Annotated in this window: 61 protein-coding genes (1 of these 61 running past the window's edge); 31 read left to right on the forward strand and 30 right to left on the reverse strand. The window is 68.4% G+C overall.

Features of this window, described 5'->3' with window-relative positions:
* A partial coding sequence (locus AB0L53_RS56285; protein ID WP_364014376.1) for a cupin domain-containing protein occupies window positions 1-348 on the forward strand: 348 nt, incomplete at its 5' end.
* A 199-nt stretch (window positions 349-547) separates the two neighbouring features.
* On the opposite strand, the gene hemE is transcribed toward AB0L53_RS56285, so the two are convergent.
* From hemE to AB0L53_RS56300, 3 genes are all read right to left on the reverse strand, one after another.
* Window positions 548-1627, reverse strand: a complete 1080-nt coding sequence (gene hemE, locus AB0L53_RS56290) for a uroporphyrinogen decarboxylase (protein WP_364014379.1) — start codon at window positions 1625-1627, stop codon at window positions 548-550.
* A gap of 141 nt (window positions 1628-1768) precedes the next feature.
* Window positions 1769-2872 (reverse strand): winged helix DNA-binding domain-containing protein, encoded by a 1104-nt coding sequence (locus tag AB0L53_RS56295; RefSeq protein WP_364014382.1) that lies wholly within the window; start codon window positions 2870-2872, stop codon window positions 1769-1771.
* Complete coding sequence (locus tag AB0L53_RS56300) at window positions 2869-3852, reverse strand: NADP-dependent oxidoreductase (RefSeq protein ID WP_364014385.1); 984 nt, start codon at window positions 3850-3852, stop codon at window positions 2869-2871. The genes AB0L53_RS56295 and AB0L53_RS56300 overlap by 4 nt, the downstream gene beginning before the upstream one ends.
* A gap of 92 nt (window positions 3853-3944) precedes the next feature.
* Between AB0L53_RS56300 and AB0L53_RS56305 the strand changes: the two genes are divergently transcribed.
* Complete coding sequence (locus AB0L53_RS56305; protein WP_364014388.1) at window positions 3945-4916, forward strand: YafY family protein; 972 nt, start codon at window positions 3945-3947, stop codon at window positions 4914-4916.
* 166 nt (window positions 4917-5082) lie between these two features.
* Here the strand turns inward: AB0L53_RS56305 and AB0L53_RS56310 are convergent, their stop codons facing one another.
* Window positions 5083-6000, reverse strand: coding sequence for a UTP--glucose-1-phosphate uridylyltransferase (locus tag AB0L53_RS56310; RefSeq protein WP_364014390.1), 918 nt, complete (start codon window positions 5998-6000; stop codon window positions 5083-5085).
* Window positions 6001-6568: 568 nt separating this feature from the next.
* On the opposite strand from AB0L53_RS56310, the gene AB0L53_RS56315 reads away from it, so the two are divergent.
* Window positions 6569-6892 carry a hypothetical protein gene (locus tag AB0L53_RS56315; RefSeq protein ID WP_364014393.1) on the forward strand — a complete coding sequence of 108 codons (324 nt, stop codon included), beginning with the start codon at window positions 6569-6571 and terminating at the stop codon, window positions 6890-6892.
* Between the two features lie 248 nt (window positions 6893-7140).
* On the opposite strand, the gene AB0L53_RS56320 is transcribed toward AB0L53_RS56315, so the two are convergent.
* Window positions 7141-7362, reverse strand: coding sequence for a hypothetical protein (locus AB0L53_RS56320; RefSeq protein ID WP_364014396.1), 222 nt, complete (start codon window positions 7360-7362; stop codon window positions 7141-7143).
* A gap of 643 nt (window positions 7363-8005) precedes the next feature.
* Window positions 8006-8365 carry a MerR family transcriptional regulator gene (locus AB0L53_RS56325; protein WP_364014399.1) on the reverse strand — a complete coding sequence of 120 codons (360 nt, stop codon included), beginning with the start codon at window positions 8363-8365 and terminating at the stop codon, window positions 8006-8008.
* A gap of 64 nt (window positions 8366-8429) precedes the next feature.
* Here AB0L53_RS56325 and AB0L53_RS56330 point away from each other — a divergent pair, with 64 nt between their 5' ends.
* On the forward strand, window positions 8430-8759 hold the full coding sequence (locus AB0L53_RS56330) for a putative quinol monooxygenase (protein WP_364014401.1): 330 nt from the start codon (window positions 8430-8432) through the stop codon (window positions 8757-8759).
* Between the two features lie 195 nt (window positions 8760-8954).
* Here the strand turns inward: AB0L53_RS56330 and AB0L53_RS56335 are convergent, their stop codons facing one another.
* The 3 genes from AB0L53_RS56335 to AB0L53_RS56345 all read right to left on the reverse strand — a co-directional run bounded on the left by AB0L53_RS56335 (window position 8955) and on the right by AB0L53_RS56345 (window position 11003).
* On the reverse strand, window positions 8955-9332 hold the full coding sequence (locus AB0L53_RS56335; protein ID WP_364014404.1) for a MerR family transcriptional regulator: 378 nt from the start codon (window positions 9330-9332) through the stop codon (window positions 8955-8957).
* 174 nt (window positions 9333-9506) lie between these two features.
* A complete protein-coding gene (locus tag AB0L53_RS56340) occupies window positions 9507-10223 on the reverse strand; it encodes an NADPH-dependent F420 reductase (protein ID WP_364014407.1) in 717 nt (238 codons plus the stop codon).
* A 336-nt stretch (window positions 10224-10559) separates the two neighbouring features.
* Window positions 10560-11003, reverse strand: coding sequence for a TetR/AcrR family transcriptional regulator C-terminal ligand-binding domain-containing protein (locus tag AB0L53_RS56345; protein WP_364014409.1), 444 nt, complete (start codon window positions 11001-11003; stop codon window positions 10560-10562).
* Between the two features lie 60 nt (window positions 11004-11063).
* On the opposite strand from AB0L53_RS56345, the gene AB0L53_RS56350 reads away from it, so the two are divergent.
* Window positions 11064-11243 carry a hypothetical protein gene (locus AB0L53_RS56350; RefSeq protein WP_364014412.1) on the forward strand — a complete coding sequence of 60 codons (180 nt, stop codon included), beginning with the start codon at window positions 11064-11066 and terminating at the stop codon, window positions 11241-11243.
* A 225-nt stretch (window positions 11244-11468) separates the two neighbouring features.
* Here the strand turns inward: AB0L53_RS56350 and AB0L53_RS56355 are convergent, their stop codons facing one another.
* Window positions 11469-11747, reverse strand: coding sequence for a hypothetical protein (locus tag AB0L53_RS56355; RefSeq protein WP_364014415.1), 279 nt, complete (start codon window positions 11745-11747; stop codon window positions 11469-11471).
* A 362-nt stretch (window positions 11748-12109) separates the two neighbouring features.
* Between AB0L53_RS56355 and AB0L53_RS56360 the strand changes: the two genes are divergently transcribed.
* The 3 genes from AB0L53_RS56360 to AB0L53_RS56370 all read left to right on the forward strand — a co-directional run bounded on the left by AB0L53_RS56360 (window position 12110) and on the right by AB0L53_RS56370 (window position 15254).
* A complete protein-coding gene (locus AB0L53_RS56360; protein ID WP_364014418.1) occupies window positions 12110-12763 on the forward strand; it encodes a hypothetical protein in 654 nt (217 codons plus the stop codon).
* 381 nt (window positions 12764-13144) lie between these two features.
* Entirely contained in the window at window positions 13145-14380 is a 1236-nt protein-coding gene (locus tag AB0L53_RS56365) for a serine hydrolase domain-containing protein (protein ID WP_364014420.1), read from the forward strand.
* A 607-nt stretch (window positions 14381-14987) separates the two neighbouring features.
* Window positions 14988-15254: a hypothetical protein gene (locus AB0L53_RS56370; RefSeq protein ID WP_219534557.1), complete on the forward strand. Its 267-nt coding sequence runs from the start codon at window positions 14988-14990 to the stop codon at window positions 15252-15254.
* A 146-nt stretch (window positions 15255-15400) separates the two neighbouring features.
* Here AB0L53_RS56370 and AB0L53_RS56375 read toward each other — a convergent pair whose 3' ends face one another.
* The 4 genes from AB0L53_RS56375 to AB0L53_RS56390 form a co-directional block, all read right to left on the reverse strand.
* Window positions 15401-15634, reverse strand: coding sequence for an SDR family oxidoreductase (locus tag AB0L53_RS56375; RefSeq protein ID WP_364014423.1), 234 nt, complete (start codon window positions 15632-15634; stop codon window positions 15401-15403).
* 33 nt (window positions 15635-15667) lie between these two features.
* On the reverse strand, window positions 15668-16558 hold the full coding sequence (locus tag AB0L53_RS56380) for a hypothetical protein (RefSeq protein WP_364014426.1): 891 nt from the start codon (window positions 16556-16558) through the stop codon (window positions 15668-15670).
* Window positions 16559-16623: 65 nt separating this feature from the next.
* Window positions 16624-16947: a helix-turn-helix domain-containing protein gene (locus AB0L53_RS56385; protein WP_364014429.1), complete on the reverse strand. Its 324-nt coding sequence runs from the start codon at window positions 16945-16947 to the stop codon at window positions 16624-16626.
* A gap of 221 nt (window positions 16948-17168) precedes the next feature.
* The gene (locus tag AB0L53_RS56390) at window positions 17169-18350 is read right to left on the reverse strand and encodes a PHB depolymerase family esterase (RefSeq protein ID WP_364014432.1); all 1182 of its coding nucleotides are present in this window, start codon (window positions 18348-18350) and stop codon (window positions 17169-17171) included.
* Between the two features lie 174 nt (window positions 18351-18524).
* On the opposite strand from AB0L53_RS56390, the gene AB0L53_RS56395 reads away from it, so the two are divergent.
* The 4 genes from AB0L53_RS56395 to AB0L53_RS56410 all read left to right on the forward strand — a co-directional run bounded on the left by AB0L53_RS56395 (window position 18525) and on the right by AB0L53_RS56410 (window position 22151).
* Window positions 18525-19766 (forward strand): MFS transporter, encoded by a 1242-nt coding sequence (locus AB0L53_RS56395; RefSeq protein ID WP_364014435.1) that lies wholly within the window; start codon window positions 18525-18527, stop codon window positions 19764-19766.
* Window positions 19767-19936: 170 nt separating this feature from the next.
* The gene (locus tag AB0L53_RS56400) at window positions 19937-20395 is read left to right on the forward strand and encodes a MarR family transcriptional regulator (protein WP_364014438.1); all 459 of its coding nucleotides are present in this window, start codon (window positions 19937-19939) and stop codon (window positions 20393-20395) included.
* 40 nt (window positions 20396-20435) lie between these two features.
* Complete coding sequence (locus tag AB0L53_RS56405) at window positions 20436-21824, forward strand: MFS transporter (RefSeq protein WP_364014441.1); 1389 nt, start codon at window positions 20436-20438, stop codon at window positions 21822-21824.
* A 33-nt stretch (window positions 21825-21857) separates the two neighbouring features.
* Window positions 21858-22151, forward strand: a complete 294-nt coding sequence (locus AB0L53_RS56410) for a DUF1330 domain-containing protein (protein WP_364014444.1) — start codon at window positions 21858-21860, stop codon at window positions 22149-22151.
* A gap of 115 nt (window positions 22152-22266) precedes the next feature.
* On the opposite strand, the gene AB0L53_RS56415 is transcribed toward AB0L53_RS56410, so the two are convergent.
* The 3 genes from AB0L53_RS56415 to AB0L53_RS56425 form a co-directional block, all read right to left on the reverse strand.
* A complete protein-coding gene (locus AB0L53_RS56415) occupies window positions 22267-22974 on the reverse strand; it encodes a nucleotidyltransferase domain-containing protein (RefSeq protein ID WP_364014447.1) in 708 nt (235 codons plus the stop codon).
* 97 nt (window positions 22975-23071) lie between these two features.
* The gene (locus AB0L53_RS56420; protein ID WP_364014450.1) at window positions 23072-23683 is read right to left on the reverse strand and encodes an AAA family ATPase; all 612 of its coding nucleotides are present in this window, start codon (window positions 23681-23683) and stop codon (window positions 23072-23074) included.
* 147 nt (window positions 23684-23830) lie between these two features.
* Entirely contained in the window at window positions 23831-24451 is a 621-nt protein-coding gene (locus tag AB0L53_RS56425) for a hypothetical protein (protein WP_364014453.1), read from the reverse strand.
* Between the two features lie 181 nt (window positions 24452-24632).
* Here AB0L53_RS56425 and AB0L53_RS56430 point away from each other — a divergent pair, with 181 nt between their 5' ends.
* Both AB0L53_RS56430 and AB0L53_RS56435 read left to right on the forward strand, forming a co-directional pair.
* Window positions 24633-24977, forward strand: coding sequence for an alpha/beta hydrolase (locus tag AB0L53_RS56430; protein WP_364014456.1), 345 nt, complete (start codon window positions 24633-24635; stop codon window positions 24975-24977).
* A gap of 210 nt (window positions 24978-25187) precedes the next feature.
* On the forward strand, window positions 25188-25499 hold the full coding sequence (locus AB0L53_RS56435; RefSeq protein ID WP_358552835.1) for a hypothetical protein: 312 nt from the start codon (window positions 25188-25190) through the stop codon (window positions 25497-25499).
* A 141-nt stretch (window positions 25500-25640) separates the two neighbouring features.
* Here AB0L53_RS56435 and AB0L53_RS56440 read toward each other — a convergent pair whose 3' ends face one another.
* A complete protein-coding gene (locus tag AB0L53_RS56440; protein ID WP_364014460.1) occupies window positions 25641-25970 on the reverse strand; it encodes a hypothetical protein in 330 nt (109 codons plus the stop codon).
* A gap of 1058 nt (window positions 25971-27028) precedes the next feature.
* On the opposite strand from AB0L53_RS56440, the gene AB0L53_RS56445 reads away from it, so the two are divergent.
* A complete protein-coding gene (locus AB0L53_RS56445) occupies window positions 27029-27523 on the forward strand; it encodes an ATP-binding protein (RefSeq protein ID WP_364014463.1) in 495 nt (164 codons plus the stop codon).
* A 195-nt stretch (window positions 27524-27718) separates the two neighbouring features.
* Complete coding sequence (locus tag AB0L53_RS56450) at window positions 27719-28477, forward strand: maleylpyruvate isomerase family mycothiol-dependent enzyme (RefSeq protein ID WP_364014466.1); 759 nt, start codon at window positions 27719-27721, stop codon at window positions 28475-28477.
* Between the two features lie 33 nt (window positions 28478-28510).
* On the opposite strand, the gene AB0L53_RS56455 is transcribed toward AB0L53_RS56450, so the two are convergent.
* Window positions 28511-30352 carry an LCP family protein gene (locus tag AB0L53_RS56455; RefSeq protein WP_364014469.1) on the reverse strand — a complete coding sequence of 614 codons (1842 nt, stop codon included), beginning with the start codon at window positions 30350-30352 and terminating at the stop codon, window positions 28511-28513.
* A gap of 135 nt (window positions 30353-30487) precedes the next feature.
* Complete coding sequence (locus AB0L53_RS56460) at window positions 30488-31468, reverse strand: neutral zinc metallopeptidase (RefSeq protein WP_364014472.1); 981 nt, start codon at window positions 31466-31468, stop codon at window positions 30488-30490.
* 624 nt (window positions 31469-32092) lie between these two features.
* On the opposite strand from AB0L53_RS56460, the gene AB0L53_RS56465 reads away from it, so the two are divergent.
* Window positions 32093-32962, forward strand: coding sequence for a LysR family transcriptional regulator (locus AB0L53_RS56465; RefSeq protein WP_364014475.1), 870 nt, complete (start codon window positions 32093-32095; stop codon window positions 32960-32962).
* A gap of 124 nt (window positions 32963-33086) precedes the next feature.
* Here the strand turns inward: AB0L53_RS56465 and AB0L53_RS56470 are convergent, their stop codons facing one another.
* The 3 genes from AB0L53_RS56470 to AB0L53_RS56480 all read right to left on the reverse strand — a co-directional run bounded on the left by AB0L53_RS56470 (window position 33087) and on the right by AB0L53_RS56480 (window position 35726).
* Window positions 33087-34433, reverse strand: coding sequence for an ATP-binding protein (locus AB0L53_RS56470; RefSeq protein ID WP_364014478.1), 1347 nt, complete (start codon window positions 34431-34433; stop codon window positions 33087-33089).
* Window positions 34426-35100, reverse strand: coding sequence for a response regulator transcription factor (locus AB0L53_RS56475; RefSeq protein WP_358552820.1), 675 nt, complete (start codon window positions 35098-35100; stop codon window positions 34426-34428). The genes AB0L53_RS56470 and AB0L53_RS56475 overlap by 8 nt, the downstream gene beginning before the upstream one ends.
* Window positions 35101-35297: 197 nt before the next feature.
* Window positions 35298-35726, reverse strand: a complete 429-nt coding sequence (locus AB0L53_RS56480) for a GntR family transcriptional regulator (protein ID WP_358433625.1) — start codon at window positions 35724-35726, stop codon at window positions 35298-35300.
* Window positions 35727-35833: 107 nt separating this feature from the next.
* Between AB0L53_RS56480 and AB0L53_RS56485 the strand changes: the two genes are divergently transcribed.
* From AB0L53_RS56485 to AB0L53_RS56495, 3 genes are all read left to right on the forward strand, one after another.
* On the forward strand, window positions 35834-36025 hold the full coding sequence (locus AB0L53_RS56485) for a hypothetical protein (RefSeq protein WP_364014482.1): 192 nt from the start codon (window positions 35834-35836) through the stop codon (window positions 36023-36025).
* An 89-nt stretch (window positions 36026-36114) separates the two neighbouring features.
* On the forward strand, window positions 36115-36702 hold the full coding sequence (locus AB0L53_RS56490; protein ID WP_364014484.1) for a hypothetical protein: 588 nt from the start codon (window positions 36115-36117) through the stop codon (window positions 36700-36702).
* Window positions 36695-36838, forward strand: coding sequence for a hypothetical protein (locus tag AB0L53_RS56495; protein WP_358433616.1), 144 nt, complete (start codon window positions 36695-36697; stop codon window positions 36836-36838). The genes AB0L53_RS56490 and AB0L53_RS56495 overlap by 8 nt, the downstream gene beginning before the upstream one ends.
* Here the strand turns inward: AB0L53_RS56495 and AB0L53_RS56500 are convergent.
* Window positions 36822-37214, reverse strand: a complete 393-nt coding sequence (locus tag AB0L53_RS56500; protein WP_364014487.1) for a hypothetical protein — start codon at window positions 37212-37214, stop codon at window positions 36822-36824. The genes AB0L53_RS56495 and AB0L53_RS56500 overlap by 17 nt on opposite strands.
* Before the next feature lie 214 nt (window positions 37215-37428).
* Between AB0L53_RS56500 and AB0L53_RS56505 the strand changes: the two genes are divergently transcribed.
* The gene (locus tag AB0L53_RS56505; protein WP_364014490.1) at window positions 37429-37635 is read left to right on the forward strand and encodes a hypothetical protein; all 207 of its coding nucleotides are present in this window, start codon (window positions 37429-37431) and stop codon (window positions 37633-37635) included.
* A 114-nt stretch (window positions 37636-37749) separates the two neighbouring features.
* Here AB0L53_RS56505 and AB0L53_RS56510 read toward each other — a convergent pair whose 3' ends face one another.
* Entirely contained in the window at window positions 37750-38433 is a 684-nt protein-coding gene (locus AB0L53_RS56510; protein ID WP_364014493.1) for a hypothetical protein, read from the reverse strand.
* A 323-nt stretch (window positions 38434-38756) separates the two neighbouring features.
* On the opposite strand from AB0L53_RS56510, the gene AB0L53_RS56515 reads away from it, so the two are divergent.
* The 6 genes from AB0L53_RS56515 (at window position 38757) to AB0L53_RS56540 (ending at window position 46308) form a co-directional block, all read left to right on the forward strand.
* Window positions 38757-41570: a polymorphic toxin-type HINT domain-containing protein gene (locus AB0L53_RS56515; protein WP_364014496.1), complete on the forward strand. Its 2814-nt coding sequence runs from the start codon at window positions 38757-38759 to the stop codon at window positions 41568-41570.
* A gap of 133 nt (window positions 41571-41703) precedes the next feature.
* A complete protein-coding gene (locus AB0L53_RS56520; RefSeq protein ID WP_364014499.1) occupies window positions 41704-42039 on the forward strand; it encodes a hypothetical protein in 336 nt (111 codons plus the stop codon).
* A gap of 395 nt (window positions 42040-42434) precedes the next feature.
* Window positions 42435-42791 (forward strand): hypothetical protein, encoded by a 357-nt coding sequence (locus AB0L53_RS56525; RefSeq protein WP_364014502.1) that lies wholly within the window; start codon window positions 42435-42437, stop codon window positions 42789-42791.
* Window positions 42792-43227: 436 nt separating this feature from the next.
* Complete coding sequence (locus AB0L53_RS56530; RefSeq protein WP_364014505.1) at window positions 43228-44388, forward strand: outer membrane lipoprotein carrier protein LolA; 1161 nt, start codon at window positions 43228-43230, stop codon at window positions 44386-44388.
* Window positions 44385-45368, forward strand: a complete 984-nt coding sequence (locus AB0L53_RS56535) for an ABC transporter ATP-binding protein (protein ID WP_364014508.1) — start codon at window positions 44385-44387, stop codon at window positions 45366-45368. Before AB0L53_RS56530 ends, AB0L53_RS56535 begins: the two co-directional genes overlap by 4 nt.
* Window positions 45355-46308 carry an ABC transporter permease gene (locus AB0L53_RS56540; RefSeq protein ID WP_364014511.1) on the forward strand — a complete coding sequence of 318 codons (954 nt, stop codon included), beginning with the start codon at window positions 45355-45357 and terminating at the stop codon, window positions 46306-46308. Before AB0L53_RS56535 ends, AB0L53_RS56540 begins: the two co-directional genes overlap by 14 nt.
* Before the next feature lie 125 nt (window positions 46309-46433).
* Here AB0L53_RS56540 and AB0L53_RS56545 read toward each other — a convergent pair whose 3' ends face one another.
* Both AB0L53_RS56545 and AB0L53_RS56550 read right to left on the reverse strand, forming a co-directional pair.
* Window positions 46434-47198, reverse strand: a complete 765-nt coding sequence (locus AB0L53_RS56545; protein WP_364014514.1) for a YcnI family protein — start codon at window positions 47196-47198, stop codon at window positions 46434-46436.
* A 47-nt stretch (window positions 47199-47245) separates the two neighbouring features.
* Window positions 47246-47779, reverse strand: coding sequence for an MFS transporter (locus tag AB0L53_RS56550; RefSeq protein WP_364014516.1), 534 nt, complete (start codon window positions 47777-47779; stop codon window positions 47246-47248).
* A 120-nt stretch (window positions 47780-47899) separates the two neighbouring features.
* Here AB0L53_RS56550 and AB0L53_RS56555 point away from each other — a divergent pair, with 120 nt between their 5' ends.
* Window positions 47900-48382: a hypothetical protein gene (locus tag AB0L53_RS56555; RefSeq protein WP_364014519.1), complete on the forward strand. Its 483-nt coding sequence runs from the start codon at window positions 47900-47902 to the stop codon at window positions 48380-48382.
* A gap of 84 nt (window positions 48383-48466) precedes the next feature.
* Here the strand turns inward: AB0L53_RS56555 and AB0L53_RS56560 are convergent, their stop codons facing one another.
* Genes AB0L53_RS56560 through AB0L53_RS56570 form a run of 3 tightly spaced genes read right to left on the reverse strand, consistent with a single transcriptional unit; the run spans window position 48467 to window position 50908 of the window.
* Window positions 48467-49228, reverse strand: a complete 762-nt coding sequence (locus tag AB0L53_RS56560; protein WP_364014522.1) for an ATP-binding cassette domain-containing protein — start codon at window positions 49226-49228, stop codon at window positions 48467-48469.
* Between the two features lie 2 nt (window positions 49229-49230).
* Window positions 49231-50019, reverse strand: a complete 789-nt coding sequence (locus AB0L53_RS56565; RefSeq protein WP_364014525.1) for an ABC-2 family transporter protein — start codon at window positions 50017-50019, stop codon at window positions 49231-49233.
* Window positions 50012-50908, reverse strand: coding sequence for an ABC-2 family transporter protein (locus AB0L53_RS56570; protein WP_364014528.1), 897 nt, complete (start codon window positions 50906-50908; stop codon window positions 50012-50014). Before AB0L53_RS56570 ends, AB0L53_RS56565 begins: the two co-directional genes overlap by 8 nt.
* A gap of 121 nt (window positions 50909-51029) precedes the next feature.
* Between AB0L53_RS56570 and AB0L53_RS56575 the strand changes: the two genes are divergently transcribed.
* From AB0L53_RS56575 to AB0L53_RS56585, 3 genes are all read left to right on the forward strand, one after another.
* Window positions 51030-52004, forward strand: a complete 975-nt coding sequence (locus tag AB0L53_RS56575) for an alpha/beta hydrolase (protein WP_364014530.1) — start codon at window positions 51030-51032, stop codon at window positions 52002-52004.
* A 166-nt stretch (window positions 52005-52170) separates the two neighbouring features.
* Window positions 52171-53004, forward strand: coding sequence for a siderophore-interacting protein (locus AB0L53_RS56580; RefSeq protein WP_364014533.1), 834 nt, complete (start codon window positions 52171-52173; stop codon window positions 53002-53004).
* A gap of 161 nt (window positions 53005-53165) precedes the next feature.
* Window positions 53166-54491, forward strand: partial view of a serine/threonine-protein kinase gene (locus AB0L53_RS56585; protein WP_364014536.1) — the 5' portion only. The gene runs 243 nt beyond the window's last position; only the first 1326 of its 1569 coding nucleotides appear in the window; it begins with the start codon at window positions 53166-53168; the stop codon falls past the right edge of the window.

Raw genomic sequence — 54491 nt, forward strand, 5'->3', positions numbered from 1 at the left:
TCTGGTGTGGCCATTGTCATGCGCAAGAACGATCGCCCCGTTTTCCGTGACCCGGAAACCGGCTTCGAGCGACACATGGTGTCAGCGGCCCCGGGCGCGGGAGGAGCCGAGATGGTCGTCCACTACCTCCCCGCGCAGGTCTCCACCGGGCTGCTGCCCGCGTATCCGCCGGGTACGGAGAAACAACTCGTGGTGCTCGAAGGCACCCTCACCGTCGCGATCGGCGGGATCAGCGAGACCCTGAACACAGGCGACTCCCTGTTCTTCCAAGCCGACGCGGACCACGGCTTCGCCAACCGAACGAACGCTCCCTGCGAATACATCATGGTCATCTCACGCAGAACCTGATCGGCCGCAGCTTACGAGCCTGGACAAAGCCGGCTAGGGCATCGCCGTACTCACGGCATTCTCCGGAAAAGCCGACTTGCGAGCAGCTCCGCGACGTGTCGGTACCCATGCGGCTGACCGTCGGCGGCCAGGCACCGACTGACCCGGCGCTGCTCGCCAACTGGCTGCCTTCTAGCCGACGCCGACCTGTTCAGGCTCTCTACTGCGTCAAAGCCGCGGACCAGGACCGTACCTGCTGGGCGAGAGCGGCCACATGCTCGGGAGGTGTGGTCTTGACGATTCCGTGTCCGAGATTGAACACGAACGGGCCACCACTGAGCGCGTTCAGGATGCGGTCTGTTTCCGCGTGGAGTGCGGGCCCGCCCGCGACCAGGAGCTGAGGGTCGAGGTTGCCCTGTACGCACCGGCCGAGTGCCTGCTGCACCTTCTGCGCGGCCCACTCCACAGGCACTGTCGAGTCGAGCCCGACGCAGTCCACGCCGGTCGCCTCGGCGAAGCCGTTGTAGGCGAGCCCCGCGCCACGCGGAAAGGCGATGATGGGAACACTCGGATGCTTCGCCTTCAGCGCCGCGACGATGGCGGCAACCGGCGTGACGCACCAACGCTGGAACAGCGGGTAGGGGAGTATTCCGGCCCAGCTCTCGAAGAGTTGGATCGCTTCGGCACCTGCCTGAATCTGACGGTCCAAGAACTCGATGGTGGCCGCCGTGAGCAGGTCGATCAGGGGTTGGAACCCCTCCGGATCGCTCAGCGCCCACTGCTTGACGACGGAGTGCTCTGAGCTGGCGCCGCCGCGCCCTTCGACCATGTAAGTCGCGACCGTCCACGGCGCACCGGCGTAGCCGATCAACGTGACCTCGTCGGGCAACGCGCGAGTGAGCCGTCTGACGGTCTCATAGATCGGGGCCAGTTCTTCGTGCAAGCGGGACGCGCTTAAGAACTCGGTAATGTCCGAAGCCGAACGGATCGGGGGCGTGAGGACGGGTCCGTCGCCGACCCGGTACTCCAAGGTCTGCCCCAACGCCGCGGCGATCTGGGGAAGATCCGCGAACAGGATCGCGGCGTCGAGCGTGAAGCGGCGGAGCGGTTGCAAGGTGACCTCGACCGCATGCTCGGGTGAATTGCACAGCCCCACCATCCCGCCCGCAGCCTCTCGGACGTCGTGGTACTCCGGCAGATAGCGTCCGGCCTGCCGCATGAGCCAGATCGGTGGTCGCTCGGTGCGCTCGCCCGCGAGCGCACGCAACAGCAGCTTCTTCGGCCTCGCCTCGCCCGCCACGTGATCGACGTCCGACTCTTCCCGCATATCGACGCCCACGCGCCTCCGTCCTGCCCAGATACGCGAGCCCCAACCGGCCCGATCAGCACACACACCCCTACACGTGAAGGTGTGCGCCACCACCCTATCTACGCCCACTACCTAGATCGACAGACCGGTGACGGCCGGGCTGCTGTAGGAGACGTTCTTGCCTCCCACGAACGGCAGCAGGCGCTTCGTCTCCTGCTCCAAGGCCGCCTGATCGGGCGCGGACAGCGGGCGGAACGGCGTGAGGAGCAGGGTGTCGCCTTGGAGGGACCAGCTTCCGTGCACGTGGCCGTCCACGAGGAAAGTGGGCCGTACTCGTGCCTGACCCGGCATCACGCGCTTTCGGTCCTCGTGGCTGATGATGCGGGTCCGGTCGGCGTGGCCGAGCAGGGCGTTGTCGAAGGCGGGCAGCAGTCGTACGGGGGCGGGCGTGTCGGGGTCGGGCAGTTCCGCGTCGGCGACGTCGATCAGTTCCCTGCCGTCGGGGTCGCGGTAGTGGCGCAGTTCGGCGCGCATGTCGGAGACGATCTCGCCGAGGCGGGTCAGCCCGGACCAGGCCTGTACGTCCATGATCCCGGCTGGGCCGAATGCTGCCAGATAGCGGCGGATGAGGTCCTTGGCGGTAGCCGGGGCCATGGGCCGGCCGAGCCAGGTCTCGGCCGGCGTGACGGAGACGGCCGATCGGGTGCCCCAGGATCCCCATGTGCCGACGGCGGGGTTGTGAATGAGAGGGGTCCTGAGCTCGACTTCCCCGGCGAGGACGCGCCCGTCGCGGCCTGGGTGGCGTTCGGCCAGCCGCCGGGCCAGTTCCTTTCGTGGTGTCGTCTCGCCCGCCAGCAGCTCAAGTCCGGTGGCGACCAGCGAGGCGGTGTCCAGGCCCGCGTTGTCGCGGGCGAAGTACGCCGAGCGGGCGGTGCGGTCGAGGACGGGCTGCAGCAGTGGCCGCAGCCGGCGGAAGTCGTCGGCCGCGGCGAGGTGCTGGGTGCTGCGGAGCAGGCCGGAGCGGACCACCTTGCGGTCCTGCAGCAGTGTGGTGAGCTGGGCGTGGGTGAAGCCGCAGATCCTGCTCCACAGTCCGACGTAGGGCCAGTTGGGCTCTTGCGCCTGCAGCGCGACCAGGCGTTCGATCACCTCCAGCGGGGTGTGGTCGGTGCGGGCCAGCAGGAACTGGCGGCCCAGCAGGGCCCGGTTCAGAGCCCTGCTCGAAAGAGTCCTCATGACAGCCGCACCGAGACATTGCCCCGGTAGGAGCCCTGGAGCAGGGACAAGAACGCCTGCGGCACGTCTTCGACCCCGCCCTTGATGACCGTCTGCGGATAGACGAAGCGGCCCTCGCCCAACCAGGTGCTGAAGTGCTCCCACCAGGCGGCGATCTGGTCGGGGGTGTGGTAGCAGGAGAACGGCAGCAGCTGGATGCCGCTGGCCTGGGCCGCGGCATGGTCGGGCGCGGGGAAGCGTTCGGCCGCGTCGCCGAGCTGGCTGGACAGGGAGCCGCACAGCGCGAAGCGGGCGCCGGGCCTGGCCGCCTGCAGCGCGGCCTGGTATTGCTCGCCGCCCACGACGTCGAAGAACACCGAAATGCCCTCAGGCGCGAGCTCCCGTAGCCGCTCGACCGACGAGCCGTCGTGATAGTCGAACGCGGCGTCGTAGCCGAGCTCGTTCACCAGATAGTCGACCTTGGCCGGGCTGCCGGCGCTGCCGATCACCCGCGCCGCGCCGAGGCACTTGGCGATCTGCCCGGCCAGTGAGCCGATCCCGCCCGCCGCGCCGGAGACGAACACCACGTCGCCCTCGCCGGCGCCCGCCACGTCGGCCATCCCGTAGTAGGCCGTCGGCCCCTGACCGAGGTAGTAGCCGGGGTCCGCGACGGGATCAAGCTTCATGTACTGGGCGGCCGGGCCCGCCGAGTACTCGCTCCAGCCGGTCATTGACTGGACCAGGTCGCCAACCGCGAGCTCGGAACTGTCGGAGCGGACCACGGTGCCGATGGTGGCCACGCCCACCCGCTGCCCCGGCTGCCAGGCCGGGACCGGGATGGTGCAGTCGGCCCGCATCAGCTCCAGGTAGGTCGCGGCGAGCCCGATCTGGTCGGTGCGCACCAGGACCTCGCCGTCCACCTCCGTCTTGGCGACGGTGAAATGGTCGAGCGTGGGGGCGCCGGTGATCTGGGCGGTCAGCTGGATCTCACGGGTGATCATTCTTCTGTCCTTACCTCGGGCGTTGCCGTTGAGCTCGACACTAGGAAGACTTCCGGCCACTTTTTGACCGGAAGTCAGGCGAGGATGGGGGTATGGCGAACACCAGCTCACGGACCCTCCGACTGCTCTCGCTGCTGCAGACCCACCGGCACTGGCCCGGTCTGGAACTGGCCGACCGGCTCGGGGTCTCCGAGCGGACCCTGCGCCGCGACGTGGACCGGCTGCGCGAGCTCGGCTATCCGGTCGGCGCGGCCCGTGGCACCGACGGCGGCTACCAGCTGGCGCCCGGCGCCGTGCTGCCGCCGCTGCTGCTCGACGATGAGGAGGCGGTGGCGCTGGCGGTGGGTATCGGCGACGCGGCGCAGAGCGGAATCGCCGGGATGCAGGAGGCGTCGCTGCGCGCACTCACCAAGGTGGTACGGGTCCTGCCGCCCCGGCTGCGGGCCAGGGTGGACGCCCTGCGGGCGATGACCCTGGCCGTCGCCGCCTCCGGGCCGATCGTCGCGGCGGAGGTGCTCACCGCGGTCGCCCAGGCCTGCCGGGACGAGGAGCGGCTGCGTTTCGGCTACACGGCCAGGGGCTCGGCAACCACTGAGCGCGAGGTCGAGCCGCACCGCGTGGTCGCACTCGGCGGACGCTGGTACCTGGTGGCCTACGACCTGGGCCGGCATGACTGGCGCAGTTTCCGCCTCGACCGGCTGACCGAGCCGACCGCGACCGGCACCCGCTTCAGTCCACGCACACTCCCGGCCGAGGACGCCGCGGCCTTCGTCCAGGCGGCCGGTGGAGCCCCGGCGCCGTACACGGTCCAGGCGCTCGTCCACGCCCCCGAGGCCCGGGTACGGCAGGCGGTCGGCCAATGGGGCACCATCGAACCACTCGATCAGGACCGCTGCCGGATCACCATGACCTCGACCTCCCTCGACTGGCCGACCCAGGCCCTGGGCAACGTGGGCGCCGAGTTCGAGGTGCTGGGACCGCCGGAATTCGCCGCACACGTCCAGGAATGGGGCGCCCGCTTCATTCGGGCCACCCGCGCACCCGAGCGACGGTTCCCACCGTAGCCATATCGCCTCCGGCGAGCGTGGCTCAAAAGGGCCCTACGCTCGGACGCCCCACCCAGGCAGGCTTCGCCTGCACGGCGCTTGTTGACCATGGCCGCCCGGCATGGATGGCAGGTGCGACCTCACGATCGTGGGGCGTCGCCTTTCCCAGACAGGGAGCGGCGGATCAGGTGCCGGTGTCGGGGCGGTGGTTGCCGCTGAGGTCGCGGGTGAGGCGGCGCAGGAGCGGCCCGTATTCGGGGTGTGCCAGGGCGGAGGCGAACTGGGCGGTGAGGTAGTCCGCTGGGTTGCCGGTGTCGTACCAGCGGCCGGAGATGACCTGCCCGTATACGACGTGGTTGCGGGCGTAGGCGTTGATGGCGTCGGCCAGGTAGACCTCGCCGGTGCGGTGTTCGTACCAGCGCTTGGTCTGCTCTCGCAGTTCGTCGATGATGGCGGGGGTGATGATGTAGCCGCCGATGGCGGCGTAGGCGGAGGGGGCGTCGGCGGGTTTGGGTTTTTCGACCAGGCCGGTGATTCGCAGCAGGCCGCGCTCGAGGTTCTCTTGGACGACGGGCACGCCGTAGCGTGCGGAGTCCTGCCGGTCGATCGGCATCAGGGCCAGCACCGGGCACCTGGTCGCCTCATAGGCGCGGATCAGCTGCTGGGCGCGGGGCACCTCGGCCACGAATACATCGTCGGGCCACAGGACGAGCATCGGCTCGTCGCCGATGCCGTGCGCGGCGTTCAGGACCGGGGTGCCGTTGCCGTACGGGCCGTGCTGGTCGAGGTAGGTGATGTGGCCTTGCCGGGAAAGCTCGGCGACCTCTTCGACAGCGTCGGCGTAGGCGCCTTTGCCGTCGGCGCGCAGCTGCTGCACCAGGGCGGGGTTGGGCCGGAAGTGGTCCTGGATCAGAGATTTCCCGCCGGAGACGACGATGGTGATGTCCGTGATGCCGGACGCGATCAGCTCCCGGACGGTGTGCTCGATTACCGGTTTGTCGCCGACCGGCAGCATCTCCTTGGGGATGGCCTTGGTCAGCGGCAGGAGACGGGAGCCGAGTCCGGCGGCGGGGATCACCGCCCTGCGGATCGTCGGGCGCATCAGGTCTCTTTCCGTTGAGCGGGTACACCGCGCTGGCCGGCACGACAGGTCCGACACTAGCAACGCTCTCCAGCTTGTAGTCGTCCACGTCGTCCAGCGTCGTCCGTTCGAGTCCGAACATGTCCCGGGCGGCGATCTGGACGGCCAGGGATTGTTCACGTGCGCGGTGCGGCGGTTCAGGCCCTCCGCGATCTGCTGCTCGGCCAGGGCCCGGTTCCGCATGAACAGGTCATGGTCCTTTGGCCCCAGTTCGGTCCTCTGGCGTCGCCCCGCCGGGTCGAGGTCGCCCCCCAGCCGCTCATCCAGGACGGCCAGGTCCGCCGAACCCCCGCACGCCGCGAACACTGCCGGGCCGCCGGGGTTAGTGTCTCGCTCCGATCTTTTTCTGTGGCCTCCTACGGCAATGGCTCAGGACGGCGATGCCCGGCGAATGTCCGGCGGATGTCCTGGCTGTGTTCACCCTGGCGAGGCAGCATCGAACGCATAGGCACCAAGAACCTGCCGCAGGTGTACCCAGTGCGAAACCACAGGATGAAGCAGTGACCCACGCAGGATCGAGGGGAGAGAAATGAGCCGCAAGGCGCTTATCACGATGTTCCTCATGGCGTTACTGGCCCTTTTTGCTGGCACGTTCCCCGCCAGTGCCGGTGTCGGCGAGTCGGCCTTCGCCAGTTCTTATCAGATAACGACGAGCGCTCCGCAGAACGCTCTGCTCGCCAGTTGTTCTTCGACGCCGCCGCCATGGTGGTACAACTACAGCACGGCATTCACCGGCACCAACAACTGCAACAAGTGCATCGAGATGGGAAAGGTCTGGAACGCCAGCGGCTACCAGGCATATTGCTGGGAAGTCTCGGATTACCGGGTCGAGCTCTGGCTCTACCATCCATAGAAACCCACCTGACCCGGATAACGTGCGGCAACTCCTGGAGAGCCGCAACCACCATCTCCGGATCATTGACGTCCAGCACCTGTCCGGACTGCGGCAGCGCCCGGCCGTTGTGAAACTCCAGCAGTCGGCACGCTTGCGCGGAGCGCGATGCCGTGCCGATCGTCGCCGTGGCGTTCCGGCGGGACCTGGCCCACGGTCACGGCACAGTAGACGCCTTCGATGTACCCCTCGACGATGCGGTCCACGGCTCATGCTTCCTTCTGGCCGGCGGCCGTGTCGTCGTTGGGGAGTGCGTCAACGTAGGTGGCGATCGTGCTGTGCGCACCACCGACAGCGATCTTGACCGCCACCTGCCGGACCGTCCTCCCCGACCGTTCACGCGGCAGCGCCAGCTCTCGCGCGAAGTCCTGCCGGGTACGGACCCGCCTGGAGTCAGGCAGGTCCGGCTCACCCTCGATCACACCCGTCATCTCGCCTCCCGATCCACGCGAAGCAGCCACAACTACGAGCGGTAAGGCTTCCGGTCGCAGGGTTGATCGTGAGTGAGTTGGCCTCGAACGCGCTCCAGCACACCGCCTCTGGGCGTGGGGGCGGTCTTGTCGCGGTGGAAGTGATCGGCCTCAATACGGGGCTGGCTCGGATCGAGGTGACCGACAACGGAGCGGACACTGTTCCGCGTCCGCGCTTGTCGGATGACCTGGCCTCTCACGGGCGCGGTCTGCGACTGGTGGAGCAGAACGCGGCCGCATGGGGTGTGCGCCGGTTGGGCGGTCGGCAGCTCATGGTCTGGGCGGAGGTGCGCACGAGTCAGGTCGTTCCTGTCTGTGGCGAAAGTTAATCGTGCTCGGCGGACTGCGGTTCATTCGCAGGACCGATCGTCGGGACGGGCAGATGGTCACACATGAGAGCGACCGTTGGCCCATCCATGCAGCGGACAGCATGTGGAGCGCCCTACTTCTCGGTCATGTCCGATGAAGTGGAAGCTATATGCGGCAAAGCGCTCAAAGAACGCCTAACAGAATGATCTCGGGGTGGTATTGATCGTCTGTTCTGTAGGTTGATCACCGGTGTTCGGCGCAGGCTCGGCGACGGCTTCCGACGCGTGACGGCCGGTCAGACGTGGGTGAGCGCTCGGGTGGAGACCTCGAGGATGTCGCCCAGAGCGGTGCGGGCCTGGGTGAGGTCGGCTATGCGGGCGTTCAGCTCGGCGTACTGGGTTCTGAGGTGGTCGAGAACGCAGGCCTGGAGTTCGGTGCCGTCGCCGACGAAGCAGGGCATGAGCTCGCGGATGACCTTGGTAGGCAGCCCGGCGGCGAGCAGGGTGCGGATGCGGGCGACGGTGGCGGGAGCCTCGGGATCGTAATGGCGGTGGCCGCCTTCGCTGCGGTGGGAGGTGAGCAGCCCCTGGGCCTCGTAGTAGCGGAGGAGACGTATGGCCACGCCTGTTTCGCGGGACAGCTCCCCGATCTTCATGTGACCCACCTCATAGCGCAGCGGCTTGAATCTGACACCGATGTCACATCCTAGCGTTGCTCACATGACAACGACTTCGACCGCACCGGCGCCCGTTTCGCTCTATGGATTCCTGACCCCCAAGCCCGGACACGCCGACGAGCTGAGGAAGCTCCTGATGGACCTCGTCGAGCCGTCTCGAGGGCACGAAGGCAGCCTTCAATACCACCTCCACGAGCAGGAGGACGGCCGCTTCTTCCTCTATGAGGTCTGGCGTTCGCAGGAGGACCTCGACCGGCACAACGCCACCCCCCTGCTGCGCGCCTTCATGGACGAACTGCCTGAGCACATCGAAGGAGCGCCCGAGGCCTACTTCGGCGCAATGATCAGTCCCTATCCGGCCATCGCGGCCTGACCAGGCTCGCAGAGTTTCTCACGGAGTCAGACCCGGGGCTGTGGGCGCTGACCGTGGTGGGCGCGTTGACCTCGGCGTGTTGGGCGGCCGGTGTGAGCGTGCTTGAACCGGCCGCTAAGAGCGACTGTCGGTGGCCGGGGTGAAACATGGAGGCCGGTCAGCCCTCGCAAGGCGGCGGGCCTGATCGAATGCCGGTCAGGTGGTGTTCATGGGTGGGGCGCCACGCATGGCCTCCTGCGTGGTCTTGATCAGAGCGTCCAGGGTCTGCCGGGTGCGGGCGAGCTCGTCCGACTGGGCGTCGATGCGGTCGCGCTCCGCGGTGAGCTGGCGTAGCACCGCCGGAGGACAGCGCTCCCCGGAGTCCTTGACGTGCGGCAGCAGCGCGGCGATGACCTTGCCGGTCATTCCGACGGCGAAGAACTGTTTGATCAAGAGCACGCGGCACACAGCGTCCTCGCCGTAGTGGCGCTGCCCGCTCGCACTGCGCCGGCTGGCGAGCATGCCCTGCTCCTCGTAGTAGCGCAGGGAGCGCACGCTGGCCCCGGTCCGCTGTGCGAGATCACCGATCCGCACGGCCACCTCCATCCAGGATTGCCTCTCACACCGATGTCAGGATTAGCGTAGCGGCGTGCCCCACGAGCCCCTGGAGATGGTTTCACGTTGCCCGCATGACCCGGCGGCTTCGCCGCGGCGCGCCAGACAGGCGAGGCCTTCACTGGTTCTCCGATGGAGGCCTCGGTGTGAGCTTTAGAAGGTGCGCTCGGCGACCCTCGCCCGCTGGCTCGCCCGCAACGCGGCGCGAAGCTTGTCGGCTGGCAGCGGCGCGGCGGGAGCCTGGAGTATGCGCTCGACCGGTACGTCGGGGTCAGCGAGGTAGATCTGGGTGTAGGCGCCGGACTCGGGCTCGAAACGCCAGCTCTCGCTCAGAGTTCCGGCGTCGACGGTGTCGAAGCCGAGCCGCTCGATCAGCTGCGCTGCCCGAGCCTTCGCGCCGGGGTCGTCGCCGGCGATGGGCAGGGCGCTGCGGTCCGGGGCTCCGGTGGGCCGGGCGAGCTGCGGGATGTGGTGGGCCAGGATGTTGTTGAACGCCTTCACCAGCAAGGCACCGGGCAAGAGCTGCTGGGCCAGCTCGGTCGTGGTCACCTTCTCGGAGTCGAGTTCGGCGATCCGGCCGTCGCGGGAGGGGTAGTAGTTGCCGGTGTCCAGCACGGTACGCCCCTGCAGCAGCTCGGTGGGCACGGAACCGTAGGCGTTCAGCGGGATGCTGAGCAAGGTCGCCTCGCCGGCGCGGGCAGCTTGCTCCACGGTGCCTGCCGTGGCTCGCGACCCCAGTTCCTCGACCAGTGCAGCCAGGCTCTGCGGGCCACGCGAGTTGGCGATCACCACGTCGATGTCCGCCGCCACCGCCAGCCGCGCGACCGCCGAGCCGATCTTTCCGCTTCCGATGATTCCCAGAGTCGACATCGCCGATTCCTCCCTCTACGTTGTGGCCTCCTCCGAGCCCATACACCCGTGAACGCATCGGCCACACTGGGCCACGTTAAGACCTCACATCAGTGTCAGAGGCAAATCGGCGGTGCGCGATGGAGCGGCGCGGCGATGATCCTTTCCGGTGGCGGGGCGACTGAGGCATGCGGACCATCCGTGCTTGCGCGATCCAGGCCAGGCGCTATCGTGAGCCGTCTCGTTCGATGGTGTGGATCGGTCATCCCTGGCTCCATGTCGCCGCGGACGGCGACAGGCTCACCGCAACGGGGCTGCGACTGCTTCACGGCCCCCGGCTCAAGCGGCGGGCGTTCTTCATGACCAGTACGCGGAATGCGGTGCGATCAGCAGGTCGGTGCCGAGGTCCAGATCCAGCCCTTGGGGGAGTTCGCCGCGGTCAATCGCGCCCTGCAGTATCGCGCGCGCCGCTGCCCGCCGCGGTGCGGTCACTCCGGTGTAGAGCCCCTCCGCCAGGGCGTCGTCGTACCTGGCCTCGGCGAGGTCCTGGTCACCTGCCGGCAGATCCCGGAGGGTGACGAGGAGGCCTGGTCGGCCCAGTGGGCCGCGATGGCGGCGCGCGTCGAGCGCATCGGTCGGGACGCGCTGGCCGCCGGTCACCGAGTCAGCGCCCGGGAGGCGCTGCTGCGCGCGTCCAACTACTACCGGACCGCCGACTTCTACCGCCGCGAGAATCCCGCCGCCGACTTCGAGCACCGCGCCGCCGCGTGCGTGCTGCACGACGGCGTCTACGACTTCCACGCGGTCATCGCCGCGACCGCCGGCCGTGCCGCTTCGATGCCCGGTGGCATGGAGGCATAGATGGCGCAGAACACCACGGTGCGATGGGTGGTGCGCAACGGCCGGTGGACCTTCGGTGTCTCCGATGTTGACGAGCTGGTGAAGGCAACCAAGGCGTACACCATGGCGGGTATCGCCGACCGCGTCACCTGCCCGACGCTCGTCCTCGACGCCGAGAACGACCAGTTCTTCAAGGGGTAGCCGCAGCGCCTGTTCGATGAGCTGACCTGCCAGAAGGAGCTGATCTCCTTCCGTGAGGACGAAGGCGCGGGCGAGCACTGCCACGAGGGCGCGCTCTCCCTGTTCCACCAGCGCACCTTCGACTGGCTCGACACCCTGCTCGCCGGCTGACCTCGCCGGCCGGCCCGCAGTCGCTTTCATGAGGCGGGAGCGTCAGGGCCGGTGGCATGACCGTAGGTCACCCCCTCAGCGCCCGGCGTCATCCGTCGGTTTCGTCGTGCGGTACGTTCCCGGCGAACGGCTCGCCCCACTCGCCCCACTCGCCGCAGTCGATGCCCACCGCAGCGCCCACAGCCCGAAGCCCACCGCGACCACGATCGGCTGCGGGATCAGGATCAGAACGGCCGTCGGTCCGAACAGGATCTCCTCCATTCCGCCGCCACAGTCCCCGCCCGTGATCATGATTGAGTAGTCGGTCGTCCCCTCGGCGAGGGCCGCCAGGACGATCGTCTGGGGAATGCTCACCAGTAGCAGGGCGATGCCCCACATGGCCAAGGGCGGCGAGCAGGGCCAGCAGCGCCAGCAGCGCGGCCCCCCGTTTCGGCGCCCACCGCCGGCGGCGCAGCACCACGGTGGGCACCACCAGCAGTGCGGCGACGACCGCACCGATGACGACGTTCGCGGTCTTGGGCACGATGACTGCGGGGGCAAACTGCATCAGGTTCGCCACAGTGCATTAGGCAGGTACGGAGAATTTCGGCGACACCAGCGACGCGTCTATCGCTCGCGATACGATCATGTAAAGCCACGGCTTGGGATATCCCAGGCACGCTCGTCCGAGGCGAACGGCAAGGTATCCGGTGATGAGGCTCATGACTGCTCATGATGTGGCCCGGCTGCTGCCTGATGTCCCGGTGCTGCGCGATCTGTGCCGGTCCATGGCGGTGTTGGAGGCCATCCTGAGTCCGGAATGGTCCAGTCGCTACCACTCCTTCGACGCGGGCTGGAACCCTGGGGAGGAGATGGCCTCCATGCGCGACGGCTCGGGAGACGAATACTCCATCGTCTTCTCCGCGGCGGGTGCGTATGTCCGCGGCTTCGCCCATGAGGCGATGATGAGCCCGTACGGCGACGACGGGCCGTGGCCGGGAGTGCTCGATTCCGTCCCCGAGGTCTTCCGCCCTTGTGTGGAGGAGCCGGCGTTCTGCGACGAGGACGGAATGCCGGTCGTGACTGCGTGCCTATGGCGTGAGGTAGGCGATGGTCGCTGGCGGGTGGGTGAGATTGACTACCCGGACGGTGTGAGCGATCCCGATGGTGCGGCGGGGTTGTTCGCACGGCTCGTCGATCCGTCTCCGGAGGCGTTCCGGCGGTTCGCGGAGGACTACTACGAGGTGCCCGTGGATCTCGATGCGGTGCGGCACGTCTATGCCCTCCGTCCGCTGACGCGGGCGGTGGTCACCGCGCTGAACGCTGATCTTGCCGTGGAGGATCTCGCCGACGATCTTGCGGCAGCCCGGTATCCGTTCGTTGCCGGCTGACAGCTGAAAGACAGACGGGGCCGCGAAGACATCTGGCCGGCTAGGGGGGTCCGAACACGAGAAACCCTCCTCACGCAACGGCCCTAGTGTGCGCAGCATGTCGACCTCCGTGCTCAACCTGCGGCCTCCCACTGACGGGGGCAAGCGCCGACACCGAACGCTGATGTCAACGCTCCCGGGCTGCATTCCGCCGCGCTGCGGCCGGCACCCACTGCCACGGAGTCCCGGTCGAGATCAGGGGTTTGTCGAGAAACGGTGACATCACGCGCGCGGGCCGGTGATATTCGCGACGAAATATCGCAGCCATGACCAACAGCGCGCGGGACCATCGCGTCCTTCAACGAGCACTCGCCTCCTGCCTCGCGCGGGGAGGGCGATGACATGGACTCGGATTCCGTACGTGGTGTCGAGCGGCGGCGGCTGCTCGGATGGGGCGGGCTGGCTGCCGGTGTGATGGCGGCCGGCACGCTGTTAGGCACCGGGCTGGGCACCGCCCCCGCCGCCGCGTCCGAGCCGTCCGAGCAGGACCGGATCCCGCCGGACACCCTGCCCGGCGGGGCCTACGACCGGTACGTCGCGAAGCTGGCCGCACAGGACAAGTTCTCCGGAGTGGTGCTGCTGTCGCACCGGGGCCGGACGGTGCTGTCGCGCAGCTACGGCATGGCCGACAAGGAGAAGGGGATCCGTAACCACGAAGGTGTCGCGTTCAACCTCTACGGCGGGCCGTTCGTCAGCCTGTCCATTGTGCAGTTGGCGCAGCGGGGCAAGCTGAAGCTGTGGGACACGGTGGGCACCTACCTGACCGGTTTCGCCACGGAGATCGCTGAGCAGGTGCGCATCCACCACCTGCTCATGGGCACCTCCGGGTTGTCCTTTCCGGAGCATGACTACAAACGCATCTTCCACAGCAAGGAGGAGCAGCACGAGTACTACCAGCAGTACGCCCGGCAGGCGAAGCTGGTGGCCGCCCCCGGCGCGGGTTCGGAGAAACCCGGCTGGGGTGCGGATGTCACTGTGCAGATCGTCGAGGCGGTGACCGGCATGACGTTCTGGGACTACGTGCATGAGCACATCTTCGGGCGCTGCGGCATGGCCGGCTCGGCGTACTACACCAGGCCGCAGTGGCTGGCCGACGAGCACATCGCGCACTCGTACATGAAACAGGCCGACGGCAGCTGGGTGGACGCCGTCCGCAACCTGGACAAGGACAGCCCGAGCCCGGGCCTGGCGGGCCAGAACAATGCCCGCAACTTCGTCCCGGACGGCGGGTTCGTCACCGCACCGGACCTGATCCGGTTCGCGGAAGCGTTGTACGACGGCACCGTGCTCGACCCGGCCTGGGCCGACGTGTTCACCTCGGTCAAGGCCCCCAACTTCCGAGGCTCCCCGGGGTTCAGCACCTACGGGCCGACAGCCCACATCGTCGAAGGCCAGTGGGAGCTCTCGCGCAGCGGCGTCCACCCCGGCAGCTCCACCCACTGGAGCATCTACCCGGACGCCGGGTGGGTCGGCGTCGTCCTCAGCAACTACGACGACATACCGCTGCAGGAGATCACCGGACAGCAGACGCGGGCCGTCACCGGGGCTTCACCCGGCGGCGGTGGCGGTGGCGGCTGACGCGTGGCCACGGCATAGCCGACCCGAAGAAAGAGGCCCGGGCCGGGAAATCCACCGGCTCGGGCCGGGTGGGTTCCCCGGCCGAACCTCTGTCCTTCCCGTCCTGCGGTGATTCGGCGGCCCCGGCATGTTTCACCCTCCAAGATCGAGCCTGCGACCAGCCGGCCTGCCTCGCCCAGGATCTCCTCCACCACCTCTCGCGCGATCAGCAGCCGCGACAACCGATCTTCCTCGGCCTCCAGCCGTGCCCGCAGCTCGGCGACTTGCTCACCGAGCTCCTCGATCCGCCGCCGGGACTCCGCCTGCCGTCGCGCCAGCTCCTCCAGCAACGAAGCCATCGCCACCACCGCCTCGCACACCCGCACCCACGGTAGAAGACGGTTTCACGATCAAACAGCCAGGCCAGTAAACGCCAAGCTCAGAAGGTCACTGCTGACAAAGCGTCTGCCCTTTCCTACGGATCAGAAGATTGGTTTCGAGTAATCGCCGGACGCTCTCAACCGTTTGGATGAGAGGCGCGTCCAACGCATTGAACGAAGTCGCGCTGTCCGAGTCACTGGGGCATCTCCGTGATCCCTTGTGGGATCCAACGGTGAGGGGAGTAGGGATGGGGATCTTCAAGCAGGCCACGAACGACGCCTTGGCGGCCAGTGCCCGAAACGCCGCAGCAGAGGGACGTACGGTGTTCACGGCTCAGATCATCAGTGAGATCGGGCATCTCAACGTTTCCGGTGAGATCGAGAAGCTCGGCCGTGGCATCGAGGTAGTTGAAGCCCAGGGGTGGAAGCTCGACACCGTGAACACCCTCAAAGTAGACAAGATGACTGGGGATCGTCCCCTTTTCGTGTGCGTGTTTCGTCGTCACCAGTGGTGAGGTGATAGGCGACGCGCTACCTGATCCATCTCGAACTGGCTACGGATCAGAAGGTTAGAGGTCCGCTCGGTCACGCTCTGGCACAAAGGCCGCCGGGGAACGGGGGATTCCCGACGGCCTTTTCGTCCTCGCGGACCGGCATAGGGTCAGGCGGTGACGCCGCCATCGACTGCTATGGAGGCGCCCGTGATGTATCGGCCTCCCTCGCCGGCCAGATGCGCGACGGTCGCGGCGATGTCCGCCGCCTCCCCGTAGCGCCCGAGGGCGGTGTAGGCGCTCTGAGCGCGGGCGCCCGGTCCATCGGCGGGATTCATATCGGTGCCGATGCCACGGCTGCCGCCCGTCACCAGCGCTGCCTTGCCGTCCAGAACTGCCGACATATCGGACCGCCATCGTGCGCGAGATTTCAGGAGTCAGGGGCGGTTCACCGTCCTGATGCGCCCTTTGAACCCCGTGTTGCCCCGCTTGGTTGCACCGGGACGCCACGACCCTCTGCGTCTCGACGCGAAGCGACCCGTTCGACGCGAAGTGGCCCGTTTGTGGCGGGGGAAAGCGGCCGGGAAGCCGCATGGCCTACGCTGTGGCCCCGGGTGAAGCTGTGCCCAGGTGAAGGAGCGCGAGCGGGTGGTGTCTGTGCGGGTGGGGGTCCTCGGCCCGCTGGAGGTGCGCACCGGCGATGAGTCCGTGGAAATCGGGGGCGCTCGGTTACGTGCCCCGCTGATCCGGCTGTCGCTCGAGGCCGGGCACTTCGTCGCCGTGGAGTCGCTGTCCCAGGCGCTGTGGCCGGAGCACGGTCCCAGTGATCGCGTGCATGCCGAGTAGCGCTTGCCGGACCCGAACACGACGGGTACGACGTCCATGCGCACCTCGTCGATCAGGCCCGCGGCAAGCACCTGGCCACCGACGTCGCCGGCGGCGACCTCGACCATGCGGTCACCCGCGAGCTCCTGCGCCTTGGCCATGGCTGCCTCGACGCCGTCGACGAAGTGAAACGGCGCCTCGGGGTCCCAGCCCTCGGGCATCGGCCGGTGCGACACGACGACCACGTGGTCGATGCCGCCCGGAGGCTTCCCGTCCCAGCCATCCGTCATGTCGAAGACGTGGCGGCCGACGATCGTGACTCCGATCTGGTCCCAGTACGGCCGGGTGTAGTCGTAGGACGTCTGCGACACCTTCAGCTCGCCGCTCTCGTCCAAGGGGATGTCACCGCTGGACAACCAGTCGAACAGCGGTCCGGGCTGGTCATTCTCGTCCGCGACGAAGCCGTCCACCGACACCGAGCTGTACATGACCACCTTGCCCACGGGGCTCTCCTCTGCTTTGGGGTGCCCCAAATTAGCGTGCCGTGAGCTGTCGCTCTTGTAAGAAATCAATCGGCCGGCAGTGGCCAGCCGTCCAGCACGTGGCCGGGATGTTCGCGCAGGAACCGCCGCCGGACTTCGACGTACCGGGTCGGCGTGAGCCCGGTGAACGCCCGGAACTCGTGGCCGAAGTGGGCTTGGTCGAAGTAGCCTGCGCCACCGGCGAGGTCGCCCCAGTCGATCGGTCCGGCGGGGTTGATCGCGAACACGGTGGCGGCGAAGCGGTAGGTGCGGGCCAGCCGCTTCGGCGTGACGCCGATGAGCTCCTTGAACCGCCGCGCCAGATGAGTGCTGCTGACACCGGCTGCCACGCTCAGGTCGCCGATCGCCACCGCCCCGCTGGTCGCCGCGATGACGCTGCTCGTTTGGCGGACCAGCCCCAGGCCGGTCGATCAGCCCGTCCAGCGGCGGTCGCGGCACTCTGGACACGTACTTCACGCGTCACAGCATCGCCAATGCACGGGCGGACCGCCAGGTCGTCGCACGCCGTCCGCCGTAGAACGGCGGCGGGCGCTTCTTCTTCAGCGCCTGATGATCAGCCGCTCCCTCTGACCTAACAGGTGGTACCGGCCACCTCGTAGTAGTTCGGTCCCGTCTGCCGCAAGGTCGTCGTCACGAACGCGTTCCACAGGCCCATTACCTGGTCGGAGCCGTTGGCGTAGGCGTAGCCGCCGGACTGGTGGGCCCGCCCCGCCTGGGTGTGCGCGTAGTTGGTGGCGGTGAAGCAGGGCTGCGGCGACGGAGTGGGGGTGGGCGTCGGTGTGGGCGGCGGCGATCCCGTGTCGAGGCCGAAGAAGTGGGTGTCGTAGTACGCCGAGCAGATGGTGTCGAGGAAATAGGCGCCCGCCGTGCCGCACTGCTCCGCGGCGCCGCCCGGATCGACCGGTGTGCCGTGCCCCATCCCGGCGATCCGGTAGAAGCGGACCTCACCGCCGCCGTACGTCTCCATCGTGGTGCCGCCCGGCAGGCTCGTCGTCGAGACGGGGGTCTGCGACAGGCCGAGTACGTCGGTGAACTGGTCCCTGAGTTCGACGCCGTTGGCCTTGTTGACCACGTAGTCGGCCTGGCCGTGCCAGATCGAGACTCGCGGCCGCGACCCGGTGTACCCGGAGTACGCGCCGCGCACCAGGGCTCCCCAGTCCTTGGGGGTCTTGGTGACCGGGCCGTTCATGCAGGTGCTGGTCGAGGCGGGTGGGGAGCAGCGGTACGGCAGGCCCGCGACGATTGACGCCGCGTCGAACAGCTCCGGGTACGCCGCGACCATGACCGCGGTCATCGCGCCGCCCGCGGACAGGCCGGTGATGGAGATGCGACCGGGGTCGAGCTGGTAGGTGCTGGTCGCGTACGACACCATCTGGGCGATGGACAGCGCCTCGCCCTGTCCGCGCCCGATGTCGCCCTCCTGGAACCACTGGAAACAGTTCGACGGCGGGGTGGTGGCCTCGGGGAAGATCAGCGCGAAGCCGTACAGGTCGGCGAATTTCCGCCAGCCGGAGTTGGTGTAGTAGGCGTTGGCGCTCTGCGTACAGCCGTGCAAAGCGACGACGGCGGGGGAGCCCGCGGGCAGGCCGTCGGGGCGGTAGACCCACATGTTCAGGGCGCCCGGGTTCGAGCCGAACCCCGTGACCTTCGTCAGGGAGGCCGCCCGGGACGGGCGCGCGACGGCGAGTACGGCGAGGATGAGGACGAGCGCCGTCACGGCTCTGACGACGGCTCGGCTGGGGAGTGGAAACATCAGCGACTCCGTGGTTCACACGCCTGGCGATTGCCCGTGACGGTACGTTCCGGGCGAACGGCCTGATATGTGGCACGCACCAGAATTCCCGGAGGCGCACATGTGAGTCCGGCCCATACCTCTGTCGCGGACAGCCTTGTCAAGCTTGGCGACCGACCCCCCCATGATCTATACATGAACATCCGACAGGACAGGAACGCGCGGCCGATGCCCGCCGGGTTGGTCGCGCTCGCGCTCGGCGGCTTCGGGATCGGCCTGACCGAGTTCGTGATCGCGGGTCTGCTGCCCCAGGTGAGCCGCAGCCTGGACGTCTCCGAGGCCACGGCCGGATGGCTCATCTCGGGATACGCCCTGAGCGTCGCGATCGGCGCGATACTGCTGACCGCCGCCACCACCCGCATCCAGCGCAAGGCCGTCCTTGTCGGTTTGGTGGCGTTGTTCGTCCTCGGCAACCTGCTGTCCGCCGTCGCGTCCAGCTACGCCGTTGCGCTGCTCGGCCGCGTCGTCGCCGCCCTGTGCCACGGCTCCTTCTTCGGCATCGGCTCGCTCGTCGCCCGCCGCATGGTCCCATCGGAGCGGGCCTCACAGGCGGTCGCCGTGATGTTCGCCGGGCTGACGGTCGCCAACGTGCTGGGCGTACCGTTCGGCGCTCTGGTCGGCGAACGCTGGGGCTGGCGCGCCACGTTCTGGGCCATCACCGGGATCGGCGTGCTGGCCCTGGCCGCCATCGCCGTGTGGGTTCCGGCCTGGGCGGGCGCCGTGCACGAGGCCCACCGGCCGGCCGGTCTGCGCCCCCAGCTACGCGCCTTCCGCTCCTGGCAGGTCTGGCTGACCCTGGCCGCCACCGCCCTCGGCTACGGCGGCATGTTCGGGGCGTTCAGCTACATCGCGTACACCTTTACCGAGGTCACCGGCTTCACCACGGCGGATGTCGCCTGGCTGCTCGTCGTCTACGGCAGCGGCCTGGTGATCGGCAACGTCGCCGGGGGCCGGGCGGCCGACCGCGACCGCGACCGCACGCTGATCGTGTCCCTGGCGGGACTCGCCGCCACGCTCGCGGCGTTCGGGCTGCTGGCCGACGGGCGGGTCGCGTCAGTGGTCCTGGTCTTCCTGCTGAGCGTCTTCGGGTTCGCCGGCGTGCCCGGCATGATCACCCGCGTCACGGACGCCGCCGGCGGCGCGCCACTCGCCGCCAGCGCCAACGTCGCGGCCTCCAACGTCGGCAACGCCCTGGGCGCCTGGCTCGGCGGCCTCGCGATCAGCGCGGGCCTGGGTTACACCGCGCCGCTGTACGTGGGCGCCGCGGTCGTGGCGCTCGGCCTCGCCGTGATGGTGGTCGCCGCGCGCACCGGGCGTGCCGCCTCAGCTCCGGCGTCCTTTGGTCAGGCGTCTGTTAGCCTCCGCCGTCTGCCGTGACGCAGTTGCTCGCCCAGCGCCCTCAGCCTGCTCAGCTTGCGGTCCATCGGCGCAGCGCAGAGTCTCGAAGTAGGTGGGGTCGTGGTCGAGGTGGAGCGACAGGGCGGTCGCGGCGCCCAGCGCAGCGCCATTTCCATAAACTATGAATATAAAAATGCTATGCTTCGGGCATGAGTCGTCAAGACACCGCTCCTGGCGCGTCCGCCGCCATCGGGGCAGCCCTCTACGGCCTGGCCACCAGGGCCGCGAGACGCCTGCCCCGGGACATGAGTCTGACGTCCGCCGCCACCCTGGCCACCCTGGACCGGACCGGCCCGCGGCGCATCACCGATCTGGCCGCGGTCGAGGGCGTCACCCAGCCCGCGATGACCGCCCTGGTCCGGGTGATGGAGGAGTCCGGCCTGGTCGAGCGGCGGGGCGACGCGTCCGACAAGCGGGTCACGCTGGTGTGCCTGACCGAGGCCGGCGCCTCCTATGTCCGGACGCGGCGCCAGGCGGGCGTCCACGCGTTCGAGCGGTTGATCGGCAAGCTCACCGACGAGGAGGTCGAGGCGCTGGTGGCGGCCCTTCCGGCGCTGAAGCATCTGGCAGAGCTCGAAAGCCAGGACCGCGAAGGGCCGAAGCAGTGACCGGCAGCCGGTCGGCGGGGTCGCGGTGAAGGCGTTCCCGGTGGCGCGTTCCGAGGCGCGGCTGCTGGTCCCCGCCCTGATGTTCATCGCTCTGGTCGTGGCGGCGGTCGCCAGCCTCGGGACGCCGCTCATCACCAGCGTGGCGACCTCGTTCCACGTCTCGCTCGGCAGCGCGCAGTGGACGCTGACCGTCGCGCTGCTCAGCGGCGCCGTCGCCACGCCGGTCCTGGGCCGGCTCGGAGCCGGCCCGCGCCGGCGAGCCACGATCCTCGCCACGCTGGCGGTAGCCGTCGCCGGCAGCGCGCTCACCGTGCTGCCGCTGCCGTTCGCGTGGCTGCTGGCCGGCAGGGCGGCCCAGGGCGTCGGGCTCGGGCTGACGGCGCTGATGATGGGCGTGGCCCGGGACCACCTCCCCGAGGAGCGCAGCGCGGCCGTGATCGCCCTGATCTCGGTGGTCTCGATCATCGGGGCCGGCGTCGGCTACCCGCTGGCCGCACTGCTCGCCGAGCTCGGCGGGGTACGGGCCGCCTACGGCCTCGGCCTGGTCGTCACCGCCGCCGCCCTCCTGACCGCGTGGCGCTCCATGCCCGAAGCCCCCGAAGGCCGCTCCGCCCACGTGGACGTGGCAGGCGCGGTCGTCCTGGCCGCTGCGCTGCTCCTGGTGCTGTTCCTCGCCGGCGAACGGAATCTGTGGAGCCGGCATCTCGCCGTGGCGGCGGGCCTCGCCGTCGTCGCGGTGGTGCTGCTCTGCGTCTGGGCCGTCATCGAGCTGCGCAGCACGACGCCCCTGGTCGATGTGCGGGCGGTGCGGCACCCGGCGGTCGCCGGGGCGAACCTCGCCATGTTCGTCGGCGGGATCGGCATGTACCTCCTGCTCACGCTCATCACCCGGTACGCGCAGACGCCGCACGGCGCCGGCTATGGCTTCGGGCTGACGACCTTCGTCGCCGGGCTGGTCCTCATCCCGTTCTCGGTGCTGGGGTTCGTCGCCGGCAAGCTCACGCCGCGGGTCCGGACGCGGATCACCGACCCCCTGCTCCTGGCCGGCAGCGCCGTCGTGGTCGGCGGCGGGTTCGCCCTGTTCGCGGCGGCCCGGTCGGACCTGGCCGAACTGTTCGCGGCGATGGGCGTGCTCGGCTTCGGCGTCGGCGGCTTCTCGGCCGCGATGCCCGGCGTCATCCTGGCCGTCACCCCCAAGAGCGAGACGTCGAGCGCCATGAGCTTCAACTACGTCGTCCGCAGCGTCGGGTACTCCCTGGGCAGCGCCATCGGCGGCCTGATCCTCGCCGCGGGCACCGGCCCCGGCCACCTCTTCCCCGACGACAGCGCCTACACCACCGCGGCGCTGGTCGGCATCGGCGCCATGGCGATCACGACGCTGACAAGCCTCGCTCTCGCCCGCCGACGCTCGTCCGAGACCAACCCGTAAGTCAGATGCACTCATCCCAACACTGGAGGTTCCATGTCCAAGGGCTACTGGGTCAGCGCCTACCGCACCATTTCAGACCCTGAGAAGCTGGCTGCTTACAACAAGCTGGCCGGTCCGGCCGTCGCGGCCGGGGGTGGTCGGGTCCTCGTTCGTGGCGGTCGGGTCGTGGCGCATGACGCCGGAATCGCCGAGCGCACCGTCCTGATCGAGTTCGACAGCTTCGAGCAGGCCGTCGCGGCGCACGAGAGTGCGGCCTACCAGGAAGCGTTGGTCGTCCTCTCCGACGGCGTCGAGCGCGACTTCCGCATCGTCGAAGGCATCGACTGACCGAGGTCAAGATGGTGGATCTTCACTGAAGATCCACCATCTTTCTCCGCGCCCAACACAACCAGTTCTGAGCCGCCCCGGTAGACAGCGACAGCCGTGGTCCGCAGCAGGGCGGTCAGCGGTCGGGCGGTGGGTTCCAGTGGGCGATGCGGACCTCGCGCAGCCATGCTTCGACCGTGGCGGCGTCGGGCTGGGCGGGCAGCGGCGTGGGCGCGGTGTCGAACGCCTTCTCGGTGGCCGCCAGGAGGTCGTGGGCCTCCTGGGTGTTGCCTTCTGCGACCCTTTCGCCGAAGGCGCGGATCGCCTCGGGGTCGGGGAGCCGGATCGGCAGGTGGCCGGTCTCGTACAGCTCGCGCCCCTGGTGCAGGAGGCGGGCGAGATGGCGGGCATGCTTGCTGGTCCGCTTGCGGGTGTCGGCCGAGAACGAGCCGTCGCCGCGCCGGTCGAGGCGCTGGAACTGCTGAGTGGCGTACCCGAGGTAGGCGTCGCGGACCCGCGGGCCGGACAGGAACGCGGTCCGGATGGCGATCAGCTGGTCACCGAGCGGGGTACGGGTCTCGTACAGGTCGTCGGGCAGCCACACCAGCTCCATCACGGTCGGATTGCCACCCAGCGCGAGAGAGCACCACTTGCCCACCTCGTGGAGCGACCGGTCGGGGTTGGTGTGGACGATGCTGTCCTTGGGCCGGGACAGACCGACCATGGCCAGCGTGGGGGTGGCGAAGATGCCAAGCCGGTCGACGTCGGAGTCGGGCCCGGCCAAACCGTAGGCGGTGGAGCCGACGATGCCGGCCAGCAGCACGGTGCCAGGGATGTTGGTCACGGGAGGTCCTTCGGGGGTGGTGATCGGGCAGCGCCCGCAGGTGGTGGGTGTCGTAGGAACCTCAAGGCTCCTGCCGCGGGGCCAGGCGCGCGTGTGGTCAGCGGGGGACAGGCCCGTCGAAGTGGATGCCTTCGAGGAGGTCGGCGGTCGGCCGGTCCAGGATGTGCGCGCCGGTGGCCGGGCTGGTGCGGCCGGCCCGGACCCGCCCCAGCAGCGCCTCCCAGCGGCGATTGTGCTGTGCGAACGTCCGCGTCGTCACGACCCGGCCCCTGGCCTCCTGGCCGGCCAGCGCGTCCGCGGGAGGGGCGTCGAGCAGCAGCAGGTGGAACGGGACCGCCGACCGGCGCGCCAGCCAGGCGAACCCGTGCAACACGGTGGACCCGCAGCCGCGATTGTGCGCGATCACCGCGGTCCCGCCCCGCAACGCCCGGCCGATGCGCCACACGTGCGTCGTGAACACCACCGCGGTGCGCACCGGCTTCGGCGCCCAGCCCAGACTCGTGCTCCACCGCAGGCGTGACTGCGCCGAGTCGATCACCACCACCGCGCCCGCCACGACCGGGCTGCTCTCCGTGCCGTCCAGGGCGTACAGGCGGCGCAGCAGCGTGGTCTTGCCCGCGCCGGGCAGGCCGGTGAGGATCACCAGGGAGCCGGCCGGGTAGCGCAGCGTCCCAGCGGCCTCCGGAACCGCCGGCACCGAGATTGTCAAGACCCTCACCCTCACCCCGATAAGACGGACACGTGCCTTGGTCACATTTTGCTGCACGTCAGGTGACAAGAGTGCCGCATCAGCGTCTTTATCCGCCGATCCAGGGGGATGGCGTCACAGACTGTTCCCTCGGCAGCGGGCCGAGAATCAAGGGGCATCGGTCCAGCGGCGCTTTCGCCACGGGAACGGCGCGATCTCGATGCGCGAGTTGACGGAGCCGTTCCACTTGGCCTCGACCCCGTGAGCGGTGAGGGTGTCGCACACCTCTCTTGCGATGGCGGCGCTCGCCGCTTCGCTCTTCGTCTCGTCGTCTTCGAAGGCGCCGAACGCCAGCATCAGCCCGTCGCCCTGAACCCCGGACTCGAGGTCCTGGCCGTGATAGAAGACCGCGCCGCGGGGCTTGTCCGGCAACTCCGAGGCGGCTTCGAGCGCGTCGGTCCAACCGTCGGACATCGTGAAACCCGCGTTCTGCAACGCGACGAGGCCGCGCTCGTTCAGCTCCTCGAATGCCTGGTCGATGGCGTCGTTCACGGTGGGGGTGAGCCAAGTGTCCTCACGCGCCTGCTCCTGCCGGAACAGCTCTTCCGCGTACGCCTTCAGCTCCTCCAGCAGATCTTCGTCGGTCGTTTCGTCCTCTAGCCAGTCCTCTATGTCATATTCATCGTCGAAACCGCCGAGAACTGCGAGTTCGATCTGCTCCCGTAAGAACGCGCGTTCCGCTGCCAACTCATCCGTAGCGTCGTCGGTTTCACCGTCGTCATCATGCATGCCTGGAACCTACATGATCACTCCGACGCATCTTGCGGCCGCGTGGACGGCCGGTGAATGTCGATGGTGCGTGCGGGCCGCGACGCGTACGCCGACGGTGTCCAGGAGACCGACCTCATCGGCCGGGTTCGGGCCGGCAGCGCCCAAGATGGCGGGAAAGCGCTTTCAAGGAGGGCGTCCCATGATCCGCCAGCTCGGCACTCTGCCCGCTGAGGTACGCGCCCAGCTGCTCGCCACCCCCGGTCACGTACTGGCCGCCTGCTATGAGGGCATGTACCTGGGCCCGGACGCGTTCGGCGCCCGGCCCGCGACGCGCCGCTACCTGGCCAGGCGCACCCGCCCGGTTCTTTGCGTCTCCTCGCTGAGCGAGCCGGCCGCATGGGAGTCCTCGATCCCCGCACCTTCCGGGTCGCAGATGGTCACGTGGGACGGCACCGGGCATTTCCTGCACCTGGAACGCCCCCAGGCCTTCGCCGGCCTCCTTCGCCGCTGGCTGGCCACCCTGCGCCCGCACGCCCGCGCGTAGCGCCAGGCCTTACCCGTCCGCGACGTCACTGCCGCAGCAGGGCGAAGTCGGCGCGATCGTACGCCTGCCGTTTCAGCGGCTTGGCCTCTGCGACCGGCAGCCGACTCCAGCCAGACCAGGGGTCAACGCATCTTCAACATGACCTCAACATCCCCGCTCCTACGGTCGGCGTGACATTTCGGACGGAGAAAGGGGACACGCAAGATGAGCATGAGAGGAAAGATCCGACTCGCGGCGATGGCGGCACTCGTCTCTGCCGCTCTGGTCGTACTTCCCGGCTACAGCGCCTCGGCATCGACCGAGTCGGCCGCCCGGGACGGCGCCCCCGACTGCGCCACGACCTGGACCGGACACGACTACAACAAGTGGGTCAAGGTCCGCAACGACTGCGGGCACACCATCCGTGTCAAGATCGTCATCCAGTACAACTTCGACAGTGAGTGCAAGGTGCTCAAGCCGCACAAGACCTTCCTCTTCCGGCACGGCTGGGGCTCCTACCTCGACGAAGTCAGGGCCTGCTGACCTGGCGATCGTACGAATGCCGGATTCCGAATTCCGGTACGAAAAGGTGCCTTCCACCCTGCCTCGGATGCGACCCCAGCAAGTCGCCGCCAGACAGGTTAGAAGGCACCTTTTCGCGCTATCTCATATTTCGCCGAGAAATCAGGACCGTTGCCAACCCTCGGGAAGAGGGGCCTGCTTCGCGGAAGGGGCCGCGTCGTAGAGGATGAAGAGCGCCCAGTCCCGCCCGTTGGTCGCACAGGCCGAATGGTCCCAGGTCCACCAGCCCTGACTGGCGCCCCATCTACGCTGCGCTTCGCAGGTCCCCTCGTCCGGATAGAAATTGAAGATGTACCAGACTCCCGCCGCGGCGTTCGCCTGCGTGGTGGAGGATGCGCTTTCCGCCCAAGTCGGCGCGGCCAGTGTCATGCCGCCGGCGGCGAGCGCGGCCGTGATCGCGAGCGTCGTCGCGGTTTTCTTGATTTTCCGCACTGTTCTCTCCTGAGTTTGATTCATCGGATCGAAGATCAGGGGGAGGGGTCGTAGACGACCCACAGGGCCCACTGGCCGTTGAGGGGCCGGCAGGTGAATCCAATAGCTCCGTTTTGGTGGACGTATGCCCTGCCGACTTCGGCGCAGCTGTCCAGGCTGGAATACCACCCGCCCCATTCCGTGTGGCTCTCCACCTGCGCGGGGCCCGCCACTTGCCGGCTCGCCGAGCTGCTCTGTGCCGCGAATGCGGGGACCACGGGAGTCAGCGCCAGGCCCAGGCCGACTACGCCGACGGCTATTCGCCTCGCCATGCGATTGTGCATACTTCATCCCTTCTTCTGGATCGAAAACCCTTAGACGGGGACGGAGACGCTGAGACGGTCTCCGACCGGCACGGGACTCGTACCCGGAGCGATGATTACGGACAGTCCCTGACAGTGCGTTCCTTGGTAAACGGTGACAGCGACATTCGTGCGATTTGTGACATTGTTGAAGGCTGATGTGGTGCTGTAACAACCGGCCGTGGGATTGTTATACACGATTCTTTGTCCGGCGGGCTGATGGATAAGAACCAATGTTCCCGTGGCGGCGTTCGCCGGTGCCGCGATGAGCGCCATGCCTGCGACCAGTGTCGTCATCGCGAGTAACCGTGCTGTCGTTCTCAATGCGACTCTCCTTTTGTCGCGAATCTCCAAGGGATTTCGAGGCTGCGGACATCATGCTCGCCGCTTCGGCTTTCGTATCGCTGGCGTGGCGCTGACATGTCCTTGTGGAAGGAGTCAGTGCGGCGAAAGGGGATCAGCGTGCGGTGCCATGGACCGATCGGACGGGCCCGGCTGCGGCTGGGGGCGGGGCTTGCCGGGCAGGCCGTGATGGAGAGTCGCCGTGTGTAAAGGCCGCCGGGTCGCGGTGCGCGGCGGGCAACGTTGCGGGGCGGGCCACTATGTGCGGCGGGTCGCGGTGCGCGGGGGGCCGGCGAAAAACGATTTTTCAAGATCCGCCTTTTTTGACCTCTCTTCCGTACACGTTTCGACAGTTGAACGCGGAAGGAGAAGCCAATGTCCCCACTGCGATCCGTCCCGCGAACACACCCCGAGCATGCCTGGCCCCTGCGCGAAGACGTGCAGGCCGTCCGGTATGCCCGAACGGTCGTCCGTGACGCGTTGACCGGACTGGAACTGAGTCCCGATCTCGTCGATGACGCCGTGCTAATGGCCAGCGAATTGGTGACAAATGCCTTTCTGTATGGAGAGGCGCCCTATGAGCTGGTGCTTCACGCCGATCCCGAGGAGATCGTGTGCATGGTGGTGGACTGCGGTCCGCCGCTGCCGGTGACCCGTGTGGTCGACGCCGACGCCGAGCGCGGGCGGGGGCTGTGCATCGTCGCCGCGCTCTCCGAAGGCTTCTGGGGATGCCATCCCCAGAAGTACGTCACCAGTCCGGGGCGTATCGGGAAGGCGACATGGTTCGCGTTGCCGTACCGGCGTCCGAGGATGCCGGCCATACGGCGGGGCGGGCTGTTCGCCGGGAGAGGGCCCGGAAGCGCCGCCTAGCACCTGACGCCGGAGCGGGAGAGGAACGGGCGCTGTGGGGGCGCCTGTTCGATCCGCGAGCTGTTCACAACGACACACCGCTGGCCTAAGGCGATACGCCGCCGACCAGGCAGGGCACGCTGCTGGCTGATATGGCGACACGCCGCCGGTTTAATGCGATGCCGTGTGCCGGCAATGCGTGGTTGGGTGGGTGCCATGGATGCCCCTCGCTTGCTGGCCTGTCTGGCCGACGAATACGGCCTGTTCAGAGCCGCAGCCTCCGCCGCGCCGGACGCGGCGCCCGTGCCGAGCTGCCCGGGGTGGACCGCCGCCGATCTGGTCGCCCACATCACTGAGGTCTACCTGCACAAGGCCGAGACGATGCTGCGCGGGGAGTGGCCGACGCCATGGCCGCCCGACCTGTCCGGTGAGGAACCGTTCGCGGTGCTCGACCGGGCCTATGCCGAGCTGATGGCGGAGTTCGCCGCGAGGGCCCCGGACGACCACGCGCTCACCTGGTACGAGCCCGACCAGAGCGTCGGGTTCTGGATCAGGCGCATGGCCCAGGAGACGGTGATCCACCGCGTCGACGCCGAACTCGCGGCCGGCTTGCCCGTGACGCCCGCGGCCGACGACCTGGCCCTCGACGGGGTGGACGAGGGGCTCAAGGTGATGCTCGCGCACGAGTTCGCCCATTACCCCGAAAGCTTCGCCGAGGCCCTGCGCCCCGACCTCAAGGGGGCGATCGCGGTCGTCGGCGGAGAGCGCGCCTGGCTCGTACGGGCCACGCCCACCGAGATCACCGTCGCCGACGAGACCGCCGACAGGGCGGTCGAGCAGGCGCGGACCGTCGTGTCGGGGGCGCCCGACGAGTTGCTGCGCTGGGTGTGGGGCAGGGGCGGCGAGGTGTCGGTCACCGGCGACCCCGAGCAGGTCACCTACCTGCGCCGACTCCTCTCCCTCGCGACCCAGTAACCCCAGCGACCCGAGTGACCCGGGCGGCGGGGCTTACAGCCCGCAGAGCTCCGACAGGCTCTGGGCGGTCTTCTGGCTGTTCTGGGTGGGCGTCTGGGTCGGCTTGGCGGCGGCGTACGAACGAGTCGGCTTGGTCGTGGGCGTCCCGGGCGAGGACGTGACGTCAGCCGCCTGCGCGCTCCGAGCCGGCCGGACCGAGTCCTTGATCGCCTTGTCCGCGGCCCGCCTGATCTTGAGCCAGTCGGGACGCCCCGACAGGAACTCCGGCGGTACGAACTGCAAGCTGGTGATTTTGGCGCTCTTCACCTTGACGGCCAGCGCCACGAGCGGCTCGACCAGCTCCTGCGGGATGTTCGTCTGCGCGAGCCGCTTCGTCGCATCGGCGATCTTGCCGAAGTTCAACAGGATCTTGTCGGGCGTCGCCTGCTGCGCGAACGCGCCGATGACGCAGCGCTGGCGGGCCATGCGCGAGAAGTCGTCGCTGTCCACCCGAGACCGGCCGTACCACAGGGCCTGCTCGCCGGTCAGCTTCTTGTAGCCCGCCTTGATCGTGCCCGCGGTGCCGAAGTGGCCGCCCCACTTGATGTCGCGCTCGACGCGGATCTTGAGGCCGCCGATGGCGTCGACCAGGTCCGCGAAGCCGTACATGTTCATCATGGCGTAGTAGTCGATCTTCAGGTTGAGCGTGTAGCCGATGGCGTCCATCAGCGCGCGCGGGCCCCTGTTCTTGCCGCCCATGATCTGCGGGTTCTCAGTGGCGTACTGCCAGACCTCATTGAGCAGGCCGCCGTTGGGCAGTTCCGCCATGAAGCCGTTGGGGAACTGCTTGCGCAGCGGCGAGGTCGTCGGGAAGCGCACGTGCTGCAGGTTGCGCGGCAGGCTGAACAGGACCGTCTTGCCCGTCGCGATGTCCACGCTGGCGATCGTCATGCTGTCGGTGCGCACGCCGGTACGGTCGCCGGCCGCGTCGCCGCCGATCAGCAGGAAGTTCACCCGGTCCTTGCCGTTCCAGGGATCGTCCTCCTTGATCGGCGCGACACTCGGGTCCGTGCTCAGGGCGATGGGGACGAAGATCTTCTGGGAGGCGTTGCGGAAGGTCAGCACGGTGTTCGCGACGAAGGCGAAGGGGGCCATGACCGAGACGCAGAGCACGCCGACCACGATGCCGGAGACGATCTGGCCCTGCTGGTGCAGCCGGTTGGGGCCGAGCGCCACGTACGACAGCACGATGATGGCGAACCAGGCCAGTGCGAGCACAGCGGCGATGACGATGACCGTCAGCTGCATGTCGGCGCCGACCAATTGGGCGATGTTGTCCTTGTTGCGCGTCAGCCCGTACGCCAGCCCGGCGAGCAGCAGCACCACGTACGCGCCGAGCAGGATCAGGCCAGTACGACGACGCCCGGCGCGCAGGTGGGCGGCGCCGGGGACGATGGCGGACAGCAGGGTCCAGCCGAGCAGGCCGCCCGTGGAGAGCGGCTTGGCGAACTGCGGCGCCGCCGAGCCCGCCCGCGGCCGAGGCTTGGGCCGCCCGGCACCGGAGGACGCGGGACCGCGAGCGCCCTTGCCGCCCCGACCCTTCCCACCCGGACCGGTGCCGCCCGGCCCGGTCCCACCGGGACCCGCCGGATGCGTGCCGGCCGGACGCGTGCCGTGGCCGCCCGCAGCTGGGGGGCCGTCCGCGAGGGCGTCGCTCTGCGGTGTGTCGTCCGCGGGGGTGCGGTTCTGCGGGATGTCGTCCGCGTCCGGCGGTTCGCCCGTACGGCCGGCGTCCGAACCCTCTCCTGGTCCGGTTTCGGACCCTGTGCCCGAGCGGCGGGGAGCGCGCCGTTTTCTGCCCTCGGGCGCGGTGTCCACCCCATCGCGCTTGCTCACACCGGCTCCTTCACACGCCTACCTGGCGAAACCCATGGTTTTTGCACCCCGTAGGGCACAAGATTGCCAGGAGTCTAGCTCCCATATAGGGACATCCAAGACATGTACCCAACCTGAGATGAACAGGCCATGACATCAGGAGGTCGTCGACGAAGCCGCCATCCAGGTGTTGCACTGGAACGCCTGGTTCCTCTCCCAGCCCTGACGGAACCACCGGTTGTTGTTCACTCTGTTGCCGTGGTCGCGGGGATATCCGGGATAGTCACCCACCTGCCCGTAGAAGGCGAAGAGGCGGGCGCGGTTCGCGGTGCTGACCGGGTAGGACGCGGCCACCGACCGCATCCACATGCCGCCGAAGCACGTCGCCTGGAGCTCCAGCTTCCTGCTCAGTGCCAGCTTGCCGCTCCGGCTGCTGGAGTCGACCGTCTGCTTCCACCAGGAGTCCATCACGCCCGAGATGTTCTGGACGTGGTGCCCGTACTCGTGGGCCAGCATGCTGATGATCCCGCCGTGCCAGGAGATGATCTCCCCGTAGCCGCGGGCGTTCCCGTTGCCCCTGGCCATGGCCGAGGTGGAGGCGTAGATGGTGTTGTTGCGCGGGCAGTAGTACGGCACCATGCTCCCCGGCGACGGGTAGTCGCCGCAGGCGCCCCTGCCGCGCGTGGCCACGATCGAGTACCTCGGCGGCGTGAACCGGATGCCCTGCCGCTGCATGATCGGCCCCCAGGCCCGGTCCATGCACCTGCCGGTCTTCAGGATCAGCGCCTTGAGCTGGCTGTGGCTGAAGATGCTCGCACCGCCCGCCGGGCAGGCCACCCTGGGCAGGGTGCCGACCCGGTAGAGGGTGTTGTTCCTCGTGCTCGTGTTCAGCGTGGGCCGGGTCGGCGTCTCGGGCTCGGTGGACCGCGTCGCCGTCGGCTCGCTCGACCGGGTCTGGCTCCGCGACTCGTACGGGGACGGCGTCCGGTCGTCGTCGTAGGTGTAGGAGGGGATGGCGACCGGCGTGGTCGTGTCGGGCCTGGACGAGCCCTTGAGCATCGCCGCGGCGATCACGATCAGCACGAACAGCGCCGCCATCGACCCGAACACCGCCCCGAGGATGCCGATCACCCCCATGCCCGACTTCTTCCGCGGCGGCGGCCCCCACGGCCCCGGCGGCATGGGCGGACGCGGGGGAGGAGGCGGCTGCTGCGGATGCCAGGCGCCGCCCTGTGGCGGCCCATACGGCCCGCCCGGCGGCTGTGGCTGCCCTTGCCCACTTGGCGGGTACGGCTGCCCCTGGGGCGGGTACGGCTGCCCCTGGGGCGGAGCCCCGTACGGCTGGCCCTGCGGAGGATACACCGGCCCCTGCGGATAGACGGGCCCCGGCGGAGGCGGCGGATAGACCGGTCCAGGCGGGGGAGGCGGCTGCTGCCCCGGATGACCGTAACCCTGGGACTGCGGCTCGCGGTGACCCGGCGGCGGCCACGGACGCGACGGTGGCCGCAGGGGCTGACCTGGCCCCTGAGGCGGGGGTGGATGCTGCCCGTTGCCTGTCACCGTGTATCCCCCTTGACTCGGTTGTCCGTAAAGGGTGACTTGGTACGTCACTGGTTGGACATTTGCCGAATTTGGGGCAGAAGCATACCGATTTATCACCCGTCACAGAAGTCGCGGTGCCCGGCTACGGTCCGAAATCATTCGAGGTGATCTCTGCTATGTCCCGGACCGCGCGGCAGCTGGTGTCCTAGCTTCTTTGACATGAACCTCCAGCAGCTCCGCTACGTGGTCGCGACTGCGGAGCACCGCACCATGACCGACGCGGCCAGATCGCTCTATATCGCGCAACCTGCGCTTTCGCGCGCGATCCGCGATCTGGAACGGGAACTCGGCATGACGCTCTTCGCCAGGTCCGGACGCGGTGTCGTCGTCACCGCACAAGGCCGGCGGGTGGTCAAACTGGCAAGGGAGGCTCTTGATGCCGTACACGAGATCGAGAGCCTGTCCAATCACGGCAGCACAGGGGAGGCGGAGCTCCGCATCGCCGCCACGCCCAGCCTCGAACCCGGCCTGGCCGGACGGCTGCTGCCCGCCTATACCGCCGAGCACCCAGGTGTCCGCGTGCACATCGTCCGTTGTGACGGCCGTGACGCCGTCGTCAACGCCATCAGGGATCAGCGGGCCGACCTCGGCCTGACCGATCTGCCCGTACCCACCGATCTGATCACCCATCCGCTCGAACGCCAGGAGATCGTGCTGATCTCCCCGCCCGGCCTCGAACTGCCCAATCCCGTGCCCATGAGCAAGCTCGACGGGATGCGCCTGGCCCTGCCCGCACGGGGCAGCGTCCGGCGCAGGGAACTCGACGCGATGTTCGGCAAGTACGCCGTCAGCCCGGTCGTCGTGCTCGAAACCGACGAGCGCAACGGCTGGCTCAACGCCGTACGCACCGGCCAGGCGTCACTGCTGTGGTACCGCGGCATGGCCGAACAGGCCGGCCGGGCTGGCCTCGTGGTGCGCTCGCTGGAACCCGCGGTCCGCCGCGTCATCGCCGTCGTGCACGCCCGTCGCCGCCTGCCGCTGATCGCCCAGGACTTCCTGGCCGCCGCCGAAAAGGGCAGCGCCGCCTGACCCGTCCTGAGCACATCGCCTTCGGCCGCCGCCGCGCCCGGCCGGAAGCGAGGACTCACCCCCGCACGAACCCCCCGCACGAACCGCACGAACCCCGCACGCACCCAGTGCGCGAACCCCCTCCTCACCTCGCCACAGGCAACCGCACGACCGCACGCAGCCCCGGTGCGGCGTCCTCCAGATGCACCCCGCCCCCGTGCGCCCGCACGGTCTCCCGGACGATGGCCAGGCCCAGCCCAGCGCCGCCCTCGTCGCGGCTGCGGCCCGAGTCCAGCCGGGTGAACCGGTTGAACACCCGCTCGCGATCCTGCTCGGGAATGCCGGGCCCGTCGTCGGTCACCGTCAGTACCCCGTCGGCCGTCAGCGCCACCTCCACCTTCGACGAGGTGTGCCGTACGGCGTTGTCCACCAGGTTCGTCAGCACCCGGCTCAGGTCCAGCGCGTCGCCGCGGACCACGACGGGATCGCACACGGTCAGCCGGGCCTCCCCGTACCTGTCGACGGTCTGGCGCACCACCTCGTCGAGATCGACCGGCTCGCGCCTGGCCGGCACGCCGCCGCGCTCGTCCAGGCGGGCCAGCGCCAGCAGGTCCTCGGCGAGCCTGGACAGCCGCATCGCGTCCTCCATCACGCCCTCGGCCGTCTCCGGCCAGTCCTGGCCCTCCGGATGGCCGAGCGCCACCTCCAGCTGCAGCCGGATGCTGGCCAGCGGGCTGCGCAGCTCGTGCGCGGCGTCGGAGACCAGCGCCCGCTGGCGCTGCTCGGCCTCCTCCAGCCGGGCCAGCATGTCGTTGAGCGTGGTGGCCAGCGAGTGCACCTCGTCACGCGACTCGGGCACCGGCAGCCGGCGCGACCTGGCGGTGTGCGTGATCTCGGCGGCGCCTCTGCGCAGCGCGGCGATCGGCCGCAGCGTCCGGCCGATGACCACCCAGCTGGCCACGGCCAGCAGCACGATGAGCATCGGCGTGCCGACCAGCAGCACCCGGCCGGCCGTACCGAGGCTGGTCTGGATCTCGCCGATGGGCCGGGCCGCGACCACGGTCCTGCCATGGTCGGCGCTGATGACCACCACGCGCAGTGGCCCCGAGATCGCGAACGGCCGGCCGTCCAGGAACGTGGCCTGGCCGTCGCGCAGCACCTCGGCCCGCTCCCGCGCGTCCAGCAGCGGGACCAGCCGGTCGGCGCCGTACGTGACGTCCGTGATGCGGCCCGCCGCGTCGATCACCTGCACGATCGTGCCGTCGTGGGTGGCGATCGGGCTGGTCAGCGTGCCCGCGTCGGCCTGCACCCGCACGGTCTGGGCCTGCTGCCTGGTCGAGTCGTCCACCGTGCCGATGAGGGCCCGGTCCAGGACGGTCAGCAGCACCGACGCCGAGATGGCCAGCGCGAGCGCGAGGACGGCGGCGGCCACGACCGTCAGCCGGAAGCGCAGCCCCTGGCGCCGCCACCACAGCAGCGGCGAGTCAGCCACCGTCGCCCGCCAGCCGGTAGCCCGCGCCGCGCACGGTCTGCAGGGCGTTCCTGCCGAACGGGGCGTCGACCTTGCGCCGCAGGTAGCCCACGTAGACCTCCACCACGTTCGGGTCGGTGTCGAAGGTGTCCCACACGTGTTCCAGGATCTCCGACTTCGACACCACCTCGTCGCGCCGGCGCAGCAGATATTCCAGCAGCGCGAACTCCCTGGGCGTCAGCTCGATCACCTGCTCACCCCGCTCCACCCTGCGCCGCGCGGGGTCCAGTGTCAGGTCGCCCGCCGTCAGCACGGCGGGCCGCCGCCCGGAGTCGCGCCGCAGCAGCGCGCGCAGCCTGGCCACCAGCACTACGTACGAGAAGGGCTTGGTCAGGTAGTCGTCGGCGCCCAGATCGAGGCCGTCGGCCATGTCGTACTCGCCGTCCTTGGCGGAGAGCATCAGGATCGGCACCCAGTTCTCTTCGGCGCGCAACTGCTTGCACACGTTGTAGCCCGACAGCCGGGGCAGCATGATGTCGAGCACCACGATGTCGTAGTCGCCGTGCCTGGCCGCGTGCAGGCCCTGCTCGCCGTCGTGGGCGAGGTCCACGGCGAAACCCTCGGCCTGGAGCCCCCGCTGCAGCGCGGCCGCCATTCGCCGCTCATCCTCGACGACAAGTACTCTCATGTGGCGATTCTCCCGTTCTTGCCCTGAGACAACGCTGAGAGGGCTGAGAGGCGTCTCAGCTGGTCTCAGACTCGCCTAAGGAATGTCCCCCCGTGCGCAAGAGGGCGCACGCGGCCGCATAGGTACCTATAGACCGGGGTATCCCACCTGACACAGCGCGGGCCGGTGCGCCGTCACTGGTCCCGGCCGCGTCTTCCTCAGCTCTGGCGAGCCTTGTGTCTCTTCGCGGTCAGGACCACCTCATCGGCTGGCAGCAGCCGGGTCTCCTCGCCGTCCCGCTCGACCACCACCAGGCCGACGCCCTCGTCGATGCCGAGGTCGATCCGTTCGTCTGGCGTGGTCTGCCGGAACCAGGCGCGGGCGCCTGGTTCCAACTCGATGCGGCGCCGCTCCGGCTGGGCCCGGACGTAGGAGGCTTCGCCGCGCTTGGTTGCGACGAGACCTTCCTGGCGCAGTACGCCGAGAGCTTTGCGCACGGCCTCGCGCCCGACTCCGTACTCCTGCGCCATCGCGTGTTCGCCCGGGAAGACGTGGCCGGCGGCCAATTCGCCAGTGCTGATCATTTCGCGCAGGCCGGTAGCGACCTGGATGTAGACGGGTACGTGCGAGCGCACATTGATCTCCACAGAGGTGAGGGTATAGACACACAGACATATTGTTATCTTGTACACGTGTGCGCATAGACACATATACAGTCTGTTTGCCTGTACGTACATGTGATAGCTTCGACGCCATGGCCAATGCTTCCGAACCGGCTCCGTACGTCCCCGACTGCGAGATCGTGAAGTTCGGCGACGGCGCGCTCTTCGTCACCCACCTGGACTCCGGCCGCGTGCGCACTGCGCAGGCTGACCGGCAGGCGCTCATCGTCGGCACCGGGCTCGCCATCGCGTGTACATGGCGGCAGGCGGTCGGGAGCCGCTGATGTCATCGAGCCCGTCTGGCGCGCGTCACCGCGTTGCACGCCAGGCATCCAACGGGCGCGGCGGTGACACCGTTCCAGACGGGGGATCCATGGTGATCGCCGCTCAGGCAGTCGTGCCGTACGTCACCGCCTACAGCGAGGAGACCGTCGCGCTCAACCTCACCTTCATCAGGGATACGTGGTCATTGAGTGGGGTGCGGCTGTCCTACACCGACCCCACGTCGAGCGACTGGGACATGGGCGTGATGTGGGCCCGGCAGAAGACGCTCCGCCGCGGGAAAGTCCTGTACGACGAGCTTCACACGTTGCGGCAGAAGGAATGCATGCTGAGCAGACTCTGCCAGGTGTGTCAGGGGCCGGCTTCCGACCCGGACACTGGGCTCCTCACGTGGGTTTTCCACGTTGAGCCGCCTGCCGCTTCTGGACGCCTCAGCAAGCCGCCCATCTGTCGAGGCTGCCTGCCGGAAGCGATCACCGTATGCCCGTACTTGCGCCGCGAGGCCCATGTGTACGGTTCGGGCGATTATTGCGTGTGGGGGGTGAAAGGCCTGGTCGTATCCCCGGGTCGTCAGCCGGTCCTGCGGGACGTCCCACGGGACGACCTGCACACGCTGGCGTTCACCTTTGCCCGGGCCTTGGTAGTGCACGTGTCCGAGCTGCGGCGCGAGAATGTCTAGCAGCGAAATCTACGCGCTGACCGTGATAGTCACTGCCGTCGTCGGCACGCTGGCCACCGTCGCGATGGTCTTGATCTACGACCCTCTAGTCAACGGCCTGCGCTGGCTGCGGCGGCGTATCACCGGCCGCACCTAGACCGCCCGGCCGCCATGCGATCCCCAGCCCACAACTTTTCGATCACATGGACGAAGTCGATGACAATGTGCACGCTGATGTCGCGGCGGGCGGCCTCGGCGTCGATCAGATTGAGCTGGTGGCGGGCTCCGTCGACGAGTACGACCCAGGGACGGGCGTGCGTGGGGTCGCGGGTCTCGGCGTGGTCGAAGACCTTGGCGATCACAGTACCGGGGTCGGTGATGATGGAGCCGCACAGCCACTTGCGCTCCGCGCGTGGTCTGGCCCGCGGTCGGCACTGCCCGGCTCGTCTGCCCGGGGCGGCGATCACATCGTGGGGGCGCCGGGGCGCGGGTTCGGCGTCGTAGACCACGCCGAGCGACACGGGGGTGAGCATGAGGGGCGTACGGCCTGGTGGGGGACCATGTGGGCGTTCGTAGTCATGGACATGCTGTCGGGCTTGCTCGTTCCGGCCGGGCAATCATGAGCGGTGGGTAGGGTCGGGCCGACCGCAGCACCGCTTCCCCCTGTCGCCCGGCCGAGTCTGCGGGCGAGGCTGATCGGATGAGGACCGCTGTGATCGTGGTTCTGGACGCCGAGGCCGCGCGGGGGTGCAGGCGAACATCGCGCTGGTCCGGTTCACCCCAGATGCCTGCGCCCTCAAGCCTCTCGGATCCCGCCTGGCCGAAGCCCTCAACGCACTGATCGCTGCCGCGATCGGCGCGGCCCGCGTTCTGAGTCTGCATGAGACGCCACTCTGGTCGATCATGGCCATGATCGCGGGCGGCCACCTGCTCATCGCCCCTCGCGGAAGCTGATCAAACCGCCACCCGTCGCTGCCACCTGCCCGCAACCCGGCGACAGCATGCCCACGAATCTTCCGCATGACCGTGAGCCTCACCGGTTTGACGACGTGTTCTCCATCATGAGCATCACGGCGACAGGGTGTCCACGGGCTCGCGCGCACACCTCCGACCACTGCCTGAAATGCCGGAATCTACATGCCCATCACGAGTGGCGCCGTCATGGACGCAACGAGTGTCCGGCAACACCTGGGCCACGAGGTGTTCGATCTGCCGTTTGCCGATCACCTGGCCGCAGCGCGCGCTGATCGCCGCGTACGCGGTGTCGAACGAGCCACGCACCGTCTCGACCACCGCCAGCTTGGCCAGCCCGGCCGAGTGCCGCACCGCCGGCAGCGACAACGCCGCATCCGCCGGATAGACGTTGCGAACTGCCGGAGTGCGCCAGGCACACCGGGTGACCGTCACCGTCCCGACCACGGTGGCCAGCAGGCGGTGATGCCCCATCTCGACCCGTCGGCGCACCACGCCGTCAGGCGCGGCCAGCCCGGCGCCGTCGCGGCGGGCGGCCAGAACCGCCTGCTGCTCACGCCACGCCCGTAGGTCCAGGTGCGCCTGCAGGAGCTGGCGCAGCAGCTCACGCCCCTGCTCGGCGATGGTTTCCTCCAGCTGATCATGCGTCAGCGACGCGGCCCGCGCTGACAACCGGTCCTGCTCGGCCTCCAGCCGTGACTCCAAAGCGGCGATCTGCTCCCGGATCTCCTCAATCCGCTGCAGGACCACAGCCTCCCGCCGCGCCAACTCCTCCAGCAACGAACCCACCGTCACCACCGCCTCACACGCCTGCACCCACGGTAGAGGGCGGTTCCCCGATCAAACAGTCGCGGCCATAAAAGCCCAGCTCAGAAACTCACTCAGGACGAGCTGCGGGGGCAGGGCTGCTCAACCCGGCATTGACCTCGCTGCCCCAGTGGTCCACCAGCGTTTACGACGGGCTGGGCAGGGCGACCGCTCAAATCGACATGTCCACGACCACCGAGTTGCGTCGTAGTACCACCACCTACTTCGGGGACCGTACCGAGACGACCCCGCCTGTGGGCGGTAAGACGGTCTCCCATGTTGATGCAGGTGACCGGGTGACCAAGGCGGAGGAGTGGGTGGACAGCGCCACCCACTACGGCACGCGGTACGAGTACGACATCGACGGCCGCCTGACGAAACAGATCGACGCCAATGGCAACGTGCGCACGTTCACCTACGATCTGCGCGGACAGCGGATCGCGGCGACCGACCCAGACGCCGGCTCGTCCAGCCAGGGCTACGACGCCGCAGGTCGACTGGCTTGGACCGTGGACGGGAACGGCGCCAAGGTCTCCTTCAGCTACGACGATCTCGGCCGGAAGACCGCCATTTGGCAGGGTGAACCGCACACGGGCACGAAACTGGCCGAATGGGTCTACGACACCTTGGCCAAGGGACAACTGACCTCAGCTACGCGTTTCCACAACGGAAACGCCTATGTCGATCGAGTGACAGGGTATGACAGCCTAGGGCGGCCGACTGGGTCTGTGCTTTCCGTTCCTGAGGCGGAAGATGCGCTGGCCGGCGACTACCAGTTCTCCGTGAATTACCACCCCGGTGGCGGAGTCGCCACGTACACCATGCCCGCTGCCGGAGGGCTGCCGAAGGAAACGCTCACCACCACACTCACGGATCAGGGGCTGGTGAACGGGCTGACCTCGGACTGGGATGGTGGCTTCACCTACGTCAAGTCCACCGGGTATTCGCCGACCGGCCGGTTGATCGAGCGGCAGTACGGCGCGACCGGGCAGGTCAAACGCAATCTGACGTGGGACGCCAAGACCGGCTGGTTGTCGCAGATGACCACTACGGTCAAGTCCGACACCAGCTCACCGCAGGTTGTGCAGGACGACCGCTACACCTACGACCTGGCCGGGCAGATCACCCGCATCCTGGACGCCGCCTCAGCGGTACCGGGGCAGACGGCCGGGCAGTCGGAATGCTTCAACTACGACGGGCTGTACCGGTTAACCGGGGCGTGGACCACCACCAAGGACTCGTGCGCGAGCGGGACATCCGACAGCCTCGGGCTCGACCCGTACAACCAGTCTTACAAGTACGACGCGGTCGGCAACATCACCAGCGTCACCGACAAGGGGCAGACCAGCACCTACACCTACCCAGTCCCGGGCGCGTCGGCCGTCCGGCCGAACGCGGTGACCAGCATCAACCGCCCCAATGAAACCAACAGCTATAGATACGACAACGCTGGTCAACTGACCAACCGCACTGTCGGCGGGGTGAATGGCACCTTCGCATGGAACGCCCTGGGGCAGTTGGAACAGGCGACCATCGACGGAAAATCCACCAGCAACGTCTACGACGCTGACGGTGAACGCCTGATCCGCCGCGATCCAGACGGCACAACTCTCTACCTGGGCTCAATGGAGCTTCGCCTCGTCAACGGTCAGGTGATGGGCACCCGTTACTACGAGGCAGGCGACGGCAGCCAGGTAGCGACGCGCGCGTCGGGAACCTTGTCCTGGATGGCCGCCGGGCTGCACGGCAGCAACCAGATGTCCATCGACGACACCACCGGACAAGTTCGTCGTCAGCGCTATTTCCCCTTCGGTGACCAACGCGGCCGGGATGAACTGCCCTTCACCGATCTTGGGTTCCTTGGTAAGACCGAGGACGCCAGTACTGACCTCGTCTACCTGTCCGCCCGTTTCTACGACGCCGGCATTGGCAAGTTCATCTCCGCCGATGCGCTGCTGGATCTACGGAGGCCGCAGTGGGCCAACCCGTACAGCTACGCGGGTAACAACCCGATTGGGTATTCGGACCCCACCGGGCTCGCTCCGACCTGCGACACCCAGGCGGAATGCGACAACAATGCTCAGGCCGAGTGCGAGAAGAAGAACAAGGTCAAGTGCGCTCAGGACCAGCTGGCACGTGAGAAGGCGGAGGCCGAGCGGTACTGGCAGCAGTTCATGGACGCGCTCTTCGACCTCGCCAAGATTGCTGCAGATGAACTCGGTATCACGGCTGGAATCAAGTGCTTCACCACAGGAGACTTGTCAGCCTGTGGCGATACCGCTCTTAATATCCTTGGGTCCTTGGTTGGCGGCCTGGCGGGCAAGCTCGCAGTCAAGTATGCCCCTCCATGGAAGTGGAGCAAGGCAGTAAAAATCGGCAAGGAAATCCTCGCTAAGGGTGGCCGCGCCATGCGCGCCTTGGACCGCTATCTTGATTCCAAAAAGCGCATCCAAGCCGCTGAAAAGAATGTTAAGCAGGTCGTCAAAGCGTGCAACAGCTTCGTTCCCGGCACGTTGGTGCTCATGGCCGACGGCACTCGCAAGTCAATCGAAGATGTTCAGATTGGCGATCGGGTAATTGCCGCCGACCCCCGGACCGGTAGAGTATCCGCTAGACCTGTTATTGCACTGATCACGGGCGAGGGAAGTAAAAACCTCGTACAGATCACGATGGACGTTGACGGCGATGAAGGCAACGCCACAGGAGTGGTGATCGCTACTGACGCGCACCCCATCTGGGTCGCGAACGTGCGGCGATGGGTGGATGCGGGAAAGCTCCGTCCTGGGATGCTCCTCCGGACGGCTTCCGGCGTCCATGCACGAGTCGTCGCGATCAGCACCTGGACGGCAATCCAGCAGGTGTACAACCTGACCGTCTACGATCTCCACACCTATCATGTGGCCGTAGGCGGGGCGGATGTCCTGGTTCACAACGCTGGTTCGCCTGGCTGTAATGGCACATTCGAGGCCAGCCCAAAGCATGGTATGACTCAGCGGGGACCGCTGCGCCTGGGCCGAAAGATGGGCAAACGGCACTGGATAATTCGGTCGGCATTGGCGCGAACACAACTCGCCGTGTTGGCGTGGACAAGGCTAATGGCGAGTTCGTGATTTTCGATGAGACGCACCCCGGGCAGAGTATCTTCCATGGTCATGTGCGGAACTGGAGTGAGCTCTCACAGCAGCAACAGAACGCGCTCGTGAAAGCCGGCCTTGCAACGAGGCGGGGAAGGATCCTCTGATCATGAGATATGAAGAGCCCCGTGTGGGACGACGTGAAGACTTGGCTGCGGCCCTCACAAAGGGAGATGTAGATGGCATCTGTAGGGCCTTGGTTTCACTGTCCTTCTATGACACGGACTGGAAGTGGGTTGAGGGCGCTTGCCTCTCTCTCCTATCGAACAGCGATGCAGCAATAAGGCAGGTGGCGGCAACCTGTCTTGGACATGTTGCAAGAATTCATGGACGAATAGATAAGGATGTTGTTATTCCTGCTCTCATGGCCATGCTCGATGATGAGCAGGTTGTCGGGGCGGCAGAGAATGCCTTGGAGGACATTTCCATATTCGTACACGAATAGCTCTTATTGAAAGCTGGAATGCCTTCTCTATTCTTGGGCAGGCGTTTTACGCCGACGATGACAGCTAGGTATGAAGCGGCAGCAGCCGGCAGTCGCCTTTTGCGTGGCGGGCGTGACGAAGCTGGGCTCAGTACTTCTCCAGCCTCGAAACTTGGCCTACCCGGGCCTCGAACGCTCCAGTGAGGCCGTCGGCATCAGTTCGGGGGCAGTGTTCCTGACGGCCGGAAGGCGGGTTGAGAACAGCGCCGGTGAGGTGGGCGCGGGAGAACCGCGCATCCAGTGGGATGCGGGCGTGCTCGTTCACTCTGGGCATGCCTGGCGGCGAAGGCGGGGAAGGACACCACGCTGCGTAAGCTGCTCGCCGACAAGCGATTCAAGAAGTAAGAGAGGTCCGCATGGAGGGGTCCACAGCGGAGGAGCGATTCCGGAAGGACAGCCGTGATCTGGCGGAGATAGGTTGCCAGGTGCGGGCGCAGTTGCCGCCCGTGACGGTTCGCCTGCCTGCGGAGCTGATCGGCAGGGCTCGTGCGGCGTGGTTCCGGGACGAGGACGAGGAGCTGCCGGACGAGGATTTCGAGGATTGGCTCATGAGGTTGCTGGCCGGTGAGCTCGCTCTCATCGGTCTGGCCGCGGGCGACCTTACGGAGTCCGAGGGCGGCGAGGTGGTCATCCGGCTCGATGCGCGGCAGGTCTCGCACGCCCTGTTCGCTGCGGGCCTTTGGGAGGACCGCCCTTGGCGGGCGGACCCCTGATTGCTTTGTACTGCCGCGGATCTGGCACGCGCCCACCACCAATCAGGAGGACCGGAAGAAAATCCTGCGCATCCTCATCGAGAAGATCACCACGCGATCGTTGAGAGGGGAAGCGGACGCCCCATCCCCATTCGAGGGGAATCCCCCCGGTACGCGATCGGGAAGCCGTCCTAGACGAAAGTTCTGATCGCATCGCGGAGGTTTCGGGCTCAGTCAGAAGGTCCCGCTTCCGCGTGGAACTTCGGGGACATCCCCACAACGACCAAACCGTCCAACTACGTTGGGTTGAGTCCACACGGGAAGCAGCGCTTCTACCGGCGGAAACGCGTCCGCGCTGAGAGCCGTCTCAGCTGGTCTCAGGCTCGCCTAAGCATGCATGACGCAGGCTCTGGTCATCGACATACCGTTAAGGAGTGAGATGCGCAGAGGAACGTTCGTGAGATGGGGAGTTCCGATCGCGGCCGCGGCCGTGATCGCCGGAGCCATGGGGGCCGGTCCGGTCATCGCCGCGGTCAGCGGCGATCCGGTGCTGCCCGAGCGTACGGCGCAGCAGTTGCTCGCCGACGCCGCGGCGGCCACCAAGGACAAGGCCGGCCCGCCGCCCATGTCCGGCACCGTGCAGCAGACCGCTTCGCTCGGTCTGCCCGCACTGCCCGACATGGGTGGCGCGTCGCCGCTGAGCCTGCTGTCCGGCTCGCATGAGGTGAAGGTCTGGTACGGCGCCGGCGACAAGCTGAGGGTCGCCATGCCGACGCAGTTCGACGAGTCCAACCTGATCGTCAACGGCGACCAGGTCTGGTACTGGGACAGCGGCGACAACACGGCGACCAAGATCAAGATGGCCCCGGGCGCCGCCGGGAAGCCGCACGAACTGCCCACGCCCGGGCCGGCCGAAGTGACCCCGCAGCAGGTGGCGGCCAAGCTCCTGGCCAACGCCGACGAGCACACCGCCATCCGGGTGACCAACAACGCCCAGGTGGCCGGCCGTGCCGCCTACCAGCTCGTGCTCGCCCCCAAGGACGAGGGCTCGCTGGTGCAGGAGGTGCGACTGGCGCTCGACGGTGAGACGTACATGCCGTTGCAGGTCCAGGTCTTCGCCAAGGGCTCGGCCGAGCCGGCCTTCCAGGTCGGCTTCACCCAGGTGACCTTCACGCCGCCGGCGGAGGAGAACTTCGCCTTCACCCCGCCCGCGGGCGCCAAGGTGAAGGAGGAGACGCTCGGTGCCGGTGGCGACGCCGAGCACGCCGAGCAGCAGGCGGAGTCGGCCAAGGAGGCTCGCAAGGACACGAAGGTCGTCGGCGCCGGCTGGACCAGGGTCGCGGTCCTGCCCGCCACGCTGGCGGACCTGACGGCCAAGCCGGCCGAGACCCCGTCCGACGGCAAGCCGGGCAGCCACTGGAAGGGCGGCTCGGAGGGCGCCGACCCGAGCGCGCTCGTCCAGAACGTGCTCAAGACGGCCACCCCGGTCAGCGGCACGTGGGGCTCGGGCAAGCTGATCAAGACCAAGCTCGTCACCGCGCTGCTGACCGACGACGGCCGGCTGCTGGTCGGCGCGGTCACGCCGGAGGAGATCACCAAGGCGGCGGGCACCAAGTGACCGTTGTCACGCATGAAGCGGGGGCGCCCTTCGGGGCGGCCCCGCCCTCCGGCGACTCGGCGATCGTCACCCAGGGCCTGACCAAGCGCTTCAGCGGCGGCCAGGTCGCGGTCGACGCACTGGACCTGACCGTGCCGCGCGGATCGGTCTTCGGCTTCCTCGGGCCCAACGGCTCGGGCAAGACCACCACGATCCGCATGCTGCTCGGCCTGGTGGCGCCCACGGCCGGCGAGTACTCCGTGCTCGGCCTGCCCCTGGCGGACGCACTGCCCCGGGTGGGGGCGCTGGTCGAGGGGCCGGCGTTCTATCCGTACCTGTCGGGCGAGGCGAACCTGTACCGCTTCGACGCCGCCGACCCCACCGCCCCCGGCCGTACCGCGAAGACGCGGGTCGCCGAGGCCCTGGAGCGGGTCGGCCTGTCGGCGGCCGCGGGCAAGCGCTTCCGCAACTACTCACTCGGCATGCGCCAGCGCCTGGCCATCGCCGCCGCCCTGCTCGGACCCCGTGAGCTGCTCATACTCGACGAGCCCACCAACGGGCTCGACCCGCAGGGCACCCGCGAAGTGCGCGCGCTGGTCAAGGAGATCGCCGCCGACGGCACCACGGTCTTCGTCTCCTCGCACCTGCTGACCGAGGTCGAGCAGATGTGCACGCACGCCGCGATCATGCGGGCCGGCAACCTGGTCGCCCAGGGCACGATCGCCTCGCTCAACGGCGGCCTCACCACCCGCGTCAGAGTCGAGACGCCGGACGTCGCCGATGCGGCGCGGGTGCTCGGCACGCTCGGCCTGGCCGACGTGCGCACGCCTGACGAGGGCGTCGCGGCGGTGACGGCGGACCTGGGCGCGCACGCGCCCGAGGACATCAACGCGACGCTGGTACGGGAGGGCGTCGCCGTGCGCGGACTGGCCGTCGTACGGCCGAGCCTGGAGGACGTGTTCGTGGGACTGACAGGGGAGGGATTCGATGTCGACGGCTGAGACGCAGGAGCGCCGGACACCGGGGCTGGTGCCGGTGACCGAGACGATGCGCACCGCCGAGCGGCGGCCGTCCTCGGCGCCCGGTTCATCCGAGCCGTCCGAGCCCGCCGGGCCGCCGGTGCGGCTGGCGTCGGCGTTCTGGCGGCTGCTCGGCTCCGAGCTCGGCCTGACGTTCCGGCGGCCACGCAATCAGGTGATGCTGGCCGTCCTGGCGAGCGTGCCGGTGCTGATCGGCATCGCGCTGCGCATCGCCAGCGCCGACGAGGCGGTCGGCGGGCTCATCGGCGCTGTGGCGGGCAACAGCCTCATGCTGACCTTCGCCTCGTTCTCCTTCCTGGTGCTGCTGCTGATGCCGATCGCGGTGAGCGTGGTCGGCGGCGACTCGATCGCGGGCGAGGCGGGCGCGGGGACGCTGCGCTACCTGCTCGCCGCGCCCGCCGGCCGGACGAGGCTGCTGGTCGTGAAGTATCTCAACGCGGTGGTGTTCGGCTACGCGATCACCGTCGTGGTGGCGCTGTCGGCGCTCGTCACCGGGCTGATCCTGTTCCCGGTGGGGCCGGTGACGCTGCTGTCGGGCAGCACCATCTCGGTGGCCGAGGGCCTGCTGCGGATCCTCCTCACCGTCGGGTACGTGGGCGCGGGCATGGCGGCACTGGCGGCCGTGGCGGTGGCCCTGTCGACGTTCACCGAGGTGTCCATCGGCGCCATCGCGGCGACGATGGTCCTGATCATCGTCACCCAGGTGCTCAGGGCGATCCCGCAGCTCGAGGCGATCACGCCCTACCTGCTGCCCAGTTGGTGGACCAAGTTCGACGCGGTGCTGCGCAGTCCTATCGACTTCGCGGGGCTCAGTCAGGGACTGCTGGTCTTCGGGGCGTACATCCTGCTGTTCGGCTCCATCGCGTGGGCCCGCTTCTCGGGCAAGGACATCACCTCCTGAGCGGTCCGGGCCGGTGAGATCCGACCCGGACCGTCTCGGCGGTCCGCCTTCAGCGGAGAGCCGCCCGAGCCGCCCGTACGTCAGGACGGGCGGCGGCGCAGGCCCGGACTTCAGGAAACGCGCAGTTAGGACGGGCGGCGGCGCAGGGCCAGGACGGCGACCACGATGCCGATGACACCGACCACGAGCCCGGCACCGCCCAGCAGGCGCGCGGTGCCGTCCGAGGACGAGCCGGCCGCTACCTTGCTGACCGACGGGGCCATGCCGTCAGCGGAGGCCGGCGCCGAGGCCGCGGGGGCTGACGCGGCGGCCGATGGGGAGCCGTTGTGGTGCGAGTCGGACGCGGTCGCGGGAGTCAGCTTGAGCGTCGGAGCCGGGTGCTCCGCCTCGCTGCCGTCCGCCTTCGGGGCGTCCGCCCACTTGACCACCTCGCCGCCGGAGTATGTCTGCGTCGTCGGGAACGCGAGCTGATCGGTGTCCGTGGGCAGTTGCCCCATGGACACCTCGAACTCCTGGAACTCGCCCTTGCCGATCTTCCCGCCCGACCAGACGACCTTGGTGACGGCCTCCTTCAGATCGCCGTACTCGGTCTTGACGGGCTTGGGCAGCTTGCCCTCGGTGACTTTGACGCTCCATCCCGGCACCGGCTTGACCGAGACGAACGCCAGCGGGTGGTCGGTGGGGAAGGAGACCTCGACCTTGACGGTCGAGGCGTCGTCGCGCTCGTTGGGCACCCGGAAGGCGACCTTGCTGAAGCCGCCCTGCTCGGCGGTGCCCGGGTTGATCGAGACGTGGGCCAGCGCGGGAAGGGCGAGGCCGGCGGTGATGGCGGTGGCGGCGGCCAGGACCGTGGCCGTACGACGCATAACGGACAGACGCACGAAGGACATGGGGAATCTCCACTGGGATAAGCGGGGGTCGAAAAGGTGTCAGAGGATCAGGCGGGCAGTGGAGGACCACGCCTGGCGACACAGAGCAGGAGCAGCGGATCGACCGGGACGATCCGTATGATCACCATCGGGACGCCCGGCCGCACGGCGGGAACGGCGACGGGGCGCAGCAGCACCAGACGGTGACCGAGGCGGTGCAGCAGCGCCCAGAGCGCGCTCTCACCGCGCGCCAGCCACCACCCCGTGATCAGCGTGGCCGTCAGGTGCGCCAGCAGCATGCCGGCAGCCTGGCCGAGCCCGCGGCCGTGCGAGTGCGAGATGACGTAGGCGGTGCCGTCGGCGCCGAACAACTCGTGCAGCCCGAACTGGGCGCACACCAGCGCGATGTTGATCGTCGCGGCCGAGCGCTCCCGGGCGCTCAGCGCCAGGGCCGGCAGCAGCACGGCGCCGAGGCCGAGCGCGGCCGTGTGCGGCGGGGGAACCGAGCCGCCGCCCATCGCGTGCGCGAGCGCGGCGAGTCCCACGCAGACGGCGGCGAAGGCGGCCGTCCGCGCGAGTCTGAGGGGAAGTTCCGCGCGCATGGGTGTGTCACATGCTCTCATGGGGGCAGGGTTCGGGGAGACCGCTACTCCCAAGCCGCGCAATGCTGGTCGATTTGCGGCAATTGTCGCTAGGGTCGTGCCGAACACGTTGACATTGAGGTGAGAACGTTGCGGCACTTTGCAGGATTGCTCATCGGCGTCGTGGTGACCGCAGCGGTGCTGGGAGGCGGCGGCTGGGCCGTTCAGCAGGCATTATCCAGTGCGTCGGCCAACCCCGTGGGCGGCCAGAAGATGTGGATCGCCCTCGGCGCGATGGCGGCGGTCGGGCTGGTCGTGGGACTCGTGGTGGCGGGCCGGGTCTCGCCGATGGCCACGTTCGTGCCCTCGATGGTGCTGCTGGCCTGGACCGTGGTCTACTCCCTCGACGTGAACCGGGCGATCTCCCTGATCCCCGCCGAGCCTTCGGTGAACCAGATCATCAGGGACATCGGCACCGGTGACAAGATCCTGCTGACCACGGGCGTGTTCGCCCTGCTCGGGGTCGCCCTGTTCATTCCGGTGCTGATGCCGTCGCGCTGGTCGCGGCGGCACGAGGACGAGGATGAGGACTACGAGGAGAGCCCCCAGGGCGGCTATTACTGATCGTCGTCCTCGAGGCCGGCGTTCATGCGGGCCGGCGTCCGCATGAACGCCTCGCTCTCAAAGGTGCTCGTGGGAGTCGGGTGCTCAGCGGCTGCCCGTGTAGAGGTGGGTGACCACGTCCTCGATCGTGGACTTCTCGGGCGCCGTGGCCATCAGCTCGTCGAGCGTGCCGTCGAACGCCAGCCGCCCGTGGTCGATCAGCATGACCCGGCGGCAGAGCCGTTCGATGTCGCCCAGGTCATGGGTGGTCAGCAGTACGGTCGTGCCCTGCTCGGCGTTGAGCCGGCGCAGGAACGCCCGGATGCTCGACTTGCTGACCACGTCGAGCCCGATGGTCGGCTCATCGAGCACCAGCACGTCGGGCGCGTGCAGCAGCGCGGCGGCCAGGTCGCCGCGCATGCGCTGGCCCAGGCTGAGCTGACGCACCGGCGTGCGGGTGAAGCTCCCCAGGTCGAGCGTCTCGGTCAGCTCGTCGAGCCGCGTCTTGAAGACCTTGCGATCTACTTTGTAAAGGAGCCGGATCAGCTCAAAACTGTCCCGCAGCGGTAGGTCCCACCACAGGGTCGTACGCTGTCCGAACACCACGCCGATGCGCCGCGCCAGCGTCGTGCGCTTGCGCGAGGGGTCGAGCCCGGCCACCCGCACCCGGCCCGACGTGGGTGTCAGGATGCCGCACAGCATCTTGATCGTGGTGGACTTGCCGGCGCCGTTGGGGCCGAGGTAGCCGACGAACTCTCCGGGCGCCACGGTGAACGACAGGTCGCGTACGGCGTGCACGATGTTCCCCTTGAGCTTGAGGCTCCTCCGCACCTTGAACGAGCGCCCGGCCTGGTTGAGCTCGATCATCCCTAACTCCCCGTGGATCGGTAATGCCGGATGCCCAGGCGCCAGGCGAACCCGGCGAGCAGGGCGAGGACCAGGGCCGCGACCGGCCCGAGGAAGCGCATGAAGCCCGGCGTGCCGAACGGGTCGTCCCGGTCCAGCACGTAGAGGGCGGGCTGCCAGTTGATGAAGGCCAGCGGCAGCACGTAGGTCACCCCGCGCACCAGGTCGCGGCCGTAGATCGCGAACGGATATTGCGTGAGCTGGCCGCTGCCGTAGGTGAAGGCGTTGGTCACCTCGGGCGCGTCGGTCAGCACGAACTGCAGCGCCCCGGCCAGCGTCCAGAGCGCCCCGAAGATGACCATCCCCGTCGCGATCATGACGGGGACCATCCAGAGCCGCCCGGAGTCGAGGTCGAGGGTGTTGATCGCGTAGCCGAGCACGATCGCCGCCTGCAGGACGCGGCCGGCGCGGGTCGGCAGGAAACGGTCGGCCGCCAGCTGGATCCAGGCGCTCACGGGCCTGATCAGGATGGTGTCGAACGTGCCCGCCTTGATGTGCTGGCTGATCCGGTCGATGTTGCTGACGAACAGGTCGCACAGGCAGAAGGCCAGGTTCGCGGTGCCGTACAGGAAGAGCGTCTCCTCGCGGGAGAAGCCGGCCAGGGACGTGGTGTTGGCGAAGATGATGAGGATCACCGCCACGTCGGTGCCCGCCACGAACAGGCCGAGCACGGTCGCGAGGGCGAACGAGGCCGGGTAGGCCATCGCGGCGCGGGTCCAGGTCCAGGCCAGCAGGAAATATGTGCTAACCACCCTGGATCACCACCTTGTGGCGGATCGCCCGCGTGCCGAGCGCGCCGGCGGCGAGCAGTACCGCCGCCCAGCAGCTCTGGAAGGCCAGGGTTTCCAGGACGGGCGCCTCGCCGAGGTAGATGTCCGTGGGTGCCTGGACCATCGCGGCCCACGGCAGCGCCTTGGCCAGGTCGCCGAGCAGGCCGGGGAACAGGCTGAGCGGCAGCAGCATCCCGCTGAAGAGCGTGGTGAGCACCAGCGAGAACGCCCCCACGCCACGCTCGTCGATCAGCCAGCAGACCGACAGCGAGACCAGGTAGCGCCAGCCGAAGCTGGCGATCATCCCGGCCAGGAAGCTGACGAGGAAGGCGAACCACTGCCCGGGTCCGGCCGGATAGGTGACGCCGAACAGCGCGGCGCCCAGCAGCATCGGCGGGATGCCGCGTACCAGGAACAGGTAGCAGGCCCGGCCCAGGTCCTCCGACAGGGACCAGAGCAGGAGCGAGGCGGGGCGGACGAGGTCGAGCGCGATGTCGCCGCTGCGGATCCGCTCGGGGATGGCCAGGCCCGTGCCGAACAGCTGCATCGGGCCGATGAGGGCCTGGGTGATGAAGCAGAACGTGACGGCCTGGGTGACGTCGTAACCGGCCAGGCCGGGCCTGGCCTGCCAGAGGGCGATGAGGATGTAGGCGCGAAGGATGCCGAAGACGCTGTTGGTGAAGGCGCCCGCGATCGCGGCCCAGACGTAGGTGGCGTGTTTGCGGAAGCCGTACCGGACCAGCCGGGCATAGAGCGGTATGGTTTTGCACCTCCGGAGAGTGATGGCACGGTGACCAACCGTGCCCGGACCCGCACGCGGGTCGGCCGATGGAAGCCTTGAATTATCTGCTTCACGGTCGGCGATCCGCAACGCGATAAACGACGCGCGGCCCCGTCCGGGACACGTTGCCGAAATAGTCCCGTAAGCGAGGAGATACTTACTTGCGAGTAGAGCGATGTTCTGGGGGGAAGGAGATTCATCGGAGGGATATATGGACTTGGACAGGGATGTCGCTCCCGACTATCCACTGAGCTGGCAGGCTCGCGCGGTCACCGGTCTGATGCGCGGGACCCTCAAGCCGGCCTCTCACCTCCTGATGCGCCACCCCGCGACGATCGACTGCGCCGCCCGGCTCGGCGAGCTGGGCCGGCTGGTGCCGTTACGGCCGCCCAGCCACGTGGACGTCGAGCCGGCCGCCTTCTCCGCGTGCGGCGGTGAGTGGGTACGCGCGGGCGCGGCGCCCGACGAGGGCAAGGTGCTGCTGTACTTCCACGGCGGCGGCTACTTCTCCTGCTCGCCCAGGACGCACCGGCCGATCACCTGGCGCCTGTCCGTCGCGGCCCGCCGCCCGGTACTCGCCCTCGACTACCGCCAGGGGCCGGTCCACAAGCTGGCCGACTCCCTGAGCGACGCGCTGGACGCCTACGACTGCCTGCTGAAGCGGGGGTACGCGCCCGAGGACGTTCTGTTCGGTGGCGACTCGGCGGGCGGGCACCTCACACTCGCCACCCTGCTCGCCCTGCGTGACCGCGGCCTGCCGCTCCCGGCCGCCGCCGTCTGCCTGTCGCCCTGGGCCGACCTGACGGACCTGCCCAAGCGGGCGAACCGCTGGCAGGACCCGATGCTGTCGGCCAGTCGCATCCGCTGGCTGGCCCGGCGCTGGACCTCCGGCCTGGACTCGCGTGACCCCCTCGTGTCGCCCGTGCTCGGCGACTTCACCGGCCTGCCGCCGCTCATGATCGTGACCGGCTCGACGGAGGTGCTCAGGGACGAGGCCCGGCGCGTGGCGGTCAAGGCCAGGCTGGCGGGGGTGCCGGTGACGTACGAGGAGTGGCGGCGGATGCCGCACGTGTTCCCGATCCTGGCCGATGTGCTGCCCGAGGGCAGGCTGGCCTTCCGGCACATGGCGAGGTTCTTCGGCGCGGTCGCGGCGGTGCGGTCGTCCTCGCTGGAGGACGCGGCCTGACCCCTCGGGGTCCAGGGTGGTCGTCGTGATGCGATGCTGGATGGGTCGCGGCGAGTGAATGGTGTGCAGGAATCAGGTCTTTGTCGTTACCCGTGGCCGCTCGCCCTGACCGAACCGGGGATCAGGGTGTAGGTTAGGCATACCTAATATTTTGAGGAGTGTTCCGATGGCTGACAAGCCCAGAGATCACCATCGTGGCGTAGTGATACGTACGGAGCGGATCACGCCGCACATGATCCGTGTCGTGGTCGGTGGTGAGGATCTGCGGGACTTCGCCACCTCGGGTCTCACCGATCACTACGTCAAGCTGGTCTTCCCGCACGAGGGGGTCGACTATCCGGTCCCGTTCAACGTTCAGCATGTACGCGAGACCATGCCACGGGAGGTCTGGCCGCGGCTGCGCAGCTACACCGTGCGCGCCTGGGACCCCGACGCCGGGGAGATGACGCTCGACTTCGTCTACCACGGCGAGGAGGGCATCGCCGGGCCGTGGGCCGCGCGGGCCGTGCCCGGTGACGAGCTGTTCATGCTCGGCCCCGGCGGTGCCTACGCGCCGCGCCCGGAGGCGGGCTGGCATCTGCTCGTCGGAGATGAGAGCGCGCTTCCGGCGATCGCGGCCGCGCTGGAGACGCTGCCCGGCGGCGCCACCGCCTACGCCTTCATCGAGGTCGACGGGCCGGAGGAGGAGCAGAAACTGCGGGTCTCGGGTGAGACGCGGCTCGTCTGGCTGCACCGCGACGGCGCGCCCGTCGGTGAGGCGCTGGTGAAGGCGGTGCGCGAGCTGGAGTTCCCCGACGGTGACGTGCACGCGTTCGTCCACGGTGAGGCGGGGTTCGTCAAGGAGCTGCGCCGCCACCTCAGGGTTGAGCGCAAGGTGCCGATGGAGCAGCTGTCGATCTCCGGCTACTGGCGGCTCGGCGCCGACGACGAGGGCTGGCGGGCCGCGAAGCGCGACTGGAACCGCCAGGTCGAGGCCGAGGAGGCCGCGGCGCTCGGCTAGGTGGTAAAACGCCACTTCAGGCCATCGAGTCACACCGCTTACTTACCGTGGAGGAACGACCGCCTTACCTCCGATACCCCTTGTGAAAACCATGCGGAAACCCCGCTCGAATGGGACGACAGTGTGCTTTGGCCGTGTCCCAGACAGCGAGCGGAGAACCGATGGCGCGTGGTGCGAGCGACATGCCTCCAGGCGTGCGGCCGCTTACGGTGGGCGACCCGGTCATCATCGGCAGATACCTGCTCCTCGGCCGCCTCGGCATCGGCGGCATGGGGGTGGTCTATCTGGCCGAACACCCGCGGGGCGATTTGGTGGCGCTGAAGACGCCGCACGCGGTACACCTCAACGATCCCACGTTGCGGGCCCGTTTCGCGGAGGAAGTCGCATTTTCGCGGCGAATAGTGCCCTTCTGCACCGCAGCCGTGATCGAGGACGGCACCGACCGGGACCGCCCATACCTGGTCACCGAGTACATTCCAGGCCCCGCCCTGTCCCAGGTCGTGATGGCGCGCGGCCCGCTCACGCCCGACCTGGCCTACGCCGCCGGGCTCGGCGTGGCGGCGGCGCTGGTCGCCGTGCACGACGCGGGGCTGGTCCACCGCGACCTCAAGCCGGGCAACGTGCTGCTGTCCGAGGACGGGCCGCGAGTGATCGACTTCGGCATCGCCCGAGACGTCGACACGCTGGCGGCGCACACGCAGGCGGGACAGGTCATGGGCAGTCCGGGCTGGGTGGCGCCCGAGCGGCTGACCGGCGGGCCCGCCGTGCCCGCGTCGGACGTGTTCGCGTGGGGCTGCCTGGTGGCGTTCGCCGCCACGGGGCACCACCCGTTCGGCGGCGGCGAGGCCGATGTGCTGACCCGCCGCATCCTGTTCGAGGCGCCGCGCGTCGAGGGCGTGCCCGCCCTGCTGCGGCCCGCGGTCGAGGCGGCGCTGGCCAAGGCGCCCGGCGACCGACCCAAGGCCGCCGACCTGTTACGCGTCCTGCTCGCCGCCGGGGGCGTGGGCGATCCGTGGGACCTGCGGACCGCGGTGGCGGGCGTACTCGCGGAGATCTGGACGCCCGTGCCCTATCCGCCGGGAGCGGGCAGGCTACGGCTCGCGCCCGAGACCGGCGAAGGGGTACGGCTCACGCCTGAGACCGGCGAGGAGGCGACGACCACGCCGAAGCGCGGACGCAGGGCCAAGGCCGGGGCGCACCTGTCGCACGCCACCTTCGCGGCGCTGGCCACGGTCTCCATCGCGGCCGTCACCGTGATCGCGGCGTCGGGCGGCGGTGGTGGTCCGAGCATCGGCGGGGCCTCTCCTCCGCCGGAGAACCGGCCCGTCGTCCAGCCGTATGAGACGGCTGACTCCACCAGGCGCCCCGTTATCATGCCTTTGAACAGCGTCCCGGCCACCGTCGCGGGCACGGCGATCACCTCGCCGCCGGTGTCCGCCACCCGGGCCCGTATGACCGCCCCGGTCATCGTGCTCGACCCCTCGCCC

It is taken from the genome of Nonomuraea sp. NPDC052129, assembly GCF_040680095.1.
In the GTDB taxonomy this organism is placed as follows: Bacteria; Actinomycetota; Actinomycetes; order Streptosporangiales; family Streptosporangiaceae; genus Nonomuraea.

Coding starts and splice junctions, on each gene's coding strand:
- AB0L53_RS56295 (WP_364014382.1), bottom strand. CDS start 2,872: ATGAGGACTCTTTCGAGCAGGGCTCTGAACCGGGCCCTGCTGGGCCGC.
- AB0L53_RS56300 (WP_364014385.1), bottom strand. CDS start 3,852: ATGATCACCCGTGAGATCCAGCTGACCGCCCAGATCACCGGCGCCCCC.
- AB0L53_RS56305 (WP_364014388.1), top strand. CDS start 3,945: ATGGCGAACACCAGCTCACGGACCCTCCGACTGCTCTCGCTGCTGCAG.
- AB0L53_RS56310 (WP_364014390.1), bottom strand. CDS start 6,000: ATGCGCCCGACGATCCGCAGGGCGGTGATCCCCGCCGCCGGACTCGGC.
- AB0L53_RS56315 (WP_364014393.1), top strand. CDS start 6,569: ATGAGCCGCAAGGCGCTTATCACGATGTTCCTCATGGCGTTACTGGCC.
- AB0L53_RS56320 (WP_364014396.1), bottom strand. CDS start 7,362: ATGACGGGTGTGATCGAGGGTGAGCCGGACCTGCCTGACTCCAGGCGG.
- AB0L53_RS56325 (WP_364014399.1), bottom strand. CDS start 8,365: ATGAAGATCGGGGAGCTGTCCCGCGAAACAGGCGTGGCCATACGTCTC.
- AB0L53_RS56330 (WP_364014401.1), top strand. CDS start 8,430: ATGACAACGACTTCGACCGCACCGGCGCCCGTTTCGCTCTATGGATTC.
- AB0L53_RS56340 (WP_364014407.1), bottom strand. CDS start 10,223: ATGTCGACTCTGGGAATCATCGGAAGCGGAAAGATCGGCTCGGCGGTC.
- AB0L53_RS56350 (WP_364014412.1), top strand. CDS start 11,064: ATGGCGCAGAACACCACGGTGCGATGGGTGGTGCGCAACGGCCGGTGG.
- AB0L53_RS56365 (WP_364014420.1), top strand. CDS start 13,145: ATGGACTCGGATTCCGTACGTGGTGTCGAGCGGCGGCGGCTGCTCGGA.
- AB0L53_RS56370 (WP_219534557.1), top strand. CDS start 14,988: ATGGGGATCTTCAAGCAGGCCACGAACGACGCCTTGGCGGCCAGTGCC.
- AB0L53_RS56375 (WP_364014423.1), bottom strand. CDS start 15,634: ATGTCGGCAGTTCTGGACGGCAAGGCAGCGCTGGTGACGGGCGGCAGC.
- AB0L53_RS56390 (WP_364014432.1), bottom strand. CDS start 18,350: ATGTTTCCACTCCCCAGCCGAGCCGTCGTCAGAGCCGTGACGGCGCTC.
- AB0L53_RS56395 (WP_364014435.1), top strand. CDS start 18,525: ATGAACATCCGACAGGACAGGAACGCGCGGCCGATGCCCGCCGGGTTG.
- AB0L53_RS56400 (WP_364014438.1), top strand. CDS start 19,937: ATGAGTCGTCAAGACACCGCTCCTGGCGCGTCCGCCGCCATCGGGGCA.
- AB0L53_RS56410 (WP_364014444.1), top strand. CDS start 21,858: ATGTCCAAGGGCTACTGGGTCAGCGCCTACCGCACCATTTCAGACCCT.
- AB0L53_RS56425 (WP_364014453.1), bottom strand. CDS start 24,451: ATGCATGATGACGACGGTGAAACCGACGACGCTACGGATGAGTTGGCA.
- AB0L53_RS56430 (WP_364014456.1), top strand. CDS start 24,633: ATGATCCGCCAGCTCGGCACTCTGCCCGCTGAGGTACGCGCCCAGCTG.
- AB0L53_RS56435 (WP_358552835.1), top strand. CDS start 25,188: ATGAGAGGAAAGATCCGACTCGCGGCGATGGCGGCACTCGTCTCTGCC.
- AB0L53_RS56445 (WP_364014463.1), top strand. CDS start 27,029: ATGTCCCCACTGCGATCCGTCCCGCGAACACACCCCGAGCATGCCTGG.
- AB0L53_RS56450 (WP_364014466.1), top strand. CDS start 27,719: ATGGATGCCCCTCGCTTGCTGGCCTGTCTGGCCGACGAATACGGCCTG.
- AB0L53_RS56460 (WP_364014472.1), bottom strand. CDS start 31,468: ATGGGGGTGATCGGCATCCTCGGGGCGGTGTTCGGGTCGATGGCGGCG.
- AB0L53_RS56465 (WP_364014475.1), top strand. CDS start 32,093: ATGAACCTCCAGCAGCTCCGCTACGTGGTCGCGACTGCGGAGCACCGC.
- AB0L53_RS56475 (WP_358552820.1), bottom strand. CDS start 35,100: ATGAGAGTACTTGTCGTCGAGGATGAGCGGCGAATGGCGGCCGCGCTG.
- AB0L53_RS56485 (WP_364014482.1), top strand. CDS start 35,834: ATGGCCAATGCTTCCGAACCGGCTCCGTACGTCCCCGACTGCGAGATC.
- AB0L53_RS56490 (WP_364014484.1), top strand. CDS start 36,115: ATGGTGATCGCCGCTCAGGCAGTCGTGCCGTACGTCACCGCCTACAGC.
- AB0L53_RS56495 (WP_358433616.1), top strand. CDS start 36,695: ATGTCTAGCAGCGAAATCTACGCGCTGACCGTGATAGTCACTGCCGTC.
- AB0L53_RS56500 (WP_364014487.1), bottom strand. CDS start 37,214: ATGCTCACCCCCGTGTCGCTCGGCGTGGTCTACGACGCCGAACCCGCG.
- AB0L53_RS56520 (WP_364014499.1), top strand. CDS start 41,704: ATGAGATATGAAGAGCCCCGTGTGGGACGACGTGAAGACTTGGCTGCG.
- AB0L53_RS56525 (WP_364014502.1), top strand. CDS start 42,435: ATGGAGGGGTCCACAGCGGAGGAGCGATTCCGGAAGGACAGCCGTGAT.
- AB0L53_RS56540 (WP_364014511.1), top strand. CDS start 45,355: ATGTCGACGGCTGAGACGCAGGAGCGCCGGACACCGGGGCTGGTGCCG.
- AB0L53_RS56545 (WP_364014514.1), bottom strand. CDS start 47,198: ATGTCCTTCGTGCGTCTGTCCGTTATGCGTCGTACGGCCACGGTCCTG.
- AB0L53_RS56550 (WP_364014516.1), bottom strand. CDS start 47,779: ATGCGCGCGGAACTTCCCCTCAGACTCGCGCGGACGGCCGCCTTCGCC.
- AB0L53_RS56560 (WP_364014522.1), bottom strand. CDS start 49,228: ATGATCGAGCTCAACCAGGCCGGGCGCTCGTTCAAGGTGCGGAGGAGC.
- AB0L53_RS56575 (WP_364014530.1), top strand. CDS start 51,030: ATGGACTTGGACAGGGATGTCGCTCCCGACTATCCACTGAGCTGGCAG.
- AB0L53_RS56580 (WP_364014533.1), top strand. CDS start 52,171: ATGGCTGACAAGCCCAGAGATCACCATCGTGGCGTAGTGATACGTACG.